Here is a 57671-nt window from a genome sequence, read left to right on the forward strand (position 1 = left end):
CTACGCGCTGACCGGCCTCACGCTGATGGGCGCGTGGTTCCTGATTCCCACGATCTTCACCCAGCACTACGCCCGGCTCTACTACGATACCGACGCACAGGAGACGCCGCTTCTGTTTCCCGATCGTTCACTCGAGCCGAACTATTGGGACTTACTTTACTTCTCGTTCACGATCGCGGTTGCCTCGCAAACCTCGGATGTCGTGCTGCGCTCACGTCCCATTCGCCGGGCCGCGCTCGCCCAATCCATCTTGTCGTTCTACTTCAACGTCGCCGTGCTCGGCTTGTGCGTAAACATCGCGGCCGGCCTGCTCGGGTCCTGAGGTTCGCCACTGCCCGAGGGCGGGCACGCACCAATACGACGCGAGCGCCTCGCCGAGCCATGAGTCGCGCGTGCCGCTCCCAGTGACGGCTATCGCCCGTCCCATCGCAGGTCTCGTGTAAAACGCGGACCACCTCGGCCCGTTTTACACGTGCCCGCAGCCCTCTCCTGCGGCACGCAGACGCCGTCGCCGTACACCTTTCCATAAGGGCACTCCGTCGCCCTGCACTGCCCATCGCATCGATTCAGTGGCACAAGCCTTGCTGACCTCCGCAAACGGTTCTGGCCGGCCCGCCCGGACGCCTGGCGTCTGTGCACCTGTAACTGGCCAGCGGCGTGACGATCTTTGCACTACATTGACCAGTACGCGCCCTAGTCTACGGACCGCGCGGCCTCCGGCTCTGGAAGCCCAATGAGCGCTGTGATCGCATGTCACTTGCATCCACACCGCAGCAGGACAAATCTGGAAACGACCGATGGAATCTCCAAACGGGTACGCGCCGCGGATCTATTTTTTTCATTCACTTCTGGTTGGACCGCTTGACGCGTGGCCTGCGCAGTTCGCCCACGCGGCCGCACTGGGCTTCGATCACGCGTTGATCGGCAGCCTCTTCGAACCGGGCCGGGCGAGCCACGGGCAGGTGGTCGGCAACCATGCGCGGCTGCACCCCGTGTTCGAAACCGAACAGTCAGCCGTCGACGCCATCCGCACACTCGCAGGCGAGGCGCGTCAGCAAGGCCTCACGTTGCTGGTCGATCTGGTGATCGACCGGGTGGCCGCCGATGGCGCACTCTACGCTGAGCATGCGGACTGGTTCCATCCGCTGGAATCCGAAGAGGCGCGGCTCGATCCACGGCATGTGCATCGTGAGGACAACGTCGCCTATGCGAACTTCAACGACGCCGGCACGCGTGGCGCGCTAGCCGACTGGTGGACGCAGCAGCTGCTTGCACTCGCCGACGCCGGCATTGGCGGTTTCCGCTTCGATTCTCCGCATCGCGTCCCCGCCGAGGTCTGGCGGCATTTACGCGACGCCGTGCGCACCGCGCATCCCGACGTGCGATTTCTCGCGGCGACGCCAGGCCTTGCCCGCGGCGATCTGATCGGGCTTCAGGGCGCGGGCTTCGACAGCGTGTTCTCGTCGGTGCGCTGGTGGGACTATCGCGCGAGCTGGATGGTGGAAGAGCATGCGGTGCTCGCGCGCATCGGCGGCCCGATTGCGTTTCCCGAAGCGCCTTACGGCACTCGCCTCGCCGCCGAGTTGAGCGACCCGCATGATTCGAGCATCGTCGAACGCGCGTATCGCCGCGCGCTGTACGCGGCGTCCGCCATCGGCACCGGCTGGATGATGCCCATGGGTTTCGAATACGGCGTGACCGAACCGATGTCGCAAACCCGAGGCGACCCGTCGCAATTCGCACTAGCTTGCCAGGCCAAAAAATTCGACCTGACGCCGCAGATCACGCGCGCCAACGAACTTGCTCGCACTGCAAGAGCGCTGCACGCGAACGGGGAATTGCGCGCGTTGAGCGGGCCTGGCGCACCCGCCGCGGTGCTGTTGCGCGGCGATCAACCCGACCTGCGCGATGCCGCCGAGGCGGTTCTCATCGCAATCAATCCGGAACTCGGCGCGCCTGTGCGCGTCGATCCGGCGCGTTTTCTCGCCAGCGTGCCCGGCAATTTCACGCGCTTTGTCCCTCTCGATGCGCCAAACCGTGCCTCGCCTGCGGCTTTAACGCCGTTCGCGCTGGCACCCGGCGCCGTGCGCCTCTTCCAGGCCCTGGCAGAGAAGCCGATCTGTCTTGCGCCGCCCATCGACAAGCCCAACAGCAAGCGCAGCGGTCGCAAGACCGTGGTCGAAGCGATCAACGCGCCGCGCGTGGCGATCGAAAGCGTGATGCCTTCTGTGGACAATGGGCGCTTCCCCGCCAAACGAAGCGTGGGTGAGCGCGCTCAAATCAGCGCCGCGATTTTCGCGGAAGGGCACGACAAGATCGCCGCCGCCGTCCTGTGGCGTGCCGCCGACGAGAACACCTGGCACGAAGTGTTGATGGCCCCGGCCCAGCCCGCGGGCCTCGACATATGGAAGGCGCGCATTCCGCTCGATCGCATGGGACGTCACGAATTCACCGTGATCGCCTGGCGGGACGACTTCGCTTCGCTCGTCGAACATGTCGAGAAAAAGTTGAAGGCGGGCCAAACCGTCGAGACCGAACTCGATGAAGCCGCGCATCTGTTCGCGCTCGTGCTGGCCGAAGTCGAAACAACCGAAGGTGCGGTCATCGAACCGCTCAAAAATATCGTCGAGCATTTCACCAAGGCCGACGCCGAAACGAAGCTCAAGCTGCTTCTCGATGCGGGCACCAGGAAGGCGATGACCGCCGCGCGGCATCGCCCGTTCCTGAGTCGCGATCCGGTGACATACAAGATCGACGCCGAGCGCACCGCCGCGCGCTTTGCAAGCTGGTACGAAATCTTCCCACGCTCGATGAGCGACGACGAATCGCGACACGGCACGTTCGCCGATGTCACGACGAAGCTGCCGCGCATTCGCGACATGGGCTTTGACGTGCTGTACTTCCCGCCGATTCATCCTATCGGCGTGTCGAATCGCAAGGGCCGCAACAACACGCTGAACGCACAGCCCGGCGACGTAGGCAGCCCGTATGCGATCGGCGGGGCAGAAGGCGGACATACCGCCGTGCATCCGCAACTAGGCACGCTCGACGACTTCAAAAAGATGCTCGCCGCCGCGCACGCGCATGGCCTCGAAATTGCGCTCGACTTCGCGGTGCAGTGCTCGCCGGATCATCCGTGGTTAAAGGAGCATCCCACGTGGTTTGCGTGGCGTCCCGACGGCACGCTGCGATATGCTGAAAATCCGCCGAAGAAGTACCAGGACATCGTCAATCCCGACTTCTACGCGCACGACGCGAAGCCCGACCTGTGGCTCGCATTGCGCGACGTGTTCCTGTTCTGGATCGACGCGGGCGTGCATATCTTCCGCATCGACAACCCGCACACCAAGCCGCTGCCTTTCTGGGAATGGGTGATCGCCGACGTGCGTTCGCGCCATCCCGACACAATTTTCCTGGCCGAAGCATTCACACGTCCGCGCATGATGAACCGGCTCGGCAAGATCGGCTTCTCGCAGTCCTACACGTATTTCACGTGGCGCGAGTCGAAACGCGATTTCATCGAGTATCTGACGGACCTCACGCAAACCAGCGCGCGCGACTTCTACCGGCCAAACTTCTTCGTGAATACGCCGGACATCAACCCACGTCATCTGCAATCGCAGGGACGCACCGGTTTTCTGATTCGCGCGGCGCTCGCTTCCACGCTCGCCGGCTTGTGGGGCGTGTATAGCGGCTTTGAACTCTGCGAGGCGGCTGCGCTGCCGAACAGCGAGGAATATCTCAATTCCGAGAAGTATCAATTGCGCGCGTGGGACTGGAACCGGCCCGGCAACATCACGGCGGAGATCGCCGCGCTCAACCGCATTCGCCGCGCGAATCCCGCGCTGCAAACGCACCTCGGCCTCACGTTCCTGCCCGCGCACAACGACAATATTCTGTTCTTCGAGAAGGCAACCGAAGCGCGCGACAACGTGATTGTCGTCGCCATCAATCTCGACCCGTTCAACGAACAGGGCGCGGACATCGAATTGTCGTGGGAGACATTCCAGAATTGGAATCTGCACGATCATGGCGCACTCGAAGTGACCGATCAGATGACAGGCGCGCGTTTCACATGGCACGGCCGCTGGCAACATGTGCGGCTCGGCCCGAGCCAGCCTTTTTCTATCTGGCGCATTGCGCCGCTCGGCGGCCTGCCCGCAGAACGTCCCGATGAAGCCGACAGCGATTCGACCAGCGACCTTCACGCAGACGCTGGCAACCCTACCCCGACGGAAGGTGCGATATGAAGCGTGACGATCCCTCACAAGGCACGTCGGAAGCCCAGGCAAGCACGGCAACCGCCACCGCAACAAAAGCTCGTGCGCGCCGCCGTGGCAAGCCCGCGACATTGAGCGACGATCCGCTCTGGTACAAAGACGCAATCATCTACCAGGTGCACATCAAGTCGTTCTTCGATGCGAACAACGACGGCGTCGGCGATTTTCCCGGCCTGATCGCCAAGCTCGATTACATCGCCGAACTCGGCGTGAATGCGATCTGGCTGCTGCCGTTCTATCCGTCGCCGCGTCGCGACGACGGATACGACATCGCCGATTACCGCAACGTGCATCCTGACTACGGCCAGCTCTCCGACGTCAAGCGCTTCATTCAGGAGGCGCATGCGCGCGGCATCCGCGTGATTACCGAGCTCGTGATCAACCACACGTCGGATCAGCACCCGTGGTTTCAGCGCGCGCGGCGCGCGAAGCCGGGATCGAATCATCGCAACTTCTATGTGTGGTCCGATACCGACCAGAAGTATCAGGAAACACGGATTATTTTCATCGACTCGGAGCCGTCGAACTGGACGCACGATCCGGTCGCGGGCGCTTACTACTGGCACCGCTTTTACTCGCACCAACCCGATCTGAATTTCGACAATCCGGCCGTGCTGCGCGAGGTGTTGCAGATCATGCGCTTCTGGCTCGACATGGGTATCGACGGGCTACGGCTCGACGCCGTACCCTATCTGGTCGAACGCGAAGGCACGAACAACGAGAACCTGCCGGAAACGCATGCCATTCTGAAAAAGATTCGCGCGACTATCGACGCGGAATATCCGAACCGTATGCTGCTCGCCGAAGCGAACCAGTGGCCGGAAGACGTAAAGGAATATTTCGGCGACGAAGACGAATGCCACATGGCATTTCACTTCCCGCTGATGCCGCGCATCTACATGTCCATTGCGAGCGAGGACCGCTTTCCGATCACGGACATCATGCGGCAAACGCCGGACCTTGCCGAAACGAATCAGTGGGCAATTTTCCTGCGCAATCACGACGAACTGACGCTCGAAATGGTCACGGATTCCGAGCGCGATTACCTGTGGAATACCTACGCGAGCGATCGCCGCGCGCGCCTCAACCTCGGCATTCGCCGCCGCCTCGCGCCGCTGATGGAGCGCGACCGCCGCCGGATCGAGTTGATCAATTCGCTGCTGTTGTCCATGCCGGGCACGCCGGTCATTTATTACGGCGACGAACTGGGCATGGGCGACAACATCCACCTTGGCGACCGCGACGGCGTGCGCACACCGATGCAATGGTCGTCGGACCGGAATGGCGGCTTCTCGCGCGCCGATCCTGAGCAACTCGTATTGCCGCCCGTGATGGGTTCGCTCTACGGCTTCGACGCGGTCAACGTCGAAGCCCAAAGCCGCGATCCGCATTCGCTGCTCAACTGGACCCGGCGCATGCTCGCCACGCGTCGCGCGAAACAGACTTTCGGGCGCGGCACGATCCGCTTCCTGAAGCCGGAGAATCGCAAGATTCTCGCGTATCTGCGTGAGATGCCCAACGAGCCGCCGATCCTTTGCGTCGCAAATCTGTCACGCGCACCGCAAGCAGTGGAACTCGACTTGTCGGAATTCAACGGCTCGGTGCCGATTGAAATGACCGCCGATTCCGTGTTCCCTCCGATCGGCCAGCTGACTTACCTGCTGACGTTCCCGCCGTACGGCTTCCTGTGGTTCATGTTGTGTCCGGGCGGCCAGCGCCCGACCTGGTCGCAGGCGCACCCCGAGCCGTTGCCCGAATTCGTCACGATCGTGATACGCGAGGGCCAGGTCGGACCGACACCCGAAAACGTGCGGCTGCTCGAATCCGAAGTGTTGCCTTCGTGGTTGAGCCGCCGGCGCTGGTTTGCATCGAAGGATCAGAAAATGCACGCGGTACGGCTCGCCGCGTTGACCACGATCCCCAACGGAGGCTTCGCCTTCACCGAGATCGAAGCGGATGTCGGCGATCACACGGAACGTTATGTGGTGCCGATCGCAATCACCTGGGGCGGCGAAACCACCACGCCGCTGTTCCTTCAACTTGCGTTGGCGCGTGTGCGGCGCGGCCGCAACGTCGGGCATCTCACCGACGCCTTTGCGTTGCCGATCTTCGCGCACGGCGTCATGCGCAAGTTGCGCGAACGCGCGGTCATACCGACCGTGCAGAAAAGCGAGATCAGGTTTATTCCGACGGAGCGTTTTGCTGAACTCGAAAATCTCGGCGAACGACCGGAAATTCGCTGGCTCGCGGCGGAGCAAAGCAACAGTTCGCTCATCATCGCAGATGCCGCGGTACTAAAACTGGTGCGGCGCCTCGTGAGCGGGATTCATCCGGAAGCGGAGATCAGCCGCTATCTGACGCAACTCGGCTATGCGAACACGGCGCCGCTCTTCGGCGAAGTGGTGCGCGTCGATCCCGAGGGCGTGCCGCATACGCTCGCGATTCTGCAAGGCTATATCGACAACCAGGGCGATGCCTGGAACTGGTCGCTCGATCATCTGCGCCGCTCGGTGGACGAACTGGCGATCGCCGTCGATACGGACGCGTCGTCGACGCCCGACCGCGGCAACGAAACTCTTCTGCTGGAAGGCTACGCGTCGCTGGCCGGCATCATCGGCAGACGCCTCGGACAGTTGCACGTCGCGCTCGCCTCGCCGACCGACGACCCGGCGTTCGCGCCCGAACAGGCGAGTGCCCAGCAAGTGAAGGCATGGGTCGACGGCACGCAGTCGATGCTCGCGAGCGCGCTCGACCTGCTTGCGCCGCGCGTCGAACAGATGCTCGATGCGGAGACGAAAGCCCTCGCGAAAAGCCTGGTCGACCGGCGTGCCGCGCTGGTCGAGGCCGTCAACAAACTGGTTTCGCCCGACACGCAAGCGCAGCGGATTCGCATTCACGGCGACTTCCATCTGGGCCAGGTGCTGGTCGCGCAGGGCGACGTCTATCTGATCGACTTCGAAGGCGAGCCGGCGCGCTCGCTCGAAGAGCGTCGGCAGAAGTCGAGCCCGCTGCGCGACGTGGCCGGCCTGATGCGTTCGTTGTCGTATGCGAGCGCCGCCGCGCAGTCCACAATGGAAAGCGCGCCGCAGCAGACCGCGGATCGCAAACGTACCCTGTTCGACCGTTTCCGTGTGCAAGCCACGGAGAAATTCCTGAAGGAATACCGCGCGGCCACCGCCGAAGCGCCGACGCCGCTCGTCGCGCCGGAGGCGGAACAGGCGCTACTCGATCTGTTCCTGATCGAGAAGGCTGCGTACGAAATCCGCTACGAAGCGGCCAACCGTCCGGCGTGGCTCAGCTTGCCGGTGCGCGGACTAGCCGCGCTCGCAGGCCGTTTGCTGGGCGACAAAACCACGTCGCACGATCCGTCAACCCAGGCGCAAGACGCCGCCACACCGCCTCATCCGGCCGAGGGCGACTATGAGTGAACACGATCCGGCCGCAGGCCTCCAGCCGCTCGATATGGATGCGCTCGTCGAAGCGCGTCACCCCGATCCTTTCTCGCAGCTCGGACTGCATCACACTGACAGTGGTCCTGTGGTGCGCGCGCTGTTGCCCAATGCGGCGCACGTCAGCGTGATTTCGCGCGCCGACGGCTCGTTGCTCGGCGAACTTCAGGAGTTGCGTCCGGGCCTTTTTGCGGGTCGCGTGAGCGCGGCAGTGCCGTACCGTCTGCGTATCGACTGGCATGGCACGGAGCAGGAAATCGAGGACACGTATTCGTTCGGCCCCGTTCTCGGCGATGAACCGCTCGGGCGTCTCGCGGGCGGCGATCCTTATGCCGTGCTCGAATGCCTCGGCTCACGCCCCATGGAAGTGGACGGCGTGCCCGGCGTGCGCTTTGCCGTATGGGCGCCGAACGCGCGGCGCGTCTCCGTGGTGGGCGACTTCAACGCGTGGGACGGCCGGCGCCATCCGATGCGCCTGCGTCATCAGGCGGGCGTGTGGGAGTTGTTCGTGCCGCGGGTCGGGCCGGGCACGCGCTACAAGTACGAGCTGCTCGCGCGCGACGGCCATCCGCTGCCGCTGAAGGCCGACCCCTGCGCAATGCAGACCGAGAAGCCGCCAGGCACGGCGTCGGTCGTCGCACATGTCGACGAGATCGAACAGTTCCCGTGGAGCGATCACGAATGGATCCAGTCGCGCGGCGCAAAGCAGACGCCGCGCTCGCCGATTTCCATTTACGAGGTGCATGCGGAATCGTGGTTGCGCATCGCCGAGGAAGGTCAGCGAGGCCTCGATTGGGAAGAACTCGCCGAGCGCCTGATTCCCTATGTGAAGACCATGGGATTCACGCACGTGGAGTTCATGCCGGTCGCGGAGCATCCGTTCGGCGGATCGTGGGGCTATCAGCCGCTTGGACAGTTTGCGCCGTCCGCGCGCTTCGGCAAACCCGAGCAGTTCGCCGCCTTCGTCAACAAGGCGCACGAGGCCGGACTCGGTGTGATTCTCGACTGGGTGCCCGCGCATTTCCCGAACGACGCGCACGGCCTCGTCGAGTTCGACGGTACACCGCTTTACGAACACGCCGACCCACGTGAGGGCTATCACCAAGACTGGAACACGATGATCTACAACCTCGGCCGCAACGAGGTGAGCGCGTTCCTGGTGGCCTCGGGCCTCGCGTGGCTGAAGCGCTATCACGTGGACGGCCTGCGCGTGGACGCCGTTGCGTCGATGCTGTACCGCGACTATTCGCGCGCCGCCGACGAATGGGTGCCGAATATTTACGGCGGGCGCGAGAACCTCGAATCGATCGCGTTCCTGAAGCGCCTCAATCACGAAGTGGGCTACGTGCCAGGCGTGCCCGGCGCAATCACCATCGCCGAAGAATCTACCGCCTGGCCGGGTGTGACGGCGCGCGTCGAAGACGGCGGCCTGGGTTTCCACTTCAAGTGGAACATGGGCTGGATGCACGACACACTGCACTACATGCAGGAAGATCCCGTCTACCGGCAGTACCACCATCACAACATGACGTTCGGCATGGTCTACGCGTATTCCGAGCGCTTCGTGCTGCCGCTCTCGCACGATGAAGTGGTGCACGGCAAAGGCTCGCTGCTCGGCAAGATGCCCGGCGACACGTGGCAGAAGTTCGCCAACCTGCGCGCGTATTTCGGCTTCATGTGGACGCATCCTGGCAAGAAGCTGCTCTTCATGGGCGGCGAATTCGGTCAGATCGCCGAATTCAATCATGACGCGTCGCCGCACTGGCATCTTCTCGACGACGCTCATCACCATGGCGTGCAGTTGCTGGTGCGCGACCTGAACCGTCTTTACAGCCACGAACCGGCACTGCATCTGCTCGACACCGAGCCCGGCGGCTTCGACTGGCTGGTGGGCGACGACAGCGCCAACAGCGTCTTCGCGTATCGCCGCACGGACGGGGCGGGCCGCGAACTCGCCGTGGTGTGCAACATGACGCCGGTGCCGCGCGTCGGCTACCGCATCGGCATGCCGCGCGAAGGACGCTGGTCGGAAGTGCTCAATACGGATGCAGGCGTGTACGGCGGCTCGAATATGGGCAACGGCGGTCTTATTCATACCGAGGCAATTCCGAGCCACGGCTGCCCGCATTCGGCCTCCCTGACCTTGCCGCCGCTGGCGACGATCGTGCTGCGAGCCGATTGAGCGGAGACTGACAGGGAACCGGGCGCGATCGGGCGCCGCCCGGTCATGCCGAAGCGAGCGCGCGGCCGCGTGATAACCGGCCGCGCGCTCGTTGCATGAAGGCCCGCGCTAGCGCTGCATCACAGAACAAGGAAGCGGAACCATGTCGCATGCAATGCCCGACCGGCTTCTGCCTGGCTCGCCGTATCCGCTCGGAGCCAGTTGGGACGGCCTTGGCGTCAACTTTGCAGTGTTCTCGGCGAACGCGCAGAAAATCGAGCTTTGCCTGTTCGATCCCACGGGTCGCAAGGAAATCAAGCGCTACCCTCTGCCCGAATGCACCGACGAAGTGTGGCACGGCTATCTGCCTAACGCGCATCCGGGCACCGCTTACGGCTTTCGCGCGCACGGTCCGTATCAGCCGCAGCAGGGGCATCGTTTCAATCCGCACAAGCTGCTGCTCGATCCGTACGCGCGCAAGCTCGTCGGCCAGTTCCGCTGGTCGGACGCGTTGTTCGGTTATCGCATGCATTCCAATCGCGCGGATCTTTCAATCGACCGGCGCGACTCGGCGCCCGCGATGCCTAAATGCGTCGTGATCGACGAAGCGTTCGACTGGTCGCACGACAAGCGCCCTGATGTGCCGTGGGGCGAAACTATTATTTATGAAACGCATGTGCGTGGCGCGTCGATGCTGCGCCCCGATTTGCGTCAGCATGAACGCGGTACGTTCGCGGCGCTGTCGTCGCCGGACTTTATCGAGCATCTGCTGAAGCTCGGTGTGACCGCCGTCGAATTGCTTCCCGTACATGCGTTTCTGAACGACCGCTTTCTGATTGAACGCGGCCTGCGCAACTACTGGGGCTACAACACAGCGGCGTTCTTCGCGCCCGAGCCGTCGTATCTCAGCACGCACCGGCTCGACGAAATGCGCATTGCCGTGCGTCAACTGCACGCGGCCGGCATCGAAGTGATTCTCGACGTGGTGTACAACCACACGTGCGAAGGCAACGAAATGGGACCGACCGTCTCATGGCGCGGCCTCGACAACGCAAGCTACTACCGGCTGATTCCCGGCGACGAACGGCACCATATCAACGACACCGGCTGCGGCAACACGGTGAATCTGCCGCATCCGCGCGTACTGCAAATGGTGACGGATTCACTGCGCTACTGGTCGACGGCCTTCAATATCGACGGCTTCCGTTTCGATCTCGGCGTAACGCTCGGGCGCGAGCAGCATGGTTTCGATCCGGGCTCCGGTTTCTTCGATGCGCTGCGCCAGGACCCGGTCCTCTCGCAACGCAAACTGATTTCGGAGCCATGGGACATCGGTCCGGGCGGTTATCAGCTTGGCAATCATCCACCGGGTTTTGGCGAATGGAACGACCGTTTCCGCGATACCGTGCGCCGTTTCTGGCGTGGCGACGCGGGCCTGCGGCCGGACCTCGCAGCGCGCCTGACCGGTTCCGCCGATCTCTTCAACCGGCGTTTCAGGAAGCCGTGGGCGTCGATCAATTTCGTCGCGTCGCATGACGGTTTTACGCTTGCCGACATTACTGCGTATGAGCACAAGCACAACGAGGCGAATCTCGAAGGCAACAACGACGGTCACAACGAGAATTGCAGCAGCAACTGGGGTGTGGAAGGACCGACCGACGACCCGGCGATTCTCGAAACCCGAAAACGCGTGGCGCGCTCGATGATGGCCACGCTGCTCGTCGCACTCGGCACGCCGATGATGCTGGCCGGCGACGAATCGTTGCGCACGCAGCACGGCAACAACAATGCGTACTGCCAGGATAACGAATTGTCCTGGATCGACTGGGAAGCCGCGCAAGCGCCGGACGGCCGACAGATGACCGAATTCGTGGCGCGCGTGATCGCGCTGCGCAAACAGCATCCGCTGCTGCGCGAGACGCGTTTTCTGTTCGGCGACCGTGAAGTACTGCCGGGGCTTTTCGACATCGGCTGGTTCGACGAGAAAGGTGATCCGCTGACGATCGAAGCCTGGGAGGACCCTGAAGGGCGCGCATTCACATTGCGGCGCGCGGGTCCGGGCCTGAATGGCGAAACGGAAGTATTGTTGATGATGCTCAACGCCAGCGCGGAGGGGCTGCGTTTTACTCCCCCTGCGCCGCACCTGGAATGGCACGTGCTGTTAGACACTGCGGATACGGAAAGCGCGCCGCACCGGCTCGCCGCGTTGGATATCGAAGTCGCGGCGCATGGCCTCGTGATACTGGCCGCGCAACCGGTCGGCGAGGCCGACTGGCAAGCGGGCTGGAAAGCCGGCGCGCAGCATGGGCCACGTCTGTTGACTGCCCTGCCGCCCGATCCCGGCGAGCATCCGCCGACGAGCGACTCGTCGCCGACCACGTAGATCGCGGCGGCGATGCCGCCAACGGCGTGTGAGCAATCCGACAGCAAAACCGAATGGTGAAGAGTCATGTCAGAAAATCCAATCGACCCACACGCGCATCATTACGCTCACTGCCTGCCGTTTGGCGCGCAGTTGCTGGGTCCTAAAGGGACGAGCCCGCGCACACGGTTTCGTTTCTGGGCGCCGTCGTGCAAAAGCGTTCAGGTTGAAATAGAGAACGGCCCTGCGAAAGGCGCGCACGAAATGACGCCTGCGGGAAACGGCTGGTTTGAAACAAGCGTGGAAAGCGGCGCGGGCACGCTGTATCGCTTTCGTCTGGACGACGGCAATGCGGTGCCCGATCCGGCGTCGCGCTTCCAGCCGCAAGACGTGCATGGCCCGAGCGAAGTCATCGACCCGCGCGCGTATCGTTGGGAGCATACGGACTGGCATGGCCGTCCGTGGGAAGAAACGGTGTTGTACGAACTGCATGTCGGCGCAATGGGCGGCTATGCAGGCGTGCAGAAGCGCTTGCCGGCGCTCGCTGCGCTTGGCGTGACTGCCATCGAACTGATGCCGTTGAACGATTTTCCCGGCAAGCACAATTGGGGCTATGACGGCGTGCTGCCGTACGCGCCCGACTCCGCATACGGCCGTCCCGAAGAACTCAAAGCGCTGATCGACGCCGCCCACGGTCTCGGCCTGATGGTGTTTCTCGACGTGGTCTACAACCACTTCGGACCTGACGGCAACTACCTGCATGAATACGCGCGCTCGTTTTTCCGCGAAGGCACGCATACGCCGTGGGGCCCTGCAATCGACTTCGACCGCACTGAAGTCAGCGATTTCTTCACGGACAACGCTGTCTACTGGATCAACGAATATCGCATTGACGGGTTACGTTTCGACGCCGTCCACGCGATCGACAATCACGCATGGCTGCGCGAGCTTTCCGATCATATCCACGCGCACGTCCAGCGCGACCGCCACGTGCATCTCGTGCTCGAAAACGAGCACAACAGCGCAAGCCTGCTCGAGACGCACTTCGACGCTCAATGGAACGACGACGCGCACAACACGCTGCACGTGCTGCTGACCGGCGAAACGGAAGGCTATTACCACGCCTACGAAGATCAGCCGATTCGCCGCCTCGCGCGCGTGCTGTCCCAAGGCTTTGCGTATCAAGGCGATCCGTCGCCGCTTCATGATGGTGCGCCGCGCGGCGAATCGAGCGGGCATTTACCGCCGACGTCGTTCGTCATGTTCCTGCAGAACCACGATCAGATCGGCAATCGCGCATTCGGCGAGCGCCTGCGCAAGCTGACCTCGGACGACGCATTGCGCGCGGCGACCGGGTTGCTGCTGCTGTCGCCGCAAATTCCGCTGCTGTTCATGGACGAGGAGTACGGCTCCACGCAGCCGTTCCTGTTCTTCACCGACTACACCGGCGATCTCGCTGATGCCGTGCGTGAAGGACGCCGCCGCGAGTTCGCGCGCTTCTCGTCGTTCAGCGATGAGAAGCGCCGTGCGCAGATTCCCGATCCGAACGACGCCAGGACGTTCACCGCATCGTCGCCGCCGGAGATCGCGACGGCACCCGCGCACGACGACGAAGCGAAAGACCGGCTGGACTGGATGCACTTCTATAAGTCCGCGCTGGCGGTACGCGCAAAACTGATTACGCCGCGACTGAAACACGGCAAGGCGCTCGACGCAACGGTGCTTACCGACGAGAACGGCGCTGACGCGAATGCGTTGATTGCGCGCTGGAAACTCGGTGACGGCGAGACATTGTCGTTCGCGCTCAATCTGTCGAAGCAGAGTGTGCCGTTCAACGACGTGCCCGCGGGCAAGGTCATTTTCGAAACGCCGCCGCGCGTGCGCGAACAGATCGACGCGAACGTGTTGCCGCCGAATGCGTTCGTCGCATGGCTGACCGGCGACATCAACGACTACGCGAGCGGTCACGATGCGCGCGTTGTCGGCAAAGTGGAGCGCCGCACGTGAGTACCCGACGCCCTAACGACACGATAGCCACACTCGCGACGCGCGCCGGCTTCGAGGTGGAGTGGGAAGACGCGCATCGCAAGGTGCATCGTGTGCCCGAGAACACGCTTGCAGTGCTGCTCGAACGGATGGGTTTGCCATGCGGCAATACCACGCAGATCCGCCAGAGCGCCGCCGCGCTCGAAGCCGAACTGTCGGGCCGCAAGCTGCCGCCGCTCATGACCGCTGAAGTCGGGCGCGGCATAGCATTGCCTGCGTCGGCGCTGAAAACGGGCAGCCACTACCGGATCGAACTGGAAAGCGGCTCGATTATCGACGGACGCTTTACCGCGCCCAAAGGCGAGCAGGCTTTGCTCGCGCCAATCGACGAACCTGGCTATCACACGCTCGTGATTCACGAACAGCGCGTCACGCTCGCGGTGGCGCCGTCGCGCTGCTATACCGTCGACGACGCGTGGCGCGCCTTGCGCAACGACGACGGCGGTGACGACGCCAGGACTCCGCCGCTATGGGGCATCGCCGCACAGTTGTACGGCCTGCGGCGCACGGGCGATGGAGGCATTGGCGATTATTCGGCGCTTTCGCAATTTGCGGCGCAGAGCGCGAAGCACGGCGTGCATGCGCTTGCCGTCAGCCCGACGCACGCCATGTTCAGCGCGGAGCCAAATCGCTTCAGCCCCTATTCGCCGTCGTCGCGTTTGTGGCTGAACGTCACCCATATCGATCCGGCCGCCGTGTTCGGAGCAGACGCTGCACGCGCCGCGATGGAGTCCGCGCAAGCCACAGACGCGTGGACGCAACTCGAAGCCTTGCCGCTGATCGACTGGCCGAACGCCGTGGTGCTGAAGCTGAAAGTCTTGCGCGCGCTGTTCGAGAATTTCTGCAGCCAGGAACGTGCGCAAGGCGGCAAGCAGGACACGCCACGCGCGCTGGAATTTCACGGATTCTGCGAACGCGCGGGACGTGCGCTCGAAGACCATGCGCGTTTCGAAGCGCTGCAGGCAGCGCAACTCGCACAAGGCGGCAACGGTCATTGGCGAAACTGGCCGGAAGCCTTGCGCGATCCTCGCAGTCCCGAAGTCGATGCGTTTGCCGAAGCGAATCGCCATGAAGTCGACTTCCATCTGTTCCTGCAATGGCTCGCGGCCAAGGGGTTGTCCCACGCGCAGCACGCAGCGCGCGAGGCAGGCATGGCCGTCGGGTTGATCGCCGACCTCGCGGTCGGATGCGACAGCGCCGGCAGCCATGCATGGTCATATCGCGACGACATGCTGCAAGGCGTGTCTGTCGGCGCACCGCCCGACCTGTTCAACCAGGCCGGCCAGAGCTGGGGACTCACCACCTTCTCGCCGCGCGCGATGCGCACGCAGGGCTTCTCGGCTTTCATCGACATGTTGCGCGCCGCGTTCGCGCATGCCGGTGGCATTCGCATCGATCACATTCTCGGTCTGCGGCGTCTGTGGCTCGTGCCCGAAGGCGAAAGCGCGCGCGACGGCGCTTATCTGCGTTATCCGCTCGAAGACCTCTTGCGTCTTATCGCGCTGGAATCGTGGCGGCATCGCGCAATCGTGATCGGCGAAGATCTCGGGACCGTGCCGCCCGGCTTCCGCGAACGCCTCGACGATCATGGCATTGCCGGCATCCGCGTGCTGTGGTTCGAGCGTGACGAAGACGGCATCGGCTTCAAGCCGCCGCAGTCCTGGGACCGCAACGCGGTCGGCACGACCACGACCCACGATCTGCCGACCGTCGCCGGTTGGTGGCTTGGCAGCGACATTACGTGGCGCAACAAGATTGGGCAGACGACGGCACGCGCCGACGGCCGCGATCCGGAAGAAGCCGCGCAGGAAGAGCGCGCGAGCGACCGCGCCGAATTGTGGCGCGCGTTCCAGCAAGCCGGCGTCGCCGCGCCCGATGTGGAAGCGCCGCCGCCCGAGAGCCCGCCCGTCGATGAAGCCCTCGCATTCGTTGCGGCGACGCCGAGCCCGCTCGTCACATTTCCGCTTGAAGACCTGCTCGGTCAGACCGACCAGCCGAACCTGCCGGGTTCGATCGACGAGCATCCGAACTGGCGCCGTCGCGGGAATCTGTCTGTAGACGAGATGTTTGCAGACGACAATTTCTGCGACCGGCTTCTCGCCGTCGACCGTGCCCGCAGCACCGCGACCGTTTCCACTCCATCAGCCAATACTTCTTCGGGGCCTGACACGCCATGACCGTCCCGCGCTCCACTCTTCGCCTCCAGTTTCACCGGGGCTTTACGTTCGACGACGCCGCGAAGCACGTCGACTACTTCGCGGCGCTCGGCATCAGCCATGTGTACGCGTCGCCCATTACCACGGCCGAGCCAGGCTCGATGCACGGCTACGACACCGTCGATTACACCCAAGTCAGCGCCGAATGCGGCGGCGAGGCAGGCCTGAAGCGCCTCGTCGATAAACTCCACGCGCGCGACATGGGGCTCATCGTCGATATGGTGCCGAACCATATGGGCGTCGGCGGATCGAGCAACGCGTGGTGGCTCGATATTCTTGAATGGGGACGACATAGCACCTATGCGCGTCACTTCGATGTCGACTGGCATTCGCCCGATCCGGCTCTGCGCGGCAAGGTGTTGCTGCCGACACTCGGCGGGCCGTATGGCGACGAACTTGCGTCGGGCCGCATCGCGTTGCACTTCGCGGCAGATAGCGGACGCTTTTATGTCGGCTACGGGCCGCACGTCTTTCCGGTGTGTCCGACCGATTACGCGTCGATTCTGCAGAGCGCCGATCGCGCCGATCTCAGCGCACTCGCCGAGCGCTTCCATGGACTGACGACACAGCCTGCCGATCAGCCGCGCGCCGCCGAAGGGCGCGACGCTTTGCGTGAGTTCGTCGCGCAAAACGGCAAGTCGGCAATCGATTCCGTGATCCAGACGTATTCCCCCGAAGATCCGCTCACGCGCGACCGCTTGCATCGGCTGCTCGAGCGTCAGCACTTCCGTCTCGCGTGGTGGCGCACCGCCGCCGACGAAGTCAACTGGCGGCGCTTCTTCGATATTTCGACGCTCGCCGCGGTGCGCGCCGAGCGGCCCGAAGTATTCGAAGCCGCGCATGCGCTCGTCTTTCGCCTGTATCAGGAAGGCACGATCGACGGTCTGCGGATCGATCACGTGGACGGACTCGCCGAGCCGCGCGAATACTGTCAGCGGCTGCGGCAACGTCTGACAGAGTTGCGCGACACCACGCCGTATGTAGTTGTCGAGAAGATTCTTGCGCGCGGCGAACCGCTGCGCGACGACTGGCCGGTGGACGGCACCACAGGCTACGATTTCATGAACGACGTGGGCGCGCTGTTGCACGACCCGGCGGGTGCGGAGCCGCTTGCGCAGGCGTGGACCGAACTCACGGGACGCAGCCCGAATTTTGCGGACGAAGCACTCGTCGCACGGCGCAAGGTTCTTGCGGAAAATCTTTCGGCGGAACTCGACCGCGCGGCGCGAGCGCTGCATCGCATTGCACGCGACTCGCTCGCCACGCGCGATTACACCTTCGCGACATTGCGCCGCGTGCTGACCGAACTGGTCGTGCATTTTCCGGTGTACCGCATTTATCCGCAAAACGGTCTGCGCAGTGCCACCGACAATGTGTTCTTCGAGCAGGCGCTGGCCGGCGCGCGTGCGGCGCTTTCTCGCGCCGATCATGGCGTGCTGGAGCGCGTCAACGCATGGCTCGGCGGCAGCGTGGACGAAGCGCCCGCCGGGCGTCATGGCCAGCCGCAGCAAGGTCAGAACGGTGCACCGCCGAACCATGCGGGTTCGGCGCGGCGCACGGCGCAGACGCTGTTCTCGCAGTTGACCGCGCCGGTTGCCGCGAAGGCCGTCGAAGATACCGCGTGCTATCGCTACGGGCGGCTGTTGTCACGTAACGAGGTGGGTGCCGATCCGGGAGAATTCGCGTTGTCGGTCGAGCAGTTTCATGCGGGCAATGTCGAGCGCTCCCAGCGCTTTCCTTATGCAATGCTCGCAACGGCGACCCACGATCACAAGCGCGGCGAAGACGTGCGCGCCCGGCTCGCGGTACTCAGCGAAATTGCGCACGAGTGGAGCGCGACCTCGCGTGCATGGTCGACGTTAAACGCGCCGCACCGGCGTTCGCCTGAAGGCACGCCGATCAGCAGCGTTGCACAGGACACTAGCTACGACTGGGCGCCCGGCCCCGCCGCAGAAGCGATGCTGTACCAGACGCTGGTCGGTTGCTGGCCACCGGACCTCAAGCCGGACGACGAAGCGGGCGTCAAGGCATTGGCCGAGCGCGTCGCGCAATGGCAACTCAAAGCACTGCGCGAAGCCAAGCTGCAGACCAACTGGTTCGCACCCGACGAAGCGTATGAAGCCGGTTGCCGCGACTTCCTGTTCGACATTCTGGCACCGCAGCGACGCGACGGCTTCCTCAAGGAGTTGGCCGCGTTCGTCGCACGAATTTCACGCGCCGGCGCGGTCAACAGTTTGCAGCAGACTGTCTTGCGGCTCGCATCGCCTGGGATTCCGGATCTTTATCAAGGTACCGAGTTGTGGGACTTCAGTCTCGTCGATCCGGACAATCGCCGGCCCGTCGATTTCGAGCAGCGTGCGACCTGGCTTGCCCAGGCGCCGCCTTCGGAGTTCCTGTCGATGTGGCGCAATGGACGTGTGAAGCTCGCCGTCGTGCAGCGAGTGCTTGCATTGCGTGCGCATCTGCCGGAGTTGCTGAGCCAGGGCACGTACCTGCCGCTGACCGTGCGGGGCGCGCATGCGTCGAATGTGATTGCATTCGCGCGGCGACATGGGAATGCGTGGGCTGTCGTCATAGCGAGCCGACTCGCGGCCGGCTTGCTCGGCGAAGAAGGCGATCTGCCGATGGTCGATCCGGAGAAATGGCAAGACACGGCGGTCGAGATGCCGGCGGATCTGTCAGCGCGAGCGTTGTTCGACTGGCTGAGTCCGGCTGCGCCGAAGGTCGATGAAAACGGCTTGCTGTACTTGCGCGATGCCCTTGCGGCAATGCCGATTGCAGTGCTCGTCGAGGACGGCGTGCCGCGCAATTGAGAGCGGGCGTGATTGCCGGCTTGTCGAACCGGAACGAAGGCGGTGTTGGAGTCGTGAGACGCTAACCGCCTTCGTCGTCGAAGACCTTGGGGTACACGCGCACCAGCACGATGCGCGGACCCTTCATCTTTTTCACGACGACGTCGAAGCGATCGAATTCCACACGCTGCCCTTCTGTAGGCAAATCGTTGAGCGCCTGAATGACGAGGCCGCCAACCGATTCGGCCTTGCCTTCATCGATGTCGATACCCAGCGCGCGCTCCAGCGACACGACCGGCAAGCTGCCCTTGCCCATCAACGTGCCGTCGTCCATGCGAGTCCAGTCGGCGTCGCCCTGACGGAATTCGTCGTGAATCTGTCCGACCAGCGCGCCGAGCAGGTTGTCGAGCGTGAGGAAACCGATAGGCTTCGAGTTCTTGTGACCGACCAGCGCGAAGTGCGGCGCACCCTTGCGGAAGCGGCGAAACAGCTCGAGCGCCGGCATTTCCGGCTTCACGTATTGAACGGGGCGCGCGTACTGCTTGAGATCGTCGAGCGTACTGCCGGCGTGGCGCGCCAGCAGCAGGTCCTTCAAATGGATCATGCCGGCGACGCGCTCGCCGGAGGCGTCCTCGAACAACGGATAGCGGCTAAAGCGATGCCGCGCCACGACCTGCATGTTCTCTCGCAGCGGCAAGTCGAGCCGCAAGCCGATCATTTCATACGACGGCCGCATCAGGTCGGACACCGTCATGCGCGAAAAGTCGAGCGAATGCGCAATGGTGTTCCACTCGTCCTGGCTATACGCGTCTTCCGGCGCGCCGCGTTCCGATGCAACGTTGGTGCGGCGGCTGCGCAGAATCAGCTTCAGTTCGTCGGTGGAGTAATGGGAGTCGTGTGCATGGTCGGCGTTCAGACCGGCGAGCCTCAACACTGCATTGGCACTTGTGTTGAGCACCCAGATGGCCGGATACATCGCCCAATAAAAGCCGTACAACGGCGTGGCGGCCCACAGCGAGACCTTCTCCGCTTCGCGAATTGCGAGCGACTTCGGCGCAAGTTCTCCCACCACGATATGCAGAAACGAAATACACGAAAACGCGAAGAAAAGCGAAATGCCGTGGATCAGTTTCTCGGATTCCACGCCAGCGAGGCTGAAAAGCGGTGTGAGCAGTTCGGCAAACGCAGGCTCGCCGATCCAGCCCAGGCCGAGCGACGCGAGCGTGATGCCCAGCTGACAGGCTGACAAATAAGCGTCGAGGCGGCCATGCACCTTGGCGAGCAGACGTCCGCGCATGCCGTGCCTTTCGGCGAGGCTCTGCACGCGCGTCTGCCGCAGTTTGACCAGGCCGAATTCGGCGGCAACAAAGAAACCGTTCAGGGCGACGAGAAACAACGCACCGATAAGGGCGACAACCTGGATCAAAGCGGAGAGCTCCGGCGACAAAAGTTGTCAGTATAGAGGTTGAAAGCTCGCCGAAAAGTTAATCGCCAACAACGTGCGCAAGGCGCGGCCATTCATCGGGGCGACGACGCGCTCAACGGAACACGCAAAGCGAGCGTGGCCGGCGCGGCTTCAGTGGCGTCAAGCTGGTCGAAGCTCCCGCCATGCGCCTGCGCGACGCGCTTGCAGAGCGCAAGCACCCACGCGATGCGGTTAGCTTCCCGCGTTTCCCGAGCCTGCTTGCGCGCGAACGCTTCGAGCACATGAGGCAGCGACGGATCGTCCAGCGCGGCGCTCGTCTGGTACGTTACAGCAGCATGCCAGCTGGTTGCGTCCGCGCGCGATTCCAGCGTGACAGTCGCATCTTCTGCGCTGGATTCGACGGCAAACGTGAGCATTAGCCACAGCGCGGCGGCAAGACGCTCGCGATCGCCATTCAGTTGCTCGGTAGCGAGCTGAGAGTTGATCGCGATCTCCACGCGTCGCGAACGCGCGAGTGCTGAGCGTACCGCTTCGGCGGTTTCATCGAGCAACGGATGAAGCGGGAACGGCTCATAAGCGAGCGCGAGCGTTTTGGTTTCGGCGCGCGTGGCGTCGACGATCGTTTCGAGCAGCTTGACCTGCTGGTCCACGCCATTGCGGATGCCGGTGACCGCGCGCTGCGAATTGGGATCGTTGGGGTCGAGCTTACGTTCGAGCACGTAAGCCCAGCTATGGATAGCGTTCAATGGACCACGCAGATCGTGCGATACCAGCGAGAGCACGTGGTCGCGCATGAACAGCGCGGTTTCAGCGCGCAAATGCGCGGTGCGTTCGGATACGGCGAAGCCGGAAGTCACCGGTTGTGCGCCAGCGGATCCGGTTGAAGACGTTGTCACGATCGACCTCTCTGGCAATGCATCATGATTGGGGAGCCCCATTATAGGCATGCCGCCGGGCGTCACCACCCTGGCCGGATGGACGGCTGGAACGCAATCGTCGTGCCACGCGGCATTGTTCGACCGCACCACGCCAACGCGCCTACAATGTCGGTTTCACGTTTTGAACTGAGGAGCGACATATGTCGACTGTGACTACCGAATCCGGCTTGAAGTATGAAGACATCGTTGAAGGAACGGGTGCGGAAGCGGTTGCTGGCAAGACCGTCAGCGTGCACTACACCGGCTGGCTGACCGACGGCCAGAAGTTCGACTCGAGCAAGGACCGCAATGATCCGTTTGCGTTCGTGCTGGGCGGCGGCATGGTCATCAAGGGCTGGGACGAAGGCGTGCAAGGCATGAAGGTCGGCGGAACGCGCAAGCTGACCATTCCGCCGCAACTCGGCTACGGCGTGCGTGGCGCGGGCGGCGTGATTCCGCCCAACGCGGCGCTCGTGTTCGAAGTCGAATTGCTCGACGTCTAAATCGTCGTTTGCTGTTCGCCATGGCGCCTTCCCGATGACCCACGCCGCCGTTACCGCACCGAGCGTTTCGCTGCGCCGCTTCGAGGCGGCGCAAGCGTCGGACGTGCACGACTTTCACCAGGTCGTACTCGGGCTCCATGGCGCGATGGTGATGTCGGTGGACGGTGTCGCGCAACGGATCGACGCACACTGCGCCTGGCTCATTCCCGCGGGCGCGCGGCACGATTACGCGGGTCTTGGCGAGAACCGGCAGCTGGTGCTGGATCTTCCGGCTACCACGCTCGCTGTGCCGGAGCGTCTGTTTGACCGTGCGCGAGCCGTCGCCGTCGACGCGCCGCTTACCGACCTTATTCAGCGCATTGCGTCGCGGGCCGCGAACGGAGCGGCAGCGGACGATCTCGACGCCCGTCGTTTCCATTGGGACGCTGCCGCACGTCTAGGCGCCGCGCTGGTGGCGGGCGCGGCGATGAAAGGCACCGAAGCCGACGCGCCGGCCGCGGGACTCGACTTCGCGAGAATCGACAGCTGGCTGCGCGCGCATTTATCAGAGCCGCTACGTATCGCCGATCTCGCCGCGCATTGCGGCTTCGGCATGCGGCGCTTTCACCAGCTTTTTATCGAAGCGTTCGGCGAAACGCCGCATCGCTATTTGCAGCGGCTGCGGCTCGATACGTCGCTCACGCTACTCGCCGATCCACGGCTTTCGCTGACTGACATTGCGCTGGACATCGGCTTCGGCGATCAAAGCGCTTATACGCACGCATTCACGCGACGGTTTGGTCTCGCGCCCGGTCAATGGCGAGCGTTGCGGCATTGAGCGTCGCGCAGTTGAGCGTCGACCCAATGACGCGGTGAAACGCCACGCATTGCGGCATGAAAAAGGCGCGCTGACCGACCATCTCAGCGCGCCATGTACCCACTCTTTTCGATAACGCAGACTGCCTCAGCCTGCCAGACCGCGCTCCAGATCGGCGCGGATATCCGCTGCGTTCTCCAGCCCCACGGCGAGTCGAATCAAGCCTTCCGTGATGCCTGCAGCAGCGCGCGCTTCGGGCGTCACGCGGCCATGCGTTGTCGTCGCTGGATGGGTGATGGTCGTGCGCGTGTCGCCAAGATTGCCGGTGATCGAGCAGATTTTCGTGCTGTCGATTACGCGCCAGGCATTCGCTCGCATCTGTTCCGGCGTGTCGCCCTTCAACTCGAACGAGACGATCGCGCCGCCCGCCTTCTGCTGACGCATGGCCAGCGCGTGTTGCGGATGCGACTCGAGCCCGGGATAAAACACGCGATTTACGGCGGGATGGTCATCGAGCCAGCGTGCAATTTCAAGCGCGTTTGCCGACTGCTTTTCGACGCGCAGCGACAGCGTTTCCATGCCCTTGAGCAACACCCATGCGTTGAAGGCGGACAAGGTCGGCCCGGCGCTCCGCACGAACGGAAACACCTTTTCCATGATGAACTTCTTCGAGCCGACCAGCGCGCCGCCCAGCACACGCCCTTGGCCGTCGAGGAACTTCGTGGCCGAATGCATGACGACGTCGGCGCCAAGCTTCAGCGGCTGTTGCAGGGCCGGGCTGCAGAAACAGTTGTCGACCACGAACAACGCATTGGCGGCTTTGGCGATCTTGCTGATTGCTTCGATGTCGGCGACCTCGGTCAGCGGATTCGACGGCGTTTCGAGGAAGAACATCTTCGTCTCCGGACGCACGGCGTTTTTCCACGCGTCCAGATTCGTCGGATCGACAAACGTGGTGGTGATGCCGAACTTGCTGAAAATCTGCGAGAACATGCCGAGCGTGGAACCGAACAACGCCTGCGAACTGACGAGGTGGTCGCCCGCTTGCAGCGTGGACATCACGACGGACATGATCGCGGCCATTCCCGAAGCAGTTGCCATGCACGCTTCGCCGCCTTCGAGCGCGGCCAGACGGTCCTGGAACATCGAGACGGTCGGGTTGGTGAAGCGCGAATACGTGTAATAGTCCTCGGAATTCTTGAAGCGCTCGGCGGCGTCCGCGGCGCTCGCGAAGACGAAGCTCGACGTCAGGAATATCGCTTCGGAATGCTCGTTGAAGTCGCTGCGCACCGTGCCCGAGCGGACTGCCAGCGTATCGAAGTTCAGGGAGTCGTCCATGTTCGTTGTGGTTTCCAATGTTCCATGACTGCGTTCGGTGCGCGGTTGGTATGCAGTTGTATGCAGCGAAACCGCGGCCGAACGTCAGCAACAAAAAAGCCCGCTTCTGTGCCGGCGCTTTTGCGTCGGTACAAGCGGGCTTCATATGCGGGGAAAGCTGGAGCGGAGGCGGATGGTTGCGGCTTGTCCACCATTCGCTTTAGCTGTTTTGGGTTGCCCCGCGTCCGCAAGCTGAGATCAAATCGACGCAAGCTGCCATGCTAACACGCTCGCGGCGCGGCGTGCAGCCAGGCGCGCCATGCCGCGAACGCCAGTTCTGAAGTCAGCCCACCGACAACTGCAAATGCAGCTGCGAGCGCGCTGGCCCGCCGCCGTCGATCGCTTCGCTCGCAGCATCGCGATCCGACTGCGAAGACGGTGCGAGACGCGCGGTCTCGATACGGTCGAGATACTCCGTGGTCACGTCGCCGGTCACGTAGTTGCCGTCGAAACACGACGCTTCAAACTCCTTCAGCGCCGGATTGATGTCGCGAACGGCCTGCTTGAGCGCATCGACGTCCTGATAGACGAGATGGTCCGCACCGATCATGCGTGCCACTTCTTCGTCCGAGCGGCCATGAGCGACGAGTTCGCCGCGCGTCGGCATGTCGATACCGTAGACGTTCGGGAATTTCACCGGCGGCGCGGCCGAAGCAAAAATCACCTTGTTCGCGCCGGCATCGCGCGCCATCTGCACGATTTCATGCGAGGTGGTGCCACGCACGATCGAGTCGTCCACGATCAGCACGTTTTTGCCCTTGAACTCGATGCCCATGGCGTTCAGCTTCTGGCGCACCGACTTCTTGCGCACCGCCTGGCCGGGCATGATGAACGTGCGGCCGACATAACGGTTCTTGAAGAAACCTTCGCGATACTCCACGCCCAGCTTCTTCGCGACCTGCATCGCGGCCGGACGGGACGAATCGGGAATCGGCATCACGACATCGATTGCGACGTCAGGCAGCTCGCGCCTGATCTTCTCGGCGAGATAGTCGCCCATGCGCAGGCGCACGTTGTAGACCGGAACACCGTCGAGCACCGAATCCGGACGCGCCAGATACACGAGCTCGAAAATGCACGGGTTCAGGCTCGGGTTCGTCGCGCACTGCTGCGAATGCAGATTGCCTTCGATGTCGATGAAAATCGCTTCGCCCGGGGCGATGTCGCGCACGAATTCGAAACCGATACCTTCGATCGCCACCGACTCCGACGCGAGAATCCACTCGACGCCTTCCGCCGTTTCCTGCTTGCCGAGGCAAAGCGGACGAATACCGAACGGGTCGCGGAAGCCGAGCAGGCCGTAGCCGGCGATCAGCGAAACAATCGCATACGAACCACGCACCCGGCGATGCACACCCGACACGGCCTTGAATAGCGCAGCCGGATCTAGTTGCAGGCCGGAGCTCGAAAGCTGCAATTCGTGCGCGAGCACGTTGAGCATGACTTCCGTGTCGGAATTCGTGTTGATGTGGCGGCGATCGATGCGGAACATCTCATCTTTCAGCTGCTGCCAGTTGGTCAGATTGCCGTTGTGGGCGAGGATGATGCCGAACGGCGCGTTCACGTAGAACGGCTGGGCTTCTTCTTCGCTCGACGCCGAGCCGGCGGTCGGGTAGCGCACCTGGCCGATGCCGGTGTTGCCCGGCAGGCTGCGCATGTTGCGCGTGCGGAACACGTCGCGCACCATGCCGTTGGCCTTGTGCATGTGGAAATTGCTGCCGTTCGCCGTGGCGATGCCGGCGGCGTCCTGACCGCGGTGCTGCAGGAGCAGCAGGCTGTCATAGATCAGCTGGTTGACCGGAGAATGGGAAACTACGCCTACGATGCCGCACATGGCATGTCCTTCAAAGGTACGAAATTCGTCAGAGCGGCCGGTGCCTCGCAAGCGCACGATATGACGCGCGGGTTCGCGACATGATGTAGAGGCAGCCGGTTTGAGCCGGATTCCTGCGGCGTTCCTTAGACACTCGTTTGCTCGTCACACGCGGACGTAGGCAGCGAGCGTCTCCGGAAGCAGCGGTTTCATTACGTGCACGCCCTCTACCGCATATGGCCGCAGCAAGGCGTTGCGCCAGAATTCCTGTTGGGGCAATTCGGTCAAGCCTGCAAGGGCGACCAGAATCAGCACCAGAACGACCCCACGCACGAGGCCGAACATTAAACCGAGCGAGCGGTCCACTCCGCTCAGGCCGGTAGCCTGCACGATGCGGCCAAGCAGCGCGTTCAGCACGCTCGCCACCAGCACCACACCGATCGCTACCAACGCGAAGGCCAGCAGCCACTGTGTCAACGCGCCGCCCGGCCACGTGGACGGGATATACGGCACGACATAACCGACGAAGCGGCAAGCAATGAAAAACGCCGCAATCCAGCCGATGAGCCCGAACACTTCCGACAAAAACCCGCGCCACGTGCCGCGCAAGGCCGACAAACCGATCACCGCCATTACAGCGTAGTCGAAGGCAGTGAACATCGCTCGCTTACTGTGCAGCGCCGTTGTTCACGCCCGACGCCAGGCCGGCCTCACGAACCTTTGCAATTGCGGCGCTTGCCGCTGCCCGGTCCGCGAACGGGCCGGCACGCAAAAGTGTGAGCGATGTGCCGTCAGCCTGTTTCCGATGTTCGGTATATGCGGGCACTCCGGCCGCTTTCAACTTGGTTGCCCAACTGCGCGCATTCGCTTCGTTTGCAAAAGCGCCGAGCTGGACAGCGAAACGGCTGCCCGGCGGCGATGCCGGCGTGCCCGAATTCGCGTCCGTATTGGCGACGGCGTTGGATTCCTCCGCCGATGGCGCGGCGGACGTTGCATTGCTATGCGGTGCCGGCTTGCTGGCCGGCTTCGCCGCAACGGCTGGCGCCGCGATGGCTGGCGCAGGTGCAGGCGCGGAGTTGGCCGCAACGGCGGGTGCCTGCGGCTTCACAGCCGGCTTGGCGGCGGGCGCAGGATTCGTGATGGCTTCCGCCGGCTTGGCGTCCTGCTTTGCTTCCTGTGTTGCGTTCTTCTTTGCGCCGCCTGACTGCGTTTGCGCGGTCGAGGTAGCGGGCGCGAGGCCTGAAGCCGCAAGCGCTGAGTCGGGCGTCGGATTGTCCGGCGCTACGCCAGCCTGAGTGTCTTCCTCGCGCCGCGCGAGCTTGGGCGCCGGGCGACTCGGAATGTCGATGGAGATGTCGTCTGTGACAGGCTTCGGATGCGAGTCGAGCACCATGGGCAGCACGACCACCGCCGCCACGACCATTGCGATTGCACCAACCAGCCGACGCCGCGCGCGCTGCTTTTCGGGCAACGTGGGGTCGAGCAGCATCGCATCGGCGTCGACGGTGCGCTCCGTGCGGCGGGTCCGCCGCTCCACGCGCTCGCTACGGGCAGCCCGGGTGGAACTGGTGTTTGCGTCGCGCCGGCTGGGCGCGTCGTCTTTCTTGCCGAACGAGAAAATTCCCATGAATCGCTTGGTTCGAGCGTGGCGCCCGTTCAGTGTTGCTGCGATTTACGGTAGGCCATAACACCGGCTACCGTATAGAAACTGCCGAAAACCACAATTCTATCATTCTCTGACGCCCGCTTTAGCGCATCTTGGTACGCCTCTGCGGGCGTGGCGTAGCGCGTCACAGTGCTGTCGGCGCTGTCGCCCACGCCTTGCGCGTGCAAGGCGGCTTCCAGTTCTTCCGCTGATGCCGCTCGCGGCGTCGGCAGATCCGTTACACACCAGTGATCGATCTCGCCCTTCAGATGCGCGAGCACGCCGGCAATATCCTTATCGCCCATCATGCCGAACACCCCGTACGTGTACGGAAAAAAGCCCATGTTGCCGAGGTTCTGGCTCAGCACGGCAGCCGCATGCGGATTGTGGCCGACGTCCAGCACGACTGCCGGTTTACCCGGCAGGACCTGGAAACGTCCTGGCAATTCGACGTTCGCGAGACCGAGCCGGATGTCCTGGGCCGAGACCGGCAGACGATCGCGGAGCGCCTCCAGACCGGCCAGCGCCGCGGAGGTATTGATCAACTGATTCGCGCCGCGCAGCGCCGGATAGGCGAGCGCGGACCGCCGCAGCGTCGGGCCGACGTAGCTCCATTGCTGGCGCTCGCTGCCGGCCTGCCCTTCGTAGCGGAAATCGCGGCCGAATAACCACAATTCGGCGCCAATCTGGTCGGCATAGTCGATCAGCGTTTGCGGCGGGACCGGGTCCGCACAGATCGCCGGCTTGCCGGCCCGGAAAATACCAGCCTTTTCGAGCGCGATTTTCTCTCGCGTGTCGCCGAGGTATTCGGTGTGGTCGATGTCGATGCTCGTGATGATCGCGCAATCGGCGTCGAGAATGTTCACCGCGTCGAGGCGGCCACCCAAACCGACTTCGAAAATCACCACGTCTAGTCCGCGCGACGCAAAGAGGCTCATGATCGCCAGCGTCGTGAATTCGAAGTAAGTGAGCGAAACCGGCTCGGCAAGGCTTGCCCGCGCGGTTTCGACCTTTTCGAAGTGCGACAGCAGCTCGGCGTCGCTCGCCACCTCGCCGTTTATCCGCGCGCGCTCGTTAAACGACAGCAAATGCGGAGAAGTATGACAACCCACGGTAAAACCGGCGCGCAACAGAATCGATTCGAGGATCGCGCACGTCGAGCCTTTACCGTTCGTTCCGCCGACCGTGATCACCGGGCACGCGAACGACAGCTGCATCGCGTCGCGCACCTGACTGATGCGCGTGAGACCCATGTCGATGCCGACCGGATGCGCGGATTCAAGGTGCGTGAGGCACGCGTCGAGGGTGGGGAATGTGGTCATCGGGTGAATCGCGAGAAAATCATTGAGCGGTGCGACGAACATGCGCGGGACGGCACATGGTGCTGCAGGTGAGACCGTGATTATCCCGGAAATGACAGCGCGCCGCTTGATTGCTCACGCGGCGCGCTGTTTTTGCTGCTTTTCAACGAGGACGACGTTCGACGGGCCGTGCCCGTCAAGCGACGATTACGCGACGGCGTCCGCCGGCTGATGGCTCAGCAACGCCATGAGTTGAGCGAGTTCTTCGCGCAGCTTGCGACGGTCCACGATCATGTCGATGGCGCCCTTCGTCAGCAGGAACTCGGCGCGCTGGAAGCCTTCCGGCAGTTTTTCACGCACGGTTTGTTCGATCACACGCGGGCCGGCGAAGCCGATCAGCGCCTTCGGTTCCGCGATCACGACGTCGCCGAGGAACGCAAAACTCGCCGAGACACCGCCCATGGTTGGGTCGGTCAGCACCGAGATGAACGGCAGCTTGGCTTCGGCCAGCTTGGTCAGCATGGCGGTGGTTTTCGCCATTTGCATCAGCGAGAGCAGGCTTTCCTGCATCCGCGCGCCGCCCGAAGCGGTGAAGCAGATGAACGGCACTTTTTGCTCGAGCGCGTTCTGGGCGCCGCGCGCGAAGCGCTCGCCGACCACCGAGCCCATCGAGCCGCCCATGAACGAGAATTCGAAGCAGGCTACGACAACTGGCAGCGTGTGGATCGCGCCGCCCATGACGACCATTGCGTCGGTTTCGTCGGTGTCGTCCATCGCCTCTTTCAGGCGGTCTGGGTACTTGCGGCTGTCTTTGAACTTGAGGGCGTCGACCGGGACGATTTCCTGACCGATTTCATAGCGGCCTTCAGGATCCAGCAAGCCGTCCAGCCGCTCGCGCGCGCCGATACGCATGTGGTGATCGCACTTCGGGCAAACGTGCAGGTTGGCCTCGACGTCGTTGCGGTACAGCACAGCTTCGCACGACGGGCACTTGATCCACAGGCCTTCCGGAATCCCCTTGCGGTTCTTTGGGTCGGTTTGTTTGATTTTCGGCGGCAGCAGCTTATCGAGCCAGCTCATATTCAATCCTTCTGGGGTCAACGGTCGAGCAAACGGCGGGACAAACCCGCCGCTCGCACTACAGACGACAAAATTACTGTTATCGGGCGGTCGCGATGCTATCGAGCGCCTCGCGCACTTCGGCGACGAAGCGCGTGAGCGTCCCGGCGGCAGCCTCGGGAGCCGTCTGCTCGAGCAATTGCACGATACGGCTGCCGATCACAACGGCGTCGGATACTTCGGCCACGAGACGCGCCGTTTCGGCGTCACGGATGCCAAAACCGACGCCCACCGGCAAGGGCACGCGCGACTTGATGGCCGGGATTTTACTCGCGATGCTGGAAACGTCCAGATTTGCCGCTCCGGTCACGCCTTTCAACGAGACGTAATAGACGTAGCCGCTGGCTATTTTGCCGACTTCCGCGATACGTTCGTCGGTCGACGTGGGCGCCAGCAAAAAGATCGGGTCGATGCCCGCGGAGCGCATTTTTTCGGCGAAGTTAGCGCATTCTTCCGGCGGATAGTCGACCACCAGCACACCGTCGACGCCCGCTTCCTTCGCTTCCTTCGCGAAGGCTTCAGCGCCCATGCGTTCGATGGGATTGGCGTAGCCCATCAGCACGACCGGCGTGGTGTTGTTGGTCTCGCGGAAGCGTTTCACGTCGGCGATCACGTGGCGCAGCGACACGCCGTGTGCGAGTGCCCGCTCGGACGACTGCTGGATGACCGGACCGTCCGCCATTGGGTCGGAAAACGGCACGCCGAGCTCGATCACATCGGCGCCGCCTGCGGCAAGCGCGTGCATGAATTCGACCGTGCGGGCTGGATCCGGATCGCCGGCTGTCATGAACGGAATCAGGCCTTTTTTGCCTTGCGCAGACAGCGCGTCGAACGTGTTCTTGATACGGGACATGGAGTTATTCTCGATTAAGCTACTGCTGCGCTGGCGCTCGGCGCGTTGCGTCATTGAACTTCGGTTTGCCGCTGAGCCTTGGGTTTGGCCGGCCGACGCGGTGCGGGCGTGGAAGCAGCCGCGCTCACGCGTTCGCGCGCTATCGCGCAGTAACTTTCATTGATCTCATAGCCGACGAATTCGCGCTGCTGACGGGCGCAAGCGACTGCGGTGGTGCCGCTGCCCATGAAAGGATCGAGCACGCGGCCGCCCTTCGGACAACTTGCCAGCACCATTCGCTCGACAATCTCCAAAGGCTTTTGCGTGGGATGATCGACGCGCTCGGCGTGTTGCCGGTGCAGCCTCGATACAGACCAGACGTCCTTCGGATTATAGCCAAGCTCCAGCCACTTACTGCCCTCGAACAACTTACGCGAACGAGCCTTCTTCGTGACTGCATCGTACGGGATGCGGACGGGATCGAGGTCGAAATAGTAATCTTTCGACACCGCGAAAAAGCCGATGTTGTCGTGCACCGAAGTAAACCGGCGGACCGTTCCGCCCATGCTCGGCACGCGCCGGTCCCAGATGATTTCGTTGATCATCGTGAGTTTTGTCTTCAGGAAGCTGAAGATTTCCGGTGCGTACTGCCACGTGCAAAAGATATAAAGCGAGCCCGACGGCTTGAGCTTCGGGATTGCCAGCTCCAGCCAACCGCGCGTCCAGGCGAGAAAATCGTCGCCGGTTCGCATGTCGGAGTCGTTGCCATAATCCTTGCCGAGCCCATATGGCGGATCGCATAGGATCAGGTCGATCGACCCGTCGGGAATGTTCGCTACATCGGTCAGAAAATCGCGGTTCAACAACTGGATGCCCGCAGGCACCTGCGGCAAAAGCAGAGCAGGCACGCCGGGCGTCAGAGGCTCGCCGGCCGGCGCTATTTCAGTGGTCGCCGGTTGCGGCTCGTCGAACTCGTCACGCATCGTTGCGGTGCTCAGAACTGGATGCCCGATCGCTCGGCGACCGTGTGCATGTCCTTGTCGCCGCGGCCCGACAGGTTCACCAGAAGGTGCTTGTCCTTGGGCAGCGTCGGCGCGAGCTTCGTGGCGTAAGCCAGCGCGTGGCTGGACTCCAGCGCCGGAATGATGCCCTCGATGCGGCAGCAGTCGTGAAACGCCTTGAGCGCTTCTTCGTCGGTGATACCAACGTATTGGGCGCGGTTGATCTCTTTTAGCCACGCATGCTCAGGTCCGACGCCCGGATAATCGAGGCCCGCCGAGATCGAATGTGTCTCGATGATCTGCCCGTTCTCGTCCTGAAGCAGATAAGTACGGTTACCGTGCAGAACCCCCGGACTGCCGCCGATCAGCGAGGCGGCGTGACGGCCCGACTCGATGCCGTCGCCCGCTGCTTCCACGCCGATGAGCTTGACCGCAGTGTCATCGATGTACGGGTAAAAAATGCCCATTGCGTTCGAACCGCCGCCAACGCACGCGATCACCGCGTCAGGTTGCCGTCCAATGAGTTCGGGCATCTGCACTTTGCACTCGTCGCCGATCACACGCTGGAAGTCGCGCACCATCATCGGATAAGGATGCGGCCCCGCCACCGTGCCGATGATATAGAACGTGTTTTCGACGTTCGTCACCCAGTCGCGCATTGCTTCGTTCAGCGCGTCCTTCAGCGTGCGCGACCCCGACTCGACCGGCACAACGGAGGCGCCGAGCAGCTTCATCCGGTACACGTTCGCGGCCTGGCGGCGCACGTCTTCGGCGCCCATGTAGACCACGCATTCCATACCGAAACGCGCGGCGATGGTCGCCGTGGCGACGCCGTGCTGGCCGGCGCCGGTTTCGGCGATCACGCGCGGTTTGCCCATGCGCTTGGCCAGCAATGCCTGGCCGATCACGTTGTTGATCTTGTGTGCGCCAGTGTGATTAAGGTCTTCGCGCTTGAGAAAAATCTGCGCGCCGCCCAACAATTCGCTCCAACGCTGCGCGTGGTAAATCGGCGACGGCCGGCCAACGAAATACTTCAGTTCGCGCTGGTATTCGGCGACGAACTCAGGATCTTTCTGGAATTTCTCGTAGGCAGCACGCAGCTCGTCGAGCGCGTGCACAAGCGTTTCAGCGACGAACACGCCGCCAAACTGGCCGAAATGGCCTCTTTCGTCAGGCAAGTTGTACATGGTGATCACTCATATCTGGCGCGCGGCAGCTTTGAGGTGCCGCGCCGCGAAATCATCCGGCATCAGCCGCGCGCACCGCGCGCACGAATGCCGCCATCCGGGCGTGATCTTTCACGCCCCTGGCGCCCGGTACTTCGATGCCGCTCGAGACATCGACCGCGTACGGGCGCACGCGATGGATCGCGTCACTGACGTTTTGCGCGTTCAACCCACCACTCAAAACGGCCCGACGCGCGAGCTCTGCTGGAATAAGTGACCAATCGAAAACCTTCCCGCCGCCGCCATAGCCTTCGACATGGGTGTCGAACAGAAAGCCACTGGCAGCTGAATAGTTGAGAGCCGATTTTACCAAATCAGCCGGTTGAGTATCCGCCGCAACTCGCAGCGCGCGCAACCAAGGCAAACCCGCAACGCTGGCGAGCGATTCGCACTGGTCCGCCGTCTCGTCGCCGTGAAACTGCAGCAGCGAAAGCCCGACGTTACTGACTACCTCGCGCATCCAGTCTGGCGTGGGGTTCACGAACAAGCCGACCACCGACACGAACGGCGGCACTTGATGCACAAGCTCGACGGCCTGCGCAACGCTCACTGAACGCGGGCTCGGTGGGTAGAACACGAGGCCGATGGCGTCGGCGCCGAGATCTATCGCGCAGCTGACGTCCGCGGGTTTCGACAGCCCGCACAGCTTGATGCGCGTGCGCCGCGGAATGCCTTGCTCAGGCGCGGCAGCGCCGGCGTCATTCGCGAGGCTGTCGGTCCCGTGATTTTCAAAGTTCATGATGTGCCTGCTCGTTCCATACGGTACTCCACGGCACGCTGCCGGTCTGCGGCGCGGGCACCGCGAAGTGCTCAGGATAGCCCACTTGCGCGAGATACAACCCGTCCGGCATGAAGGTCGGCGCCGCCGATTCGCGGTCGCGGCTCGCGAGCACTTCGGCCATCCACGCGACGGGGCGTCGACCCTTGCCGACGTAGACCAGGCACCCCATCAGGTTGCGCACCATGTGATGCAGGAACGCGTTAGCCCGGAAGCGGAAGTGGATGAAGTCGCCCTGTTGCTGAATGTCGATCTGATACAGATGCTTGACCGGCATCTTGGCCTGACATTGCGACGAGCGAAACGCCGAAAAGTCGTGTTCACCAATCAAAAGGGCGGCGGCTGCCCGCATCGCGTCTATATCGAGCGACGTGTGCACCCAACCGGCGCGCGCTGCGAGCATCGGCGAGCGCACGGGATGCACGTACAACAGATAGTAATACGTGCGCTCGAACGCCGAAAACCGCGCGTGGAACGCTTCCGGCATCGGCTTCGCCCACTGCACGGAGATTGTTTTCGGCAAAAACGAGTTCGTCCCGCGAATCCACGAAATGTCCGCCCGGTCGAGCTCCGTATCGAAATGCACGACCTGGCCGAGCCCGTGCACGCCCGTGTCCGTGCGACCGGCGACGACAGTATGCACCGGCGTCTGTGCGAATTCGCGCAGCGCCTTTTCGAGCTCGTCCTGAACCGTGTTGCCATGCGGCTGCGACTGCCATCCGCAGAACGCCGAACCGTCGTACTGGACGCCTAAAGCAATCCGCTTCACGACAACGGAGCGAGCGTCGAGAGCAACGCGCGGGCGTCGTTGCGCGTGCCCGGATCGTTTGACTCGATCACTTCGTTAATCAGCGTGCGTGCGCCGGCAAGGTCGCCCAGTTCGATGTACTCGGCCGCCAGGTCCAGCTTGTTGCGTGCGATGCGCGCAAGGTCGGCAGGCGTGAACGCCGGCAGCGGCTGGGCCGGGCTTGGCGGCAACTCCAGATCGAAATCGAGCTTCAGCGCGCCGAAGCCCGCTGTGCCCAGGTTGCCGGCACCGAGACCTGCCACGGCAGCACGGCCGGCGGTCCCGGCTGCGATTTCGTCGGCCGCATGCGGGGCTTCCTCCGCATCGGGCGGCAGCACGGCTTGCCGCGCTGTCGCTTCCTGAGACGCGACGGGCTGTGTGCTCAGCGACTCCGGCGCATGAACGGTTTCTGCCGCCGATTCCACGCGCGGCGGCAGGGGCATATCGAGACTGCCGAATGCATCAAGGGCATCGCGCGGGAAGTCCGCCGGCGCCTGGACGCGCGGCTGGTCGGCCGCTGCCGGTTGCGCGGGAGTGTCGACTTGATCGTCGTGGACTTGCGCGGTTGTCGCCAGCGGTTGAGGGCTCAAAGGCTCCATCGGCTCGGCCGGCAACGGCTCGTCGTCCCATTCGAGACGATGCGAAAGCGGTTCCGGCTCCCATGCTTCGTTAACCGGCTCGAGCGGCTCGAGCGGCAGCGCGTCGGCGCCTAGCTCGGCGGCGGCGTCGAGGCTGGCGACCGTGGTCGCGGCGTCCAGTTCGTGGTGGAGTTGGGCCGGCGGGAGTTCGGATTGTTCCAGTGCAGCGGCTTCCGCGCGCGCGGCGTGGTCCTCGCTTAGCTCGGCGCTCGGCGCCGGGAAGTCCGCCGATGGCTCATGCCCTCCGGCCGGCTGCGCCGTCTCGCGCACGCCCGCGACCTCGTCGGCAGCGAATTGCGCAGCATCCGGCTCTGCTGCTCCCAACTCCGCCGCCTGGCGCGCTTCAGCCTCGCGCGAAGCGGCTGCGCGAATCTCCGCCTCGCGCTCTGCGGCAACACGCTCCGACATTTCCCGAGCGGCGGCTTCGCCCTCGGCAGCTTCGCGCTCGGCGGCGGCCATCGCGGCCGCATGCTGCGCGGCGGCGGCGTCCGCGCCGGTCAGATTCGGCTCGGCCGCGTCGTCTGCAGGCACAACCCGATTGGACGGCTCAGCCGCGCCGGACGCCGCTATGCCGTCCGCTGATGCAGCGTGTTCCTCCTGCGCCAGACGCTCACGCTTGCGCCGGCCAAGACGCAAGGCGGTCAACAGCACGACCAGCGCAGCGCCGACCGCCGCGGCGATCGCAAGGTTCGTCTGCGAAATGCCAGTGTCGTTCGACGTGGCGGATGCAGTGCCAGGATGACTGGCCACGACCGCGGCAGACGACGCGCCCCCCGCCGATTGCGTGCCGCTTGCAACAGGCGCGACCGGCGCTGCGGGAGCCTTGCCGATGCCGTGCTTCTGCAACTCCATCAGCACGCGATTCTTGAGCGCGAGCAACTGCTGCAAGCTCGACACTTGCGCGCGCGGCTGCGAGGCGCCAGTGGCTGCGGCTGCCTCGCTTGCCGAAGGCTGGACCGAGCCGGCCCACACATGCGTGCCGCTCGCAGCCGATGTAGCTTGCGATCCGGCAGCAGCAGCCGACGATGCCGCGTCGCTCGACACAGCGGAGCTTGCGTCGCTAGCCGAGCCCTGAACCGCAGGCGCGGGCGACGTCGCAGCTTGCGTAGCGGGGCTTTGCCCGCCTGCTGCACTCGCCGCTGGTGCATTGCCCGGCGCGGCGCTGCTTGCGCCGGACCCGACTGCCGCATTCGCCGCCGAGCCACTGTCGGCCGTCGACGCCGATGCCGGAGCCGCTGCAGAGGCGGCAACTGCGCCCGACGCGTCCAGCGCCGGCACGTTCAGCACTGAGCCCAATCGCAAGCGGCTCGGATCGTGACCCATGAAGGCGCTCGGATTCGCGTCGAAGAGCGCACGGGCCGCGCGAGCGAGCGTGGCGCGGTCGTGTGACTGCGTGACGGCAATCGCCACGTCATTCAGCGACTGACCGGGCCGCACCGTGTATTGGCCGCCAGTCGCAGAGGAGACGGCCGTGGTTCCGGAGGCGGATACCGAAGCGCCTTCCGGCGCGCTCGCTGCGTCGACGGGCGCGGCCATGGCGCTGCTCGAAGCGGCGCCAGCCAGCATCAACGCCAAAGCGGCTGCGACCGCAAGGCGGCCGGTATCTGGGCGCGCAAACATGGCCCGAAGGGAAGAGAGTCGAAGATTCATCGGGACTCCTGGCGCGTCAGCGCGCGGCCCTTTTTTGCGGTTATAAAAAGACAAGATATTCGGAGCACACAAATGAAAAAAGCGCCGCGCAAGCGCGACGCTTCTTGAGTTTTCTACGCGTCGTGACCGCGTAGTTTACTTTACTTGTCGAGCACAATGCGAAGCATACGGCGCAGCGGCTCGGCCGCGCCCCACAACAGCTGGTCGCCGACCGTGAATGCCGACAGATATTCGCCGCCCATAGCCAGCTTGCGCACCCGGCCGACCGGCACCGTAAGCGTTCCCGTGACCACTGCCGGCGAGAGGTCGCGCATGGACGCTTCGCGCTCGTTCGGGACAACCTTGACCCAGTCATTGCCCGAAGCGAGGATGCTGTTCACTTCGTCGAGCGGCACGTCCTTGTTCAGCTTGATGGTCAACGCCTGCGAGTGGCAACGCATTGCGCCGATCCGCACGCACAGGCCGTCTACCGGAATCGAACCCGGCGTGCCCATGGCCGGCTTGCCGAGAATCTTGTTGGTTTCGGCGCCGCCCTTCCACTCTTCCTTCGACATGCCGTTGCCGAGGTCTTTGTCGATCCACGGAATCAGCGAGCCGGCGAGCGGCACACCGAAGTTGTCGGTCGGCATGCGGTCGCTATTCATGGCGGACAACACGCGGCGGTCGATATCGAGAATCGCCGACGACGGATCAGCCAGATCTTCTTTGGCTGCGCCGTATAGCGTGCCCATTTGCTGCAGCAATTCACGCATGTTTTGCGCGCCCGCGCCCGACGCGGCCTGATACGTCATGGCCGTCATCCAGTCGACGAGGTTTTCGCGGAACAGGCCACCGAGCGCCATCAGCATCAGGCTGACCGTGCAATTACCGCCGATGAAATTCTTCTGCCCCTTCACAAGCGCGTTCTTGATCACGTCGAGGTTGACCGGATCGAGAATGATGACCGCGTCGTCCTTCATGCGCAGCGACGAAGCCGCGTCGATCCAGTAGCCGTTCCAGCCGGCCGCGCGCAGCTTCGGGAACACCTCGTTCGTGTAGTCGCCGCCTTGGCAGGAGATGATTGCTTCGCACTTCTTCAGGTCTTCGATGCTTGTTGCATCTTTGAGCTTGGTCTCGTTTTTGGCGAACGACGGCGCGTTGCCGCCCGCGTTGCTGGTGCTGAAAAACACCGGTTCGATCAAGTCGAAATCACCTTCCTGTTGCATGCGTTGCATCAGGACGCTGCCGACCATGCCGCGCCAACCTACGAGACCTACGTTCATGACTTCATACCCTTCGAGTGGAAACTTCCCCGCATCTTTGCCCGCAGTGACCGCGCGGGGAAGATGAGCGGGCACGACGGACGATCAGCGCTTCGTGATCGTTTTCGGGGTAATCGTTTTATTGGATGTTGCGGTGGTAATGGCGAGCTTAACCACACGGGCCGTTTTGCCGTGCAGTTTCGAAATCGAGGAGATTTTTGCCGTTTGTGCCATCGCTACAATATACACGAAAACCGGAATCCGGCGACGTCAATGTCCGTCGCTGCCGTCCGTATTACGCACGAATCAGCCTTTTTGAAGGCCGATTCGCGTTTTTGAGGCTGATTAGTGACCTGACCGAGCGAACTGACTGCTCTTCCGTCAAGCCAGGCGCGCAGCCAAAAGCTGGTACGCGCGCGACCGGTAGTTACAGCGCCGCGACCACGGCGTCGCCCATTGCGACAGTGCCGACCTGCTTGCAACCGGGCGTCAGAATGTCGCCGGTTCGGTAGCCTTGTTCGAGCACCTTCTTTACCGCATTTTCGATGCGATCTGCCTGCTCGGCCTTGTTCAGCGAATAACGCAGCATCATGGCCGCCGACAAAATGGTGGCGAGCGGATTCGCGACGCCCTTGCCCGCGATGTCCGGCGCGGAACCGTGCGACGGCTCGTACAAGCCCTTGTTGTTCTTGTCGAGCGAGGCCGACGGCAGCATGCCGATCGAGCCCGTCAGCATTGCCGCTTCGTCCGAAAGAATGTCGCCGAACATGTTGCCGGTCACGATCACGTCGAACGACTTCGGCGCCTTGACGAGTTGCATCGCGGCGTTGTCGACGTACATGTGCGACAACTCGACGTCGGCGTATTCCTTCGACACGTCGATCATGACGTCTTTCCAGAATTGCGACGTTTCGAGCACATTGGCTTTATCCACCGATGTGAGCTTCTTGCCGCGCTTCTGCGCGGCCTGAAACGCGACGTGGGCGATGCGGCGCACTTCGGGCTCCGAGTAGCGCATCGTGTCGAAGCCTTCCTTCGAGCCGGCGAACAGGCCGTCCGGCGCTTCGCGCACGCCGCGCGGCGCGCCGAAGTAGATGTCGCCGTTCAACTCGCGCACGATCAGAATATCCAGGCCCGAAACGATCTCTTCCTTCAGCGACGACGCACCGGTCAATTGCGGATAGCAGATTGCCGGACGGAAGTTCGCGAACAATTGCAAATGCTTGCGCAGACCGAGAATCGCCTGCTCGGGGCGCAGCGCGCGTTCGAGCTTGTCGTACTTCCAGTCGCCGACGGCGCCGAACAGAATGGCGTCGGCTTCCTTAGCGAGCGCGAGCGTGGAATCGGGCAGCGGATGACCCTTCGCCTCGTAGCCCGCGCCGCCAACCGGCGCTTCTTCCAGTTCAAACTTTTCGCCAAGCACGTTCAGAACCTTCACGGCCTCTTTGACGATTTCGGGACCGATGCCGTCGCCCCGCAGCACTGCGATCTTCATGCGAATTCCTTAATGATTTTCTTCCAGGCTTCGAGCCCGAGCTAACAGGCGCCTCAAGCACTCAGGCGCGCAAGTCTTAACCGACGATGCGATGCGCGAGCCACGGCTGCTTCGCGATACGCTCGGCTTCGTACTGGCGAATCTTGTCGGCATGACGCAGCGTGAGGCCAATGTCGTCGAAACCGTTCAGCAGGCAGTACTTGCGGAACGCCGCGACTTCGAACGGATATTCGGTGCCGCCGTCCGAAGTGCGCACGACTTGCGCTTCGAGGTCGATGGTCAACTGAAAACCGTTGAACGCATACGTTTCGTTGAACAGGTGATCGACCTGCTGTTCGCTCAGCACGATCGGCAGCAAGCCATTCTTGAAGCAGTTGTTATAGAAGATGTCGGCGAAACTCGGCGCGATGATCGCGCGAAAGCCGTATTGCTGAAGCGCCCACGGCGCGTGCTCACGCGAGCTGCCGCAGCCGAAATTCTTGCGCGCGAGCAGCACCGAAGCGCCCTGATAACGCGGCTGGTTCAGGACGAAGTCCGGATTCAGCGGACGCTTCGAATTGTCCTGACCCGGCTCGCCGTGGTCGAGATACCGCCATTCGTCGAACGCGTTCGGACCGAAACCCGTGCGCTTGATCGACTTCAGGAATTGCTTCGGAATAATCGCGTCCGTGTCGACGTTCTCGCGATCGAGCGGCGCCACGACGCCGGTGTGTACGGTGAATTTATCCATGACGCTTGCGCCTGTTTCAGGACCGGGCGATGCGCGTGGCGGCATGAAAGCCGCTCGCCGCATCGCCGGCGAAAAATCAAAAACCGGTTATTTTTCAGCGTGATTGCTGATCGAATTGCCGAGGTGCGACATGTCCTGCCCAAATCCGTGCACCGTGTTGCAGCCGGTCAGACCGAGCAGTAGCCCAGCCAGAGTACCGAGCGCGAAGCGGCGCAAAAGAGCGGTGCGATTCATGTTCTTCATCATGCGATTTATCCCAGCTTGCGAATATCGACAAAATGCCCTTCGATGGCCGCGGCTGCGGCCATGGCGGGGCTCACGAGATGGGTACGGCCACCGGCGCCCTGACGACCTTCGAAATTACGATTCGACGTGGACGCGCAACGCTCGCCCGGATCCAGCCGGTCGGCGTTCATCGCGAGACACATCGAGCAGCCCGGCTCACGCCATTCGAAACCAGCGTCTGTAAAGACCTTGTCGAGGCCTTCACGTTCCGCCTGCGCTTTCACCAGACCCGAACCCGGCACAACCATGGCGAGACGGATGTTCGGCGCGACGCGGCGACCCAGCTTCTTCACGACGTAAGCCGCAGCGCGAATGTCTTCAATGCGCGCGTTGGTGCACGACCCAATGAAGATTTTATCCGGCTTGATCGACTCGATCGGCGCATTCGGTTCCAGCGCCATGTATTTGAGCGCGCGTTCCATTGCATCGCGCTTGACCGGGTCTTTCTCGCGCTCGGGATCCGGCACGCGGCCGTCTACGGCCGTGACCATTTCCGGCGACGTGCCCCAGGTAACCTGCGGCACGATGTCCGCCGCGTTGAGCTCGACAACGCGGTCGAACTGCGCGCCTTCGTCCGACTTGAACTGCTTCCAGTACTCGACCGCGTGATCCCACTCCGCGCCTTGTGGCGAGAACGGGCGGCCCCTCAGATATTCGATGGTCGTGTCGTCGACCGCGACCATGCCCGCACGCGCGCCCGCTTCAATCGCCATGTTGCAGACTGTCATGCGACCTTCCATGGACAGCGAGCGAATCGTCGAGCCGCCGAATTCGATGGCGTAGCCAGTGCCGCCCGCGGTGCCGATCTTGCCGATGATCGCGAGCACGATGTCTTTCGCCGTGCAGCCGCGCGGCAACGGCCCCTCTACCTTCACCAGCATGTTCTTGCTTTTCTTCTGCAAGAGCGTTTGCGTGGCGAGCACATGCTCGACTTCCGACGTGCCGATGCCGTGCGCCAGCGCGCCGAACGCGCCGTGCGTGGACGTATGCGAGTCGCCGCAGACGATCGTCATGCCCGGCAGCGTAGCGCCCTGTTCCGGCCCGATGATGTGCACGATGCCCTGACGCAGGTCGTTCATCTTGAACTGCGTGATGCCGTAGGCGTCGCAGTTCGAATCGAGCGTATCGACTTGCAGCTTCGAGACCGGGTCGGCGATGCCGTGGCTGCGGTCAGTGGTGGGCACGTTATGGTCCGAAACGGCCAGATTCGCGCTGATGCGCCACACCGGACGCTGAGCCAGCTTCAGACCTTCGAACGCCTGGGGGCTGGTCACTTCGTGCAGCAGGTGACGGTCGATATAGAGAATCGTCGTGCCGTCTTCTTCGGTGTGGATCACGTGTGTGTTCCACAATTTGTCGTAGAGAGTCTGTGCCATGGTATGCGGGGTAGTAATGACTGCGGGCTGACTGTGTCGGTCGATTATGCCACGCAAAGTCTCGCCCCGGGGCGCCCCGCGATGGGAAAAAGCGATAAAAAACAGTGAGTTGGGTGGTAGTGCCGATACCTGTATCGACGTTACCCTGATGAGCGAGGAGATCGTGGTGGTGTTTGCACGAGGAATCTGTTCCCACAGAAACTTTGCGGCGCATCACGAGGAACAGTGTTAGCGGTTGGTCGACGGATTGATTTCAAACGCAATGCACGATGAATGACCGACTCGCTCAGCGGAACGGCGCGACAGCTTTCAGTGTTCGAAACGGTGGCAAGTACGATTAGAATGGACGAGCCCCGGTTTGCGCACGAGCGACGCCTTTGATCCGACGCGAATAGAAGGACAAAAAAATGGAACGACAGTCCGACTCTCGTCCTCCCCGCCCGACAGATGCCGGCCCCCGACAGTCTGCACCGACCCACCTCGCTGACATGCTCGACAGCTTGAGCGATGGACTCATGTCGATCGACAGGTCGTGGCGTTTCACCTATCTCAACCACACAGCTGAACGATTCCTGCAGCAGGAACGGCAAAATCTGCTTGGCCGCGACATATGGCAGTGTTACCCGGACCTGGTAGGCTCCGGCTACTATCGCGTCTATCAGGAGACGGCGGCAACGGGTCTTCCCGGCCGGCACACTGACTATTACGCACCGCTCGGCACGTGGTTTGAGGCTCGTTCGTTTGCGCACGACGATGGCATTTCCGTGCTCTTTCGCGACGTCACACGTGAACGCGAGCACGCGGCGCAACTGGAATTCGAAGCGAGCCACGACTATCTGACCGGGTTGGCGAACCGGCGCAAGTGCATGGAAGTTCTGTCACGCGCGGTCGCTGAGGCCGCTTCGCCTCGCTCTACGCACGATGCTTCGGATGCGGTCCTGTTTATCGACCTGGACCATTTCAAGGAAGTCAACGACGCCTTTGGTCATGCTGTCGGCGATGAACTGCTGCGCGGCTTTGCGAAAAGGCTGATGGCCATTCCCGACCCTGCGTTTTTCGCCGCACGCGTAGGGGGCGACGAGTTCGTTCTGTTGTTACGCAATACCACCGAAAGCGCGGCGGAAGCGTTCGCGCATGCGGTGCTTCGCGAACTTGCAGCGCCATTCGAAGTATCCGGAAGATCCATCTCACTGTCGGCCAGCATTGGCATCGCGCTGTTGCGAGAAGCGCCGGATTCGGCGGAGACGTTGCTGAATCACTCGGACGCGGCTATGTACGCAGCGAAGTCATCTGGACGTTTTCAGGTGCGCTCGTACGACGGAGCCCTCGATAGGGGCGTGCGTGAGCGCCTTGCTTTGCGCATGGATCTTCGTGAAGCGTTCGAGGCAAACCAGTTCGAGCTTCATTTCCAGCCTCAGATATCACTTACGAACGATTCCGCAATCGGTGTCGAGGCACTTCTTCGCTGGCGCCATCCTGAACGAGGGTTGCTGACTCCGCACGCATTCCTCGAAGTCTTACTTGAGTCCCCTTATGAAGGAACGCTCGTCGAATGGCTGCTCAATGCAGTTTGCCAGCATATTGCTGCATGGCGAGGACAGGGCATATCCGTACCGCGAGTCGGCCTCAATCTGTCGGCTCGGCAACTTCTGAGCGTGGGTCTTACAGACAGGATTCTCCATATCGCGAGGAAATACGACGTTTCCCCCTCAATGATCGACATTGAGGTCACGGAGGATTCGCTGGTAAGCGATATCGAAAAGGCAACGTCGATTCTGTCCGCGCTGAAGCAAGCGGGCATATCCACATCGCTGGACGACTTTGGCTCTGGGTACTCCAGCCTCGGCTATCTGGTCCGACTGCCTATCGACACGCTGAAGATCGACAAGTCGTTTGTTCGAGCACTGGCCGAGTCACAGAAGGCGTCGACGGTCATTCGAGGCATTGTCGGTCTCGCACGTTCGCTGGGCATGAAAACTATCGCGGAAGGCGTCGAGTGCCAACACCAGGCCGAAGAGCTGAAGGACGCCGGGTGCGATGCCATTCAAGGCTATGTGGTCAGCCGCCCGCTTGACTCGAAGGCCCTGGCGGAATTCATGTTACGAGTGTCGTAGCGCGATTGAAAGTAATGTAGGCGACTTCAGCTTGCAACTGCGTGATGCTGATAATGCGGCCCGCCTGCTGTTTGTTCCAGGTCGACTTGCCGCGGCTTTGACCGCACGGCGGCGGCTGTGACGACCGGTCCGAAAGCAGCAGAGCGAAGTGGCAAGCGGGCTTTCGCACCCGGAGCATTTCTCGGGTTGTGCCGTGCACACGAATGCTCTCCGATCGACCCGGCGGGAAAGCACATCGACAGCGAACGCAGTACACTCCATGACGGACTTGCAATGCTTGCAACAGCACAAGACATAAGCGCTGACACACAGTCAACACGCCGTTGCGCTCGAGCAAATGATCTCGACTCCCACTTCCGCTGCACGCGTCAGTGATCGATGGATACATTACAGAACATGCGCGTTTTCGTGCGCGTAGTGGAGGCCGGCAGTTTCACCGCCGCTGCTCAGTCTTTTGATTCGACGACCGGCGCCATGTCACGCGCAGTCTCCGAACTGGAGGCTCGTCTGCGCACGCGCTTGCTCAATCGCTCCACACGCCGTCTCGCGCTCACCACCGCAGGCGAGCGTTATCTCAAGCGATGTCAACAGATTCTTGCGGACATCGACACAGCGGAAGAAGAAGCGAGTGGTGCCCACGAACGCCCGAGCGGCGCGCTCCGGATGCATAGCTTTGCGAGTATCGGACAACACTATGTGCTGCCCGCCATCGCGCACTATCGCGCGCTTTATCCCGAAGTGACCGTTGAACTGACACTGTCGCAGCGCATGCCGGATCTATTCGAAGGCAGCGCGGATGTCGCGGTGATTGGTGCTTCTGCGCTACCCGATTCCGACCTCGTTTCCCTTCAGCTTGGGACGACGTTCAGCATACTGTGCGCATCGCCCGCGTATGTGAGAACGCACGATGCGCCGCAGCGGCCGGCGGATCTCGCTGACCATGAGTGCCTGATTCTGCAAACGCCCGCGTTCGCGCCGCACGAGTGGATACTCGACGGGCCCAACGGCAGTGAGGCGATGCAGATCGACGGCCCGGTGCAGGTGAATATCGCGGAGTCACTAGTCGTTGCGATCGGCGAAGGCATGGGCATTGGCATGGTGCCGCTTTACGCGGCAATCGCCGGATTGAGGGATGGCACGTTAGTCCGCGTATTGCCGGACTACACGCTGCAGAAGATGAACGTTTATGCGCTGTATCCGTCGCGGAAGTTTATCGACGCGAAGACGAGGACATGGGTGGAGTTTTTGCGTGCGCATTTGCCGAAAGTGATAGCCCGCGACGAGGCATTGCTGGCTGAGATTGGCCGGACAGATAGCGGCAGCGACGCGCGGCCGCGAGCAAAGCGCGGCCATACATAGCTCTGTTACGACCTTGCAGATATCCAAGTAACTCACAAGCGACGTGTTGAAGTGTCAGCCTTTTGCAGAGGCGCAATGAGCTCCTCCGAACCAGGGTTTACCCAAATCCAAGAACAATCTTCTGCACGGAGCACCCTTAATTTTAAGCGCCTGCTTATCTAGACTGTGATCACTGGTTTACGAACAGGGCTGTTCGTAGCAGGACAAACAAGTCTGGAGGTAGGTAATCATGAAGTCCCTTATTCACGCCGTTGTCGTTGCCGCTGCCCTTGCTGCTCCGGTAGTGTCGTTCGCGCAATCGAATGGGTCAGTCACCCGTGCACAGGTACGCGCCGAACTGATCCAGTTGCAAAGCGCGGGCTATCACGTTGGTGACGGCGACAACGCACACTATCCCGAAGCCATTCAGGCTGCTGAAGCCAAGGTTGCCGCGCAGAACGGCGCGACAAGCGGTTACGGCGGTGAGGTGAAGGGTTCGTCGGAAGCAGGACACCCGTCAGTGACAAATGCGGACTGGAACGCGATGTACAACCACCCGTAATGCATTAGTTTTGGTTGTGCGGGGCAGATGCAAAACTATCTGGCCGTCCGCGCCGTCGGGTTCCGTCGTGGATCGACATGCGGTCGGTCACGTGTCGCCGGAACTCGGCAAGCCCGTATGCTCAGGCTAAGTGCACTGTCGTTTGGCGTCGTAGCGTGCTGGATGGTGGATGGGCGCTGCCATCACATGACGAAGGCGGCGAGTCGGGTCAATTATCGCCCTGCTCGCCTTCGCCTGCCCCTGCCCTTTGCCGTCGCTGCGCAAGCGCAACGCGCTCGCGTTCCGCTTGCGCAGCCGTTGCGTCGATCGGGTCATCACGCTGCCGCATCAGCCAGTAGACGCTTCCCAGCGCCACCAGCGCAAACGCAAGCGCCGCGATCTGGGCGGGCGCACCGGCAGGATCGAGAATGATAAATTTGCGGGCGATAGCCAGCAGCGCAACTAGAAGCACTGTTTTGACCTGCACGATGTGATTGCGCCGGGTCATCACGCGCGTAATCGAATGTTTGAATTCCATAGCGATCAACAGCGTCATGATCATGCCGAAAACGGTCTGATACACCGCGTGATCCAGCGGATTCAGCGCGTTTGAAACCAGCAACAAAATCACCGCGCGAATCAACTGCCAGAGCGACACGAGGATGATGATAGAAATCACCACACTCAGCACATGCGTGACGATCTGCTCGAATCGCTCATAAAAGGTGAGCAGATCCCACTGTACGCGTAACGTATCGAGATCCTTACGCAGCCAGCTTTTCTTTCTTTCCATGATTTGGCTCCGCAGCGGCCGGATTGTCCAAGCATACCCGGATTAACGACTAGACTTGAAGCATCGTAGACGCATGCGCGGCAACAAGAGCGTATGCGTCACTCAATCGGAAGACGCGGAAGAAGCGCGCGACCCGACGTAAAGGAACGCTCGGCGGAAAACGAACAAAATCCGGGAGTATCGCGAAAGACGCCCACTCGCCGTGTGCTTACGATGCACGAATATGGCGGACCGCAGTTATCCCAACGCGGCCGCCTGCTCGTGAGCCGAGTGGAACGAAAGAAGCTCGTGAACGTCCTCAAAGGCGGAGAGCATGTTCATGGTTAGAATCTATGGACCCATGCGCAGCGCAAACGGCTACGCAATACGCGACTTCCTGCATCGGAGCGACATTCCGTTCGAATGGATCGAGCTGCGCAGCGATAAAGAAGCGGAGGAACTGGCGCACGTTCAGCATCTTTCCGATTCGCGCTTGCCGGTTTGCGTCTTCCACGACGGCACGCGGCTCGAATGTCCGACCATCCGGCAAATCACCGAAAAGCTCGGCTGGTTCGCAAGTCCATCCCATGAAGCCTACGACCTCGCGATTTACGGCGCGGGACCAGCGGGATTGAGCGCGGCTGTGTACGGTGCATCGGAGGGGCTGCAAACGGTATTGGTGGAGCGTTGGGCACTCGGCGGCCAGGCAGGCAGCAGCTCGAAAATCGAGAACTACCTGGGCTTTCCACAGGGCTTGAGCGGCGCGGAACTCGCTGAGCGAGCGCGCGTTCAGGCCATCAAGTTCGGCGCGGAAATCCTGCTGGCGCGCGCCGGCGTGCACGCAGAGTTTCCGCCAGGCCGTGGCATCGTATATCTGGAAGACGGCACACGTATCACGGCGCGCACGTCTATCTGCGCGACCGGGGTGGCATATCGCACGCTGGCCCTGGCGGGTGAAGAGCGCTTTCTCGGCGCGGGGCTCTACTATGGCGCCGGTGCGAGTGAAGCCGAGCTGATCGATGGCGAAGACGTATATGTAGTGGGCGGCGGCAATTCGGCGGGACAGGCCGCCATGCATTTTTCGCAGTCCGCCAACCGCGTCTACATGCTCGTGCGTGCCACATCGCTTAAGAACACGTTGTCGCAATACCTGGTGGATCGCATCACGTCCGCGCCGAACATCGAAGTACGCACGTGCACCGAAGTTACAGCGCTCGCAGGCGATGACGTGTTGGAGGAAATCACGCTGACCGATATCCGCACCGGCCGGCAAAGCACGGTAAAGACGAACTGGCTATTCGTCTGCATTGGCGGTATGCCACAGACCGAGTGGGCGCAGGAGGTCGGCATTGTCCGCGATGAAGGCGGCTACCTCGTGACCGGTCCTGACTTGCAGGAGTATCGGGCGCACTTGAACTGGCCGCTAGAACGCGCGCCGCTGCATCTGGAAACATCTATGCCCGGCGTATTCGCAGCAGGCGACGTGCGTCACGCGTCGATCAAGCGCGTGGCGTCAGCAGTGGGCGAGGGGGCAATGGCTGTCGCGCTGGTGCATCGCTATCTCAATAGCGCTTGAGCGGACGCTCAACCTTGATCCACGCGCGTCTGCACGTAGCTTGTCCGAGGAGTACGAACATGACCCCTGGTTGCACGCACCAAGGCGCGGCCCGCATTTTCCACACGTCCATCGACTATTGCCAGGACTGTGTGAAGCTCGGCCAGCCGTGGGTACATTTGAGGCTTTGTCTTTCGTGCGGACACGTCGGCTGTTGCGATTCGTCGCCTAACCGGCACGCAAGCAAACATTTTCTCGCGACCGGCCATCCGCTGGTACGTTCAATCGAACCCGGCGAAACGTGGATCTGGTGTTATCGCGACGAGATCGTTGTAGGTGAACTTGAGTCGTGACGGCAAAACCGGCCGCACGTGCGGCCGGCTTTGCGATCTTCGGCATGCCCGCGTCACGCATGCGCCGGTGCCTGTTTCGGCGCCTCGCTGGGCGATTCTGCGGGCGCTGCTCCTTTTTGCACACGCACCGAATGCGTACCCGAATCGTAGGTCATTGTGACCTTGTCGCCGTCGCGCACGTCGCCTCGTAGCAGCGCATCGGCGAGTTCCGATTCCACTTCGAGCCGAATCTTACGTTTGAGCATCCGCGCGCCGAACTCGGGGTCATAGCCGATCTGCGCAAGGTGATCGCGCAAGCCATCGTCGAACGACAGATCGATGCCTTGGGCCAGCGCCGTACGCCGAACGCGCGCAAGTTGCAGATCGACGATGCTGCGAATCTGCTCCTTGCCGAGCGCATGAAACACAACCACCTCGTCGACGCGATTGAGAAACTCCGGCTTGAAATGATGCCGCAGGATTTCCATCAACCGGTCGCGCAGCGCAGGATAGTCGAGCTGCTTCGAGTCGGCCTTCATGTTGTCCTGGATCAGCTGTGAGCCAACGTTGCTGGTCGCGATGATGATCGTGTTGGTGAAATCGACCAGACGTCCCTTGCCGTCGGTGAGGCGCCCTTCGTCGAACAGTTGCAGCAGGATGTTGTGCACCTCCGAGTGCGCCTTTTCGATTTCGTCGAGCAGCACCACGCAATATGGCCTGCGCCGCACGCGCTCGGTGAGTTGCCCGCCTTCTTCGTAACCAACATATCCGGGCGGCGCACCAACTAGCCGTGCCACCGTGTGGCGCTCCGAATACTCGCTCATGTCGATGCGCACCAGCGCGTTCTCGTCGCCGAACACCGAAGCGGCAAGCGCCTTCGCGAGTTCGGTTTTGCCGACACCCGTAGGCCCCAGAAAGAGGAAGCTGGCAGTCGGTTTGCCGGCTTCCGTCAGACCGGCGCGGGAAAGCCGCACTGCTTTGGCGACCGCGGAGACGGCTTCATCCTGGCCGACCACGCGCTCTTTCAGGCGGTCTTCCAATCGCAACAGCTTTTCACGGTCCTGAGCAGTGAGTTCAGCCAACGGTACACCCGTGAGCGACGAAACGATCTGCGCAATGTCCTCCGCCGTGACTTCCTGCGAACTGGTGCCGCGCTCTTTCTTCCACGTTTCAGTGGCTTCATGCAGGCGTTTCTGTTCGGCGACGAGCTTTTCTTCCAGTTCCTTGGCCTTATCGAATTTCTTTGCAGCGCTGGCCGCGTCCTGTTCCTGTTTGATGCGGCGGATGGTCGCCTCGACATCATGCAATGGCTGCGGACGCGAATTCGACGAAATGCGCACGCGTGCAGCGGCCTGATCGAGCAAATCGATTGCCTTGTCTGGCAGAAAGCGTGCGGCGATATAGCGGTCCGAGAGCTTTGCAGCAGCATCGATCGCCTCTTCGGTGATTTTCACCTTGTGATGTGCTTCGAGCCGGTCGCGCAGGCCACGCAGAATCTCGATCGTTTCCTCGACGCTCGGCTCAGGCACCATCACTGGCTGAAAGCGCCGCTCCAATGCCGAATCCTTCTCAATGTACTTCTGGTATTCGTTCAACGTGGTCGCGCCCACGAGGTGCAGCTCACCGCGAGCGAGCGCGGGCTTGAAGACATTGCCGATATCCAGACCGCCTTCGCCGCCGCCCTGGCCGGCGCCGACAATGGTATGCAGTTCGTCGATGAACACAACCAGACGGTCCTGGTTCTCTATGATCTCGTCCAGGACCTGCTTGACGCGTTCCTCGAACTCACCACGATACTTCGCGCCTGCCACGACGCTATTGATATTCAGTTCGACCACGCGCTTGCCACGCAGCACTTCAGGCACCTGGTCCTGAGCAATGCGCTGCGCAAGGCCTTCGACGATGGCGGTCTTGCCCACACCGGGCTCGCCGATCAGCACCGGATTGTTCTTGCGCCGCCGCGCGAGCACTTCAATGGTGGTTTCGATTTCCTTGTCACGGCCGATCACCGGATCCAGCTTGCCTTGACGCGCAAGCGCGCTGAGATCGCGCGCGTACTTGTCGAGCGTGGGCGTGGTGGAGCGGTCTTCCATCTTGCCGTCTTCGGCACCCATGCCGACCACCTTGACCGCTTTTTGCCGCAGCGATGGGGACGACAGCCCGAGCTTGCGCAGCAATTCACCTGCAAAGCCGTCTTCTTCCTCGACGAGCCCAATCAGAATGTGTTCCGGTCCGACGTAGCTGTGCCCCAGTTCCTGCGACGCCTTCAATGCGTTTTCCAGTGCACTTTTGGCGCGCGGCGACACGCCGATCTGCTCGTTGTCGCTCGGCTCCTTGCGGGTGCCGCGCGGCGCGGTCTGGTCGATGGTCTTCTTGATCTCTTCGGGATCGAGCTTGAATTCCCGCAGGATTTCCTGCACGACATTGTTATCGGCGAGCGCCAGCAACAGATGTTCCGTATCGACCTCGTTCTTGCCGTATTCGACGGCTGCTTGCGCCGCGGCTTGCAGGCGGTCCAGACCGCTCTGGCTCAGGTAAGTCTGCAGGTCCACCGCTTCACGCGCCCGGCGATGGCGGCGTGTCCGGCCGCCCGACTGTCCGCCCGCCGTATCGCCGATTTGCCCACTACCGGTGCCTGTATCCTGATCCGCGCCGCCGGATTGTCCGGGCGCGCGTCTAATGCGTGACCGGTTACTCCGGCCGTCTTCCATCTGTGGCCACATGTCGTCGAACAGACTGTCGAAAAGTCCGCCATGAAAGAGGGACTCGAGCGGCGACAGGCGGCGCTGATTGCGCGCCATGAACTCCATGTAGTGCTGATCGCACAGCATCAGCTGACGGCGTTGGCCGTTTTCGGTGATCGTGATCTGCGAGGTCGCGGGCTTTCCACAAACACTGCACTCGGCCATGATGATCTCCTGTCGTCCGTGAGCGCATCGCTCCCCGGGCGGTTAATGGGTGGGTGGAAAAATATCTGTTCCCGCTGCTTATTCCGATGCCGCCATGTTTGCGCGCAGTGCTTCATCGAGACCGCGGAACCTGACCGGTTGTTCACGACAGGCATGACTGCGGAGTGCGGATCTTCACTTGATCTCGATGCGCCGCTTCGGTGCCGGTTCTCCGGCCGCTTTGGGAACGCGCAGCGTCAGCACGCCGTTTTCGAATCTGGCCTCTACCCGATCGAGATCGACGCCCGCGGGAAGTGGGACCGCGCGCTGAAAGTGTCCAAACGACCGCTCGACGCGATAGCATCCTTGTTCTTCGCTCGTCGATTCCAGGCGCTTTTCGCCACTGATGATCAGCATGTCTTCAACCACTTCGAGCTCGACGTCGTCACGGGTCATGCCTGGCAATTCGGCGACGATACGCAATGCGTCGCCTTCGTCGGTGACATCGATCCGCGGTTGAAACTCGCTGGCGCTGAAGTCGCCGAACCAGCTTCCCAGCGGTCCACGACCGCCGAACGGATCGCGTATCAATTCGGCCAACAGATGAATCGGATCGGGCAGCGGCCAGGTGGCAGCGGAAAGTGCTACCGGCGCAGCAGCGGCTGCCGCCGGTGCACCGCTACGCGTTTGCGCGCCGCCAGTCTGTTGCGCATTTGGCCGCGCGCTTTGCTGACTGGTGTTCGGCGCGCCGGCGCCACCCGATTCGCTTTGTTGCGCGGGGTGCGAGCGCAAAAACCGGAACGGGTTCCATTTGTCGAGATCGAGAAGCATGTGATTCTCCCTTCGTGAGGTACGCCAGTGCCAGACCTGAGGCTGGACCACTGGAGGAGACGGGCGGTCCGCTCGATCTTCGGGTGGAAGGTTTGCCGCCGGCTTGACCTTATGACCCACGACGAGTTCCGTCAGCGGTGCGCTTACGGATGCAATGGCGCGCGTGGCTCGCCGGTCAGGCCGTCATGGTGCCAGGCACGCGCAGTGATGCCCAATACGAAAAGCAGCGCGCCTGTGAACAACGCATACACGCCGATCAGCCAGACAAGCGCTAGTGCACCGGCGCCCGGAAAGACCAGCACGAAGATGCCGAACAGCACGGCGAGCACTCCGGTGAGCACCAGCATCCACGCATTGCGCAGACGCCTGCGCAGCCGGGTTGCCGCGATCAGATCGAATACGCCGGTGATAATCGCGTTTGCACCGATGACTGCGATGAGCACGAGCGTGGTAAGTCCCGGCACTAACGCGGCTATCACACCAGCTCCGACGCTGCAGATACCCAGCAGCAAGAGCACCCACCAGGTGCCGTGCGTCGAGCGGTAGCGGATGGCCGCAACAATCGCGACAATGCCGCCGGCGATTGCGTAGGCGCTGAAGAGGGTGATGAGCAGTAGAAGAGTAAGACCGGGCCACAATAGCGCCAGCATGCCGAACAGCAGCGCTACCGTGCCGCGCAGAATGAGCATCCACCAGGCGCGCCCAAGTAGTTCATCCATGTGGAACTCCGAGCCGTAACGTCAGTTGATGAACCTCAGTTTAGGCTCCACGCATCTGCGATTCTTTCGCGTTTCTGCCATGTGTTTCGCAATTCTGCGTTGATATCAGGACGCATGGCGAACGGCATCCAGATTGGCATCCCGGATGCACCGAAATGACCCGATCCATCACCGCGTTTTTGTAGCGGCTCGCCGTGAGGAGTTCTAACATGAACTGATGCAGTTCACGGTCTGGCATTGGCGCCATCATGTCATTATTGGTGGCACCGGACCGGTCGGTATTTTTTTCAATCATCGTGTCCAGCGCCACCCCGAATTGACCAGCAACAAAACAGCAGTCCGTCAACGAAGCCAGTTGCTTCTGCCCATATTACGAACCCGCCTTAAGCAGCCTTCGATTCGGCGTAAGCTTAGGTATGCGCCGCGGCCAAGGAGACTTTGCTCATCATGAAGCAAGCAATACGATCGACTCCTGATCACGGGTTACGCTGCCAACCGATGAACGTCGTTTTCACCAATGGCGAGCTGAATCTGGTGCATGGATTTCGGCTCGTCGTACCCACGGATAACACTGTTGTGCAGGCTGTAGGCTGCGACGACCTCGGAACGAGTCACTCGATCCTCATAGGTGCACCATTTGTCGCGATTATTACTGGGGCCGCGCAGTTGGCCACGGACGCTGACAACGATCCCAAGGGATGGGTTATCGCACTCAAACCGAGCGTACTGGGTCAAGTCTCGCAAGATGCGTTTGGCGCCCTCCCGAAATGGTCCGAGTGTTGGGATCCCTTTTTGCGCGAGGCCGCGGATACATTGAGTGCTTTGGCGAATGCGGATCTTATCGACGCTGCGTGCGCCGACGCTTTTGCCGATGTCATTTCGGTGCACATCGCTGTCCGTTACGGGCACTGTGCTGGTGCGATCGAACCGGACATGCCTATTACACGTCAAATGCTGGCTCGCATTCAAGCCTTCGTTCATGAGAACATCGCCGAAACCATCTTGGTCGAGCAACTCGCAGTTCTGGTGAACATGAGTGTTTCAAAGTTTGCACGCGTTTTCAAAACGGCGACAGGAAGCCCGCCCCATCTGTACGTGACACTCGAACGAGTGAAATTTGCGAGGGCGATGTTGTGCGTGGAGACCATTCCGTTGGTTGACGTTGGCGCACGCGCGGGATTTCAGACTCAGCAGCATTTCACCGACGTGTTTCATAGATATACCGGTGTGACGCCGCGCGCATACCGACTTTCCCACCGGAACTCCGGTAATTAATTCGTTTAGCGAAGTTGCTAACAGGTAACAACCGCGGTATATGTCCGGATCCCGCTTCAGTGCGTACTCTACGTCTCGGTTGAGATCTTCGTCGGCGCTCATCGCGCTCCTCGTCGTTTTGTTGATGGAATAACACGCGCACGCAAAGCACGTCCAACTCCACACGCATCGGTCTACGCTATGACGCGCCGGGCCCATTGTCTCCCGCACGCCTGCGCAGTTTCGCGCAATGCCACCTTATGTTCACATTCGAAAGCCGCGCAGCATCGCGCAGAGATCCGACACGTCCTCGCAGGAATGAGGAAGAAGTGCAACCGTCAAGAATCTAGTCTTGGTGTCATCGTCATCGCGTCAATGACCCGTCCACATTACAGAGTCCGCGCCTGGCGCGACATGCACGGTTGGCTGGCACCGCTGCTGTTTTGCGACACGGTCGGAGTTTTGACCACGGCGCTGGGCATGAGTTCAACCGTCTTGCGCAGAAGGGTCTAGGCTTATTTCCAGAGAAACGCACAATTTGCTTCCAACTGCGCGCGAAACACAGGCAACGTGACCACGCCGCCATTGACCGCCATTCCCGGCATCTGATGGCGTTCGGGAAAGCGTCAGCACGGCGAAAGCTCGCGCATCCCGCGGATGCCTTCTTGGAGAGACACGATGAGCATTGCATTAATTGGCGCCACCGGCCGCACCGGCCGGCTAGTCGCGGAAAAATTGCACCGTGCAGCCATCCCGTTTCGTGCATTGCTGCGCGACGAGGCGCAGCGGGCTCACTTCGAAAGCCTCGGCGGGAGCCCCGTGATCGTCGACCTGACGCAGGACTTTTGCGCGGCGCTTGCGGGGATTAATACAGTTATCTTTGCCGCTGGCTCCGCTGAAACCGAGGGCGCCGAGCAGGAGCGCCAGATCGACCGGGACGCAATCATCAAGGCGGTCGATTGCGCGAAGCAGTATGGCGCGGACCGTTTCATCGTCGTCAGCACCTTGCTCGCATACGCCCCTGAATCCGCCCCCGATGCGCTTCGGCACTACGCCCAGATGAAGCGCGCATCGGACGATTATCTGATCGGCAGTGGACTGGATTATCTTGTGCTGCGTCCCGCCACACTGACTATGGAGTCCGGTACCGGGAAGATTGAGATCGTGACCGACGCTCGGTCCGCTCGTGCGCCCGTTGCGCGCGAGGATGTTGCCGATGTCACGCTCCAAGCGCTCAGGATCGGCCTTGTCAACACGATCGTCGGATTTGCTGGTGGCAGCAAACCGATCGACGACGCGTTGGCCGCGCTCCATTGACGTTGCGCCGCTCATCCCAGATCGTCGCGCCATAGGTGGTGACGCCGCGCATTTCAGACTGCGGCAATCGCTACATGCATCCGCGATCCGCCAGTTGCGTTGAGCACTCGCACGCGTGCAACGGCGCGAACGTCCTGGCGAACATTCCGACAATACGAGCTAGACTTGAAACGTCGGCCGCCCGCCCCCGAGAACAAAGCCGTGCGCCCCGTCGCGATGGAAAACTCCCATGCCGAAGACCGTTTTCTCAGCCGAGCAGATTCGCGATGAAGCGCAAAGTCGCGTGGCAAAAATAAGCGCGAATACGCCGGAAGAACTGCGCGTGCGGATACCGCTGCCCGAACGGCACCCACCCGACGCCGCCGGCAGGAACTGGAATATGGTGCCGCTCAACGAGAAGGGCACCGACTTTGCTCACGAGGTCCGGCGCATCGTCGAAGACATGCGCACCGAGTTCGTTCTGCCGGATTGACGCTGCAACGCGGCAGGATCGCAAAGACCAGATCCGGCCCGATGGAGCGATAGACCCCGTGGCGCGCAGGATCGTGACAGATCTGGGCAGAAACCGGAAAGAAGCGCGCGCGGACCATGGCTAGAGTAGCTAGAAGCGGAATCAAGACGATGTGATCTGACGCCGACGCCTGGAGGCGTCTATAGCAGTACTTTTCGGGCCGGGTCAAAAACGCAAGGAGCGAATTCATGCCGGATACGGAAAACACGTCTGCTGTAGCCGGGCGGCACGACGAGCAGATCCCGCTGCGCAAGCTCTTCGAACCCGTCAAGGTGGGACCGTACAACCTGCAACATCGTGCCGTGATGGCGCCGCTGACGCGTTCGCGCGCGAGCCGGACAGGCAACATACCGTCTCAGCTCAACGCCTGCTATTACGCGCAGCGTGCATCGGCCGCGCTCATCATCAGCGAGGCGACGCAGGTGTCGATGCAAGGACAGGGCTATGCATGGACGCCCGGGATTCACAGTCGCGAGCAGGTCGAAGGCTGGCGGCTCGTGGCGAACGCCGTGCACGAGGCGGACGGGTTGATGTTCATGCAGCTGTGGCATGTCGGACGCATATCGCACCCTTCGTTGCAGCCTGATGAAATGCTGCCTGTTGCGCCGTCTGCGCTCCAGCCGAAAGCGGAGGCGTTCATCGAGAACGAGCGCGGCGAAGGTGTCCTCGCGCCCTGCGTCAAGCCTCGCGCGCTGCAGATTGAAGAGATGCCATACCTCGTGCGCCAGTATTTAAGGGGTGCGCGCAACGCAAAAGCTGCCGGTATGGACGGCGTCGAAGTACACGGAGCGAATGGGTATCTGCTCGACCAGTTCCTGTTGTCCGGCACGAACCGCCGCACGGACGAATATGGCGGGTCGAGCGAGCGCCGCGCCAAGCTGCTGCTGGAGGTGATCGAGACGGTTTGCGAAGTCTGGGGGCCCGAAAGGGTCGGCGTGCGGCTTTCCCCTCTCGGCACCTTCAACGACATGCATGACGACGATCCCGAGGCGACATTCTCTTACGTCATCGAGAAGCTCAATCGATACCGGCTCGCTTATTTGCACATCGTTAATCCCGCGCTGGCGGCGACCGGTGAGGACCACACTTTCGCGGAGCGCGCGAAACGCATGAGCGAGATGATACGGCGCACCTATCGCGGCGTGCTGATGGTCGCAGGCGGGTTCGACGGCAGCAGTGCGGAAAGATGGCTCGAGGATGGCAACGCGGACCTGATCGCGTTCGGACGCCTGTTCATCGCCAATCCCGACCTGCCCG

At 62.1% G+C, this 57671-nt stretch carries 42 protein-coding genes (2 of these 42 running past the window's edge); 19 read left to right on the plus strand and 23 right to left on the minus strand.

The features are described 5' to 3' along the window. The 8 genes from OH764_RS31185 to treY form a co-directional block, all read left to right on the plus strand. Positions 1-322, plus strand: partial view of a DUF1345 domain-containing protein gene (locus OH764_RS31185; RefSeq protein WP_498849876.1) — the end only. The gene continues 341 nt to the left of window position 1, outside the view; 322 of the gene's 663 nt are visible here — the last part of the coding sequence; its start codon lies off the left edge, out of view; the stop codon is at positions 320-322. A 475-nt stretch (positions 323-797) separates the two neighbouring features. After that, a complete protein-coding gene (locus OH764_RS31190) occupies positions 798-4250 on the plus strand; it encodes a maltotransferase domain-containing protein (RefSeq protein ID WP_498849877.1) in 3453 nt (1150 codons plus the stop codon). Continuing rightward, a complete protein-coding gene (gene treS, locus OH764_RS31195; protein ID WP_498849878.1) occupies positions 4247-7708 on the plus strand; it encodes a maltose alpha-D-glucosyltransferase in 3462 nt (1153 codons plus the stop codon). The genes OH764_RS31190 and treS overlap by 4 nt, the downstream gene beginning before the upstream one ends. Then, the gene (glgB, locus tag OH764_RS31200) at positions 7701-9911 is read left to right on the plus strand and encodes a 1,4-alpha-glucan-branching protein (protein WP_498849879.1); all 2211 of its coding nucleotides are present in this window, start codon (positions 7701-7703) and stop codon (positions 9909-9911) included. Before treS ends, glgB begins: the two co-directional genes overlap by 8 nt. A 142-nt stretch (positions 9912-10053) precedes the next feature. Next, positions 10054-12273 carry a glycogen debranching protein gene (gene glgX / locus OH764_RS31205; protein ID WP_498849880.1) on the plus strand — a complete coding sequence of 740 codons (2220 nt, stop codon included), beginning with the start codon at positions 10054-10056 and terminating at the stop codon, positions 12271-12273. A gap of 66 nt (positions 12274-12339) precedes the next feature. Further along, the gene (treZ, locus tag OH764_RS31210; RefSeq protein WP_498849881.1) at positions 12340-14259 is read left to right on the plus strand and encodes a malto-oligosyltrehalose trehalohydrolase; all 1920 of its coding nucleotides are present in this window, start codon (positions 12340-12342) and stop codon (positions 14257-14259) included. Further along, entirely contained in the window at positions 14256-16475 is a 2220-nt protein-coding gene (gene malQ, locus OH764_RS31215) for a 4-alpha-glucanotransferase (RefSeq protein ID WP_498849882.1), read from the plus strand. The genes treZ and malQ overlap by 4 nt, the downstream gene beginning before the upstream one ends. Continuing rightward, positions 16472-19327 (plus strand): malto-oligosyltrehalose synthase, encoded by a 2856-nt coding sequence (gene treY, locus OH764_RS31220; protein ID WP_498849883.1) that lies wholly within the window; start codon positions 16472-16474, stop codon positions 19325-19327. Before malQ ends, treY begins: the two co-directional genes overlap by 4 nt. Before the next feature lie 61 nt (positions 19328-19388). Here the strand turns inward: treY and OH764_RS31225 are convergent, their stop codons facing one another. Beyond that, positions 19389-20732 (minus strand): hemolysin family protein, encoded by a 1344-nt coding sequence (locus tag OH764_RS31225; RefSeq protein WP_498849884.1) that lies wholly within the window; start codon positions 20730-20732, stop codon positions 19389-19391. Positions 20733-20824: 92 nt separating this feature from the next. Beyond that, positions 20825-21628, minus strand: a complete 804-nt coding sequence (locus tag OH764_RS31230) for a sensor histidine kinase (RefSeq protein ID WP_498849885.1) — start codon at positions 21626-21628, stop codon at positions 20825-20827. A gap of 182 nt (positions 21629-21810) precedes the next feature. Between OH764_RS31230 and OH764_RS31235 the strand changes: the two genes are divergently transcribed. Beyond that, positions 21811-22152 carry an FKBP-type peptidyl-prolyl cis-trans isomerase gene (locus tag OH764_RS31235; RefSeq protein ID WP_498849886.1) on the plus strand — a complete coding sequence of 114 codons (342 nt, stop codon included), beginning with the start codon at positions 21811-21813 and terminating at the stop codon, positions 22150-22152. A gap of 34 nt (positions 22153-22186) precedes the next feature. Continuing rightward, the gene (locus OH764_RS31240) at positions 22187-22969 is read left to right on the plus strand and encodes a helix-turn-helix domain-containing protein (protein WP_498849887.1); all 783 of its coding nucleotides are present in this window, start codon (positions 22187-22189) and stop codon (positions 22967-22969) included. 126 nt (positions 22970-23095) lie between these two features. On the opposite strand, the gene OH764_RS31245 is transcribed toward OH764_RS31240, so the two are convergent. From OH764_RS31245 to leuC, 17 genes are all read right to left on the minus strand, one after another. Beyond that, positions 23096-24286, minus strand: a complete 1191-nt coding sequence (locus OH764_RS31245; protein ID WP_027779565.1) for an O-succinylhomoserine sulfhydrylase — start codon at positions 24284-24286, stop codon at positions 23096-23098. 322 nt (positions 24287-24608) lie between these two features. Then, positions 24609-26159, minus strand: a complete 1551-nt coding sequence (gene purF / locus OH764_RS31250; RefSeq protein WP_020071046.1) for an amidophosphoribosyltransferase — start codon at positions 26157-26159, stop codon at positions 24609-24611. Positions 26160-26303: 144 nt separating this feature from the next. Beyond that, positions 26304-26798, minus strand: coding sequence for a CvpA family protein (locus tag OH764_RS31255; RefSeq protein WP_020071047.1), 495 nt, complete (start codon positions 26796-26798; stop codon positions 26304-26306). A 7-nt stretch (positions 26799-26805) separates the two neighbouring features. After that, on the minus strand, positions 26806-27765 hold the full coding sequence (locus tag OH764_RS31260) for an SPOR domain-containing protein (protein WP_498849888.1): 960 nt from the start codon (positions 27763-27765) through the stop codon (positions 26806-26808). Between the two features lie 29 nt (positions 27766-27794). Beyond that, positions 27795-29105 carry a bifunctional folylpolyglutamate synthase/dihydrofolate synthase gene (gene folC, locus OH764_RS31265; RefSeq protein WP_498851335.1) on the minus strand — a complete coding sequence of 437 codons (1311 nt, stop codon included), beginning with the start codon at positions 29103-29105 and terminating at the stop codon, positions 27795-27797. A gap of 186 nt (positions 29106-29291) precedes the next feature. After that, positions 29292-30164, minus strand: a complete 873-nt coding sequence (gene accD / locus OH764_RS31270) for an acetyl-CoA carboxylase, carboxyltransferase subunit beta (protein WP_012428630.1) — start codon at positions 30162-30164, stop codon at positions 29292-29294. Between the two features lie 79 nt (positions 30165-30243). Continuing rightward, a complete protein-coding gene (gene trpA / locus OH764_RS31275; RefSeq protein WP_498849889.1) occupies positions 30244-31056 on the minus strand; it encodes a tryptophan synthase subunit alpha in 813 nt (270 codons plus the stop codon). Positions 31057-31106: 50 nt separating this feature from the next. Next, the gene (locus OH764_RS31280) at positions 31107-32018 is read right to left on the minus strand and encodes a DNA-methyltransferase (RefSeq protein WP_498849890.1); all 912 of its coding nucleotides are present in this window, start codon (positions 32016-32018) and stop codon (positions 31107-31109) included. Between the two features lie 11 nt (positions 32019-32029). Then, positions 32030-33223, minus strand: a complete 1194-nt coding sequence (trpB, locus tag OH764_RS31285) for a tryptophan synthase subunit beta (protein WP_498849891.1) — start codon at positions 33221-33223, stop codon at positions 32030-32032. Positions 33224-33275: 52 nt separating this feature from the next. After that, a complete protein-coding gene (locus tag OH764_RS31290) occupies positions 33276-34001 on the minus strand; it encodes a phosphoribosylanthranilate isomerase (RefSeq protein WP_498849892.1) in 726 nt (241 codons plus the stop codon). Next, positions 33991-34809 (minus strand): tRNA pseudouridine synthase A, encoded by an 819-nt coding sequence (truA, locus tag OH764_RS31295; protein ID WP_498849893.1) that lies wholly within the window; start codon positions 34807-34809, stop codon positions 33991-33993. Before truA ends, OH764_RS31290 begins: the two co-directional genes overlap by 11 nt. After that, on the minus strand, positions 34806-37115 hold the full coding sequence (locus tag OH764_RS31300; protein ID WP_498849894.1) for a motility hub landmark protein FimV: 2310 nt from the start codon (positions 37113-37115) through the stop codon (positions 34806-34808). The genes truA and OH764_RS31300 overlap by 4 nt, the downstream gene beginning before the upstream one ends. Positions 37116-37255: 140 nt before the next feature. Continuing rightward, positions 37256-38377 (minus strand): aspartate-semialdehyde dehydrogenase, encoded by a 1122-nt coding sequence (gene asd, locus OH764_RS31305; protein ID WP_027805102.1) that lies wholly within the window; start codon positions 38375-38377, stop codon positions 37256-37258. Positions 38378-38783: 406 nt separating this feature from the next. Then, on the minus strand, positions 38784-39851 hold the full coding sequence (gene leuB, locus OH764_RS31310; RefSeq protein ID WP_498849895.1) for a 3-isopropylmalate dehydrogenase: 1068 nt from the start codon (positions 39849-39851) through the stop codon (positions 38784-38786). A 76-nt stretch (positions 39852-39927) separates the two neighbouring features. Then, the gene (gene leuD / locus OH764_RS31315) at positions 39928-40581 is read right to left on the minus strand and encodes a 3-isopropylmalate dehydratase small subunit (RefSeq protein WP_020071058.1); all 654 of its coding nucleotides are present in this window, start codon (positions 40579-40581) and stop codon (positions 39928-39930) included. A gap of 87 nt (positions 40582-40668) precedes the next feature. Further along, positions 40669-40827 (minus strand): entericidin A/B family lipoprotein, encoded by a 159-nt coding sequence (locus tag OH764_RS31320; RefSeq protein ID WP_020071059.1) that lies wholly within the window; start codon positions 40825-40827, stop codon positions 40669-40671. A gap of 5 nt (positions 40828-40832) precedes the next feature. Beyond that, positions 40833-42242: a 3-isopropylmalate dehydratase large subunit gene (leuC, locus tag OH764_RS31325; RefSeq protein WP_498849896.1), complete on the minus strand. Its 1410-nt coding sequence runs from the start codon at positions 42240-42242 to the stop codon at positions 40833-40835. Between the two features lie 515 nt (positions 42243-42757). Between leuC and OH764_RS31330 the strand changes: the two genes are divergently transcribed. The 3 genes from OH764_RS31330 to OH764_RS31340 all read left to right on the plus strand — a co-directional run bounded on the left by OH764_RS31330 (position 42758) and on the right by OH764_RS31340 (position 46256). Next, a complete protein-coding gene (locus OH764_RS31330; protein WP_498849897.1) occupies positions 42758-44356 on the plus strand; it encodes a putative bifunctional diguanylate cyclase/phosphodiesterase in 1599 nt (532 codons plus the stop codon). A 378-nt stretch (positions 44357-44734) separates the two neighbouring features. Next, the gene (locus OH764_RS31335) at positions 44735-45715 is read left to right on the plus strand and encodes a LysR family transcriptional regulator (protein WP_498849898.1); all 981 of its coding nucleotides are present in this window, start codon (positions 44735-44737) and stop codon (positions 45713-45715) included. A 229-nt stretch (positions 45716-45944) separates the two neighbouring features. Continuing rightward, positions 45945-46256, plus strand: coding sequence for a DUF4148 domain-containing protein (locus OH764_RS31340; RefSeq protein ID WP_498849899.1), 312 nt, complete (start codon positions 45945-45947; stop codon positions 46254-46256). 208 nt (positions 46257-46464) lie between these two features. Here the strand turns inward: OH764_RS31340 and OH764_RS31345 are convergent, their stop codons facing one another. Then, on the minus strand, positions 46465-47028 hold the full coding sequence (locus tag OH764_RS31345; protein ID WP_498849900.1) for a phosphate-starvation-inducible PsiE family protein: 564 nt from the start codon (positions 47026-47028) through the stop codon (positions 46465-46467). A gap of 319 nt (positions 47029-47347) precedes the next feature. On the opposite strand from OH764_RS31345, the gene OH764_RS31350 reads away from it, so the two are divergent. Continuing rightward, the gene (locus tag OH764_RS31350) at positions 47348-48583 is read left to right on the plus strand and encodes an NAD(P)/FAD-dependent oxidoreductase (protein WP_498849901.1); all 1236 of its coding nucleotides are present in this window, start codon (positions 47348-47350) and stop codon (positions 48581-48583) included. A 59-nt stretch (positions 48584-48642) separates the two neighbouring features. Further along, positions 48643-48915, plus strand: a complete 273-nt coding sequence (locus OH764_RS31355; protein WP_498849902.1) for a ubiquitin carboxyl-terminal hydrolase family protein — start codon at positions 48643-48645, stop codon at positions 48913-48915. Positions 48916-48968: 53 nt separating this feature from the next. On the opposite strand, the gene OH764_RS31360 is transcribed toward OH764_RS31355, so the two are convergent. The 3 genes from OH764_RS31360 to OH764_RS31370 form a co-directional block, all read right to left on the minus strand. Next, entirely contained in the window at positions 48969-51803 is a 2835-nt protein-coding gene (locus OH764_RS31360; RefSeq protein WP_498849903.1) for an ATP-dependent Clp protease ATP-binding subunit, read from the minus strand. 174 nt (positions 51804-51977) lie between these two features. Next, positions 51978-52613 carry an Hsp20/alpha crystallin family protein gene (locus OH764_RS31365; RefSeq protein ID WP_498849904.1) on the minus strand — a complete coding sequence of 212 codons (636 nt, stop codon included), beginning with the start codon at positions 52611-52613 and terminating at the stop codon, positions 51978-51980. Between the two features lie 143 nt (positions 52614-52756). Continuing rightward, on the minus strand, positions 52757-53332 hold the full coding sequence (locus tag OH764_RS31370; protein ID WP_498849905.1) for an HdeD family acid-resistance protein: 576 nt from the start codon (positions 53330-53332) through the stop codon (positions 52757-52759). A 447-nt stretch (positions 53333-53779) separates the two neighbouring features. Here OH764_RS31370 and OH764_RS31375 point away from each other — a divergent pair, with 447 nt between their 5' ends. The 4 genes from OH764_RS31375 to OH764_RS31390 form a co-directional block, all read left to right on the plus strand. Beyond that, a complete protein-coding gene (locus OH764_RS31375; RefSeq protein ID WP_498849906.1) occupies positions 53780-54607 on the plus strand; it encodes a helix-turn-helix domain-containing protein in 828 nt (275 codons plus the stop codon). Positions 54608-55264: 657 nt separating this feature from the next. Beyond that, positions 55265-55903 carry an SDR family oxidoreductase gene (locus OH764_RS31380; protein ID WP_498849907.1) on the plus strand — a complete coding sequence of 213 codons (639 nt, stop codon included), beginning with the start codon at positions 55265-55267 and terminating at the stop codon, positions 55901-55903. Between the two features lie 229 nt (positions 55904-56132). Next, positions 56133-56375 (plus strand): hypothetical protein, encoded by a 243-nt coding sequence (locus OH764_RS31385; RefSeq protein ID WP_458033628.1) that lies wholly within the window; start codon positions 56133-56135, stop codon positions 56373-56375. A 227-nt stretch (positions 56376-56602) separates the two neighbouring features. Then, on the plus strand, positions 56603-57671 hold the 5' portion of the coding sequence (locus OH764_RS31390; RefSeq protein ID WP_498849908.1) for an alkene reductase. 146 nt of this gene lie beyond the right edge of the window; the window shows 1069 of its 1215 coding nt (coding positions 1-1069); the start codon lies at positions 56603-56605; the stop codon falls past the right edge of the window.

The sequence above is a fragment of the Burkholderia sp. M6-3 genome (genome assembly GCF_050858985.1).
Lineage (GTDB): Bacteria > Pseudomonadota > Gammaproteobacteria > Burkholderiales > Burkholderiaceae > Paraburkholderia > Paraburkholderia caledonica.

Excerpts from the sequence above, each read along its gene's own strand:
- OH764_RS31190 (WP_498849877.1), top strand. The coding sequence starts at position 798 with ATGGAATCTCCAAACGGGTACGCGCCGCGGATCTATTTTTTTCATTCA.
- treS (WP_498849878.1), top strand. The coding sequence starts at position 4,247 with ATGAAGCGTGACGATCCCTCACAAGGCACGTCGGAAGCCCAGGCAAGC.
- glgB (WP_498849879.1), top strand. The coding sequence starts at position 7,701 with ATGAGTGAACACGATCCGGCCGCAGGCCTCCAGCCGCTCGATATGGAT.
- glgX (WP_498849880.1), top strand. The coding sequence starts at position 10,054 with ATGTCGCATGCAATGCCCGACCGGCTTCTGCCTGGCTCGCCGTATCCG.
- treZ (WP_498849881.1), top strand. The coding sequence starts at position 12,340 with ATGTCAGAAAATCCAATCGACCCACACGCGCATCATTACGCTCACTGC.
- treY (WP_498849883.1), top strand. The coding sequence starts at position 16,472 with ATGACCGTCCCGCGCTCCACTCTTCGCCTCCAGTTTCACCGGGGCTTT.
- OH764_RS31235 (WP_498849886.1), top strand. The coding sequence starts at position 21,811 with ATGTCGACTGTGACTACCGAATCCGGCTTGAAGTATGAAGACATCGTT.
- OH764_RS31240 (WP_498849887.1), top strand. The coding sequence starts at position 22,187 with ATGACCCACGCCGCCGTTACCGCACCGAGCGTTTCGCTGCGCCGCTTC.
- OH764_RS31245 (WP_027779565.1), bottom strand. The coding sequence starts at position 24,286 with ATGGACGACTCCCTGAACTTCGATACGCTGGCAGTCCGCTCGGGCACG.
- purF (WP_020071046.1), bottom strand. The coding sequence starts at position 26,159 with ATGTGCGGCATCGTAGGCGTAGTTTCCCATTCTCCGGTCAACCAGCTG.
- OH764_RS31255 (WP_020071047.1), bottom strand. The coding sequence starts at position 26,798 with ATGTTCACTGCCTTCGACTACGCTGTAATGGCGGTGATCGGTTTGTCG.
- OH764_RS31260 (WP_498849888.1), bottom strand. The coding sequence starts at position 27,765 with ATGGGAATTTTCTCGTTCGGCAAGAAAGACGACGCGCCCAGCCGGCGC.
- folC (WP_498851335.1), bottom strand. The coding sequence starts at position 29,105 with ATGACCACATTCCCCACCCTCGACGCGTGCCTCACGCACCTTGAATCC.
- accD (WP_012428630.1), bottom strand. The coding sequence starts at position 30,164 with ATGAGCTGGCTCGATAAGCTGCTGCCGCCGAAAATCAAACAAACCGAC.
- trpA (WP_498849889.1), bottom strand. The coding sequence starts at position 31,056 with ATGTCCCGTATCAAGAACACGTTCGACGCGCTGTCTGCGCAAGGCAAA.
- OH764_RS31280 (WP_498849890.1), bottom strand. The coding sequence starts at position 32,018 with ATGCGTGACGAGTTCGACGAGCCGCAACCGGCGACCACTGAAATAGCG.
- trpB (WP_498849891.1), bottom strand. The coding sequence starts at position 33,223 with ATGTACAACTTGCCTGACGAAAGAGGCCATTTCGGCCAGTTTGGCGGC.
- OH764_RS31290 (WP_498849892.1), bottom strand. The coding sequence starts at position 34,001 with ATGAACTTTGAAAATCACGGGACCGACAGCCTCGCGAATGACGCCGGC.
- OH764_RS31300 (WP_498849894.1), bottom strand. The coding sequence starts at position 37,115 with ATGAATCTTCGACTCTCTTCCCTTCGGGCCATGTTTGCGCGCCCAGAT.
- asd (WP_027805102.1), bottom strand. The coding sequence starts at position 38,377 with ATGAACGTAGGTCTCGTAGGTTGGCGCGGCATGGTCGGCAGCGTCCTG.
- leuB (WP_498849895.1), bottom strand. The coding sequence starts at position 39,851 with ATGAAGATCGCAGTGCTGCGGGGCGACGGCATCGGTCCCGAAATCGTC.
- leuD (WP_020071058.1), bottom strand. The coding sequence starts at position 40,581 with ATGGATAAATTCACCGTACACACCGGCGTCGTGGCGCCGCTCGATCGC.
- OH764_RS31320 (WP_020071059.1), bottom strand. The coding sequence starts at position 40,827 with ATGATGAAGAACATGAATCGCACCGCTCTTTTGCGCCGCTTCGCGCTC.
- leuC (WP_498849896.1), bottom strand. The coding sequence starts at position 42,242 with ATGGCACAGACTCTCTACGACAAATTGTGGAACACACACGTGATCCAC.
- OH764_RS31330 (WP_498849897.1), top strand. The coding sequence starts at position 42,758 with ATGTCGATCGACAGGTCGTGGCGTTTCACCTATCTCAACCACACAGCT.
- OH764_RS31335 (WP_498849898.1), top strand. The coding sequence starts at position 44,735 with ATGGATACATTACAGAACATGCGCGTTTTCGTGCGCGTAGTGGAGGCC.
- OH764_RS31340 (WP_498849899.1), top strand. The coding sequence starts at position 45,945 with ATGAAGTCCCTTATTCACGCCGTTGTCGTTGCCGCTGCCCTTGCTGCT.
- OH764_RS31345 (WP_498849900.1), bottom strand. The coding sequence starts at position 47,028 with ATGGAAAGAAAGAAAAGCTGGCTGCGTAAGGATCTCGATACGTTACGC.
- OH764_RS31350 (WP_498849901.1), top strand. The coding sequence starts at position 47,348 with ATGGTTAGAATCTATGGACCCATGCGCAGCGCAAACGGCTACGCAATA.
- OH764_RS31355 (WP_498849902.1), top strand. The coding sequence starts at position 48,643 with ATGACCCCTGGTTGCACGCACCAAGGCGCGGCCCGCATTTTCCACACG.
- OH764_RS31360 (WP_498849903.1), bottom strand. The coding sequence starts at position 51,803 with ATGGCCGAGTGCAGTGTTTGTGGAAAGCCCGCGACCTCGCAGATCACG.
- OH764_RS31365 (WP_498849904.1), bottom strand. The coding sequence starts at position 52,613 with ATGCTTCTCGATCTCGACAAATGGAACCCGTTCCGGTTTTTGCGCTCG.
- OH764_RS31370 (WP_498849905.1), bottom strand. The coding sequence starts at position 53,332 with ATGGATGAACTACTTGGGCGCGCCTGGTGGATGCTCATTCTGCGCGGC.
- OH764_RS31375 (WP_498849906.1), top strand. The coding sequence starts at position 53,780 with ATGAAGCAAGCAATACGATCGACTCCTGATCACGGGTTACGCTGCCAA.
- OH764_RS31380 (WP_498849907.1), top strand. The coding sequence starts at position 55,265 with ATGAGCATTGCATTAATTGGCGCCACCGGCCGCACCGGCCGGCTAGTC.
- OH764_RS31385 (WP_458033628.1), top strand. The coding sequence starts at position 56,133 with ATGCCGAAGACCGTTTTCTCAGCCGAGCAGATTCGCGATGAAGCGCAA.